Origin of the sequence: Pseudomonas sp. M20, assembly GCF_045037865.1 — a bacterium.
GTDB lineage: Bacteria > Pseudomonadota > Gammaproteobacteria > Pseudomonadales > Pseudomonadaceae > Aquipseudomonas.
In genome coordinates this window covers 1,499,463-1,553,533 of record NZ_CP173611.1, presented here as the reverse complement: position 1 = coordinate 1,553,533, position 54,071 = coordinate 1,499,463, and the positions used below count along the sequence as shown (strand labels likewise).

The 54,071-nt window shown below is 60.0% G+C and carries 59 protein-coding genes and 1 pseudogene (2 of these 60 cut by a window edge); 28 read left to right on the top strand and 32 right to left on the bottom strand.

Translation table 11 applies throughout. The features are described from left to right. From ACI514_RS07075 to ACI514_RS07060, 4 genes are all read right to left on the bottom strand, one after another. Nucleotides 1-379, bottom strand: partial view of an alpha/beta hydrolase gene (locus ACI514_RS07075; protein ID WP_095048003.1) — the 5' portion only. Its footprint begins 338 nt before the window's first position; only the first 379 of its 717 coding nucleotides appear in the window; its start codon is at nt 377-379; its stop codon lies beyond the left edge, outside the window. Between the two features lie 181 nt (nt 380-560). After that, the gene (locus ACI514_RS07070; RefSeq protein ID WP_405123369.1) at nt 561-1,673 is read right to left on the bottom strand and encodes a succinylglutamate desuccinylase/aspartoacylase family protein; all 1,113 of its coding nucleotides are present in this window, start codon (nt 1,671-1,673) and stop codon (nt 561-563) included. Nucleotides 1,674-1,871: 198 nt separating this feature from the next. Then, on the bottom strand, nt 1,872-2,651 hold the full coding sequence (locus tag ACI514_RS07065) for an ABC transporter substrate-binding protein (protein WP_016775210.1): 780 nt from the start codon (nt 2,649-2,651) through the stop codon (nt 1,872-1,874). Nucleotides 2,652-2,898: 247 nt separating this feature from the next. Beyond that, nucleotides 2,899-3,327 (bottom strand): rhodanese-like domain-containing protein, encoded by a 429-nt coding sequence (locus ACI514_RS07060; RefSeq protein WP_405123368.1) that lies wholly within the window; start codon nt 3,325-3,327, stop codon nt 2,899-2,901. A 101-nt stretch (nt 3,328-3,428) separates the two neighbouring features. On the opposite strand from ACI514_RS07060, the gene ftrA reads away from it, so the two are divergent. The 5 genes and pseudogenes from ftrA (at nt 3,429) to ACI514_RS07035 (ending at nt 6,410) form a co-directional block, all read left to right on the top strand. Beyond that, nucleotides 3,429-4,403: a transcriptional regulator FtrA gene (ftrA, locus tag ACI514_RS07055; protein WP_405123367.1), complete on the top strand. Its 975-nt coding sequence runs from the start codon at nt 3,429-3,431 to the stop codon at nt 4,401-4,403. 438 nt (nt 4,404-4,841) lie between these two features. Beyond that, nucleotides 4,842-5,221 (top strand): annotated as a pseudogene (locus tag ACI514_RS07050) (DUF6124 family protein). 2 nt (nt 5,222-5,223) lie between these two features. After that, a complete protein-coding gene (locus tag ACI514_RS07045) occupies nt 5,224-5,493 on the top strand; it encodes a hypothetical protein (RefSeq protein ID WP_160058551.1) in 270 nt (89 codons plus the stop codon). A 278-nt stretch (nt 5,494-5,771) separates the two neighbouring features. Beyond that, nucleotides 5,772-6,095, top strand: a complete 324-nt coding sequence (locus ACI514_RS07040) for a type II toxin-antitoxin system RelE/ParE family toxin (RefSeq protein ID WP_405123366.1) — start codon at nt 5,772-5,774, stop codon at nt 6,093-6,095. Nucleotides 6,096-6,098: 3 nt separating this feature from the next. Continuing rightward, a complete protein-coding gene (locus ACI514_RS07035) occupies nt 6,099-6,410 on the top strand; it encodes a helix-turn-helix domain-containing protein (RefSeq protein WP_405123365.1) in 312 nt (103 codons plus the stop codon). An 88-nt stretch (nt 6,411-6,498) separates the two neighbouring features. On the opposite strand, the gene ACI514_RS07030 is transcribed toward ACI514_RS07035, so the two are convergent. Further along, nucleotides 6,499-6,837: an FKBP-type peptidyl-prolyl cis-trans isomerase gene (locus tag ACI514_RS07030; protein WP_160058554.1), complete on the bottom strand. Its 339-nt coding sequence runs from the start codon at nt 6,835-6,837 to the stop codon at nt 6,499-6,501. 142 nt (nt 6,838-6,979) lie between these two features. Here ACI514_RS07030 and ACI514_RS07025 point away from each other — a divergent pair, with 142 nt between their 5' ends. After that, on the top strand, nt 6,980-8,041 hold the full coding sequence (locus ACI514_RS07025) for a M4 family metallopeptidase (protein WP_160058555.1): 1,062 nt from the start codon (nt 6,980-6,982) through the stop codon (nt 8,039-8,041). Next, complete coding sequence (locus ACI514_RS07020) at nt 8,038-8,349, top strand: protealysin inhibitor emfourin (RefSeq protein ID WP_405123364.1); 312 nt, start codon at nt 8,038-8,040, stop codon at nt 8,347-8,349. The genes ACI514_RS07025 and ACI514_RS07020 overlap by 4 nt, the downstream gene beginning before the upstream one ends. Before the next feature lie 49 nt (nt 8,350-8,398). Here ACI514_RS07020 and ACI514_RS07015 read toward each other — a convergent pair whose 3' ends face one another. Next, a complete protein-coding gene (locus ACI514_RS07015; protein WP_160058557.1) occupies nt 8,399-8,707 on the bottom strand; it encodes an RcnB family protein in 309 nt (102 codons plus the stop codon). A 429-nt stretch (nt 8,708-9,136) separates the two neighbouring features. On the opposite strand from ACI514_RS07015, the gene ACI514_RS07010 reads away from it, so the two are divergent. After that, on the top strand, nt 9,137-10,429 hold the full coding sequence (locus ACI514_RS07010) for an MFS transporter (RefSeq protein WP_405123363.1): 1,293 nt from the start codon (nt 9,137-9,139) through the stop codon (nt 10,427-10,429). A 12-nt stretch (nt 10,430-10,441) separates the two neighbouring features. Next, nucleotides 10,442-11,212, top strand: a complete 771-nt coding sequence (locus ACI514_RS07005) for a substrate-binding domain-containing protein (RefSeq protein WP_160058559.1) — start codon at nt 10,442-10,444, stop codon at nt 11,210-11,212. Here the strand turns inward: ACI514_RS07005 and ACI514_RS07000 are convergent. Beyond that, nucleotides 11,202-12,116, bottom strand: coding sequence for a LysR family transcriptional regulator (locus tag ACI514_RS07000; RefSeq protein WP_405123362.1), 915 nt, complete (start codon nt 12,114-12,116; stop codon nt 11,202-11,204). The genes ACI514_RS07005 and ACI514_RS07000 overlap by 11 nt on opposite strands. A gap of 250 nt (nt 12,117-12,366) precedes the next feature. Between ACI514_RS07000 and ACI514_RS06995 the strand changes: the two genes are divergently transcribed. Next, the gene (locus ACI514_RS06995) at nt 12,367-14,175 is read left to right on the top strand and encodes a monovalent cation:proton antiporter-2 (CPA2) family protein (protein WP_160058561.1); all 1,809 of its coding nucleotides are present in this window, start codon (nt 12,367-12,369) and stop codon (nt 14,173-14,175) included. 115 nt (nt 14,176-14,290) lie between these two features. On the opposite strand, the gene hcnC is transcribed toward ACI514_RS06995, so the two are convergent. The 5 genes from hcnC to ACI514_RS06970 all read right to left on the bottom strand — a co-directional run bounded on the left by hcnC (nt 14,291) and on the right by ACI514_RS06970 (nt 19,203). Next, nucleotides 14,291-15,550, bottom strand: a complete 1,260-nt coding sequence (gene hcnC, locus ACI514_RS06990; protein ID WP_405123361.1) for a cyanide-forming glycine dehydrogenase subunit HcnC — start codon at nt 15,548-15,550, stop codon at nt 14,291-14,293. Next, the gene (hcnB, locus tag ACI514_RS06985; protein ID WP_405123360.1) at nt 15,543-16,952 is read right to left on the bottom strand and encodes a cyanide-forming glycine dehydrogenase subunit HcnB; all 1,410 of its coding nucleotides are present in this window, start codon (nt 16,950-16,952) and stop codon (nt 15,543-15,545) included. Before hcnB ends, hcnC begins: the two co-directional genes overlap by 8 nt. Continuing rightward, nucleotides 16,949-17,266 carry a cyanide-forming glycine dehydrogenase subunit HcnA gene (gene hcnA, locus ACI514_RS06980; protein ID WP_405123359.1) on the bottom strand — a complete coding sequence of 106 codons (318 nt, stop codon included), beginning with the start codon at nt 17,264-17,266 and terminating at the stop codon, nt 16,949-16,951. Before hcnA ends, hcnB begins: the two co-directional genes overlap by 4 nt. A 241-nt stretch (nt 17,267-17,507) precedes the next feature. Continuing rightward, nucleotides 17,508-18,047, bottom strand: coding sequence for a hypothetical protein (locus ACI514_RS06975; protein ID WP_405123358.1), 540 nt, complete (start codon nt 18,045-18,047; stop codon nt 17,508-17,510). Nucleotides 18,048-18,273: 226 nt separating this feature from the next. Then, entirely contained in the window at nt 18,274-19,203 is a 930-nt protein-coding gene (locus ACI514_RS06970; RefSeq protein ID WP_007914999.1) for a membrane protein, read from the bottom strand. Nucleotides 19,204-19,510: 307 nt separating this feature from the next. Here ACI514_RS06970 and ACI514_RS06965 point away from each other — a divergent pair, with 307 nt between their 5' ends. Together ACI514_RS06965 and ACI514_RS06960 are read left to right on the top strand one after the other, a co-directional pair. Further along, nucleotides 19,511-20,194: a response regulator transcription factor gene (locus ACI514_RS06965; RefSeq protein WP_123594222.1), complete on the top strand. Its 684-nt coding sequence runs from the start codon at nt 19,511-19,513 to the stop codon at nt 20,192-20,194. Further along, the gene (locus ACI514_RS06960) at nt 20,172-21,566 is read left to right on the top strand and encodes a HAMP domain-containing sensor histidine kinase (protein WP_160058565.1); all 1,395 of its coding nucleotides are present in this window, start codon (nt 20,172-20,174) and stop codon (nt 21,564-21,566) included. Before ACI514_RS06965 ends, ACI514_RS06960 begins: the two co-directional genes overlap by 23 nt. 132 nt (nt 21,567-21,698) lie before the next feature. Here the strand turns inward: ACI514_RS06960 and ACI514_RS06955 are convergent, their stop codons facing one another. The 3 genes from ACI514_RS06955 to ACI514_RS06945 are packed head-to-tail and all read right to left on the bottom strand — an operon-like array spanning nt 21,699 to nt 23,949. After that, on the bottom strand, nt 21,699-22,109 hold the full coding sequence (locus ACI514_RS06955; RefSeq protein WP_160058566.1) for an SRPBCC family protein: 411 nt from the start codon (nt 22,107-22,109) through the stop codon (nt 21,699-21,701). A gap of 23 nt (nt 22,110-22,132) precedes the next feature. Next, the gene (locus ACI514_RS06950; protein WP_160058567.1) at nt 22,133-22,930 is read right to left on the bottom strand and encodes an SDR family NAD(P)-dependent oxidoreductase; all 798 of its coding nucleotides are present in this window, start codon (nt 22,928-22,930) and stop codon (nt 22,133-22,135) included. Then, a complete protein-coding gene (locus ACI514_RS06945; protein ID WP_405123357.1) occupies nt 22,927-23,949 on the bottom strand; it encodes an aldo/keto reductase in 1,023 nt (340 codons plus the stop codon). The genes ACI514_RS06950 and ACI514_RS06945 overlap by 4 nt, the downstream gene beginning before the upstream one ends. Nucleotides 23,950-24,062: 113 nt before the next feature. On the opposite strand from ACI514_RS06945, the gene ACI514_RS06940 reads away from it, so the two are divergent. Then, nucleotides 24,063-24,959 carry a LysR substrate-binding domain-containing protein gene (locus ACI514_RS06940; protein WP_405123356.1) on the top strand — a complete coding sequence of 299 codons (897 nt, stop codon included), beginning with the start codon at nt 24,063-24,065 and terminating at the stop codon, nt 24,957-24,959. Between the two features lie 85 nt (nt 24,960-25,044). Continuing rightward, nucleotides 25,045-25,704, top strand: coding sequence for an isoprenylcysteine carboxylmethyltransferase family protein (locus ACI514_RS06935; RefSeq protein ID WP_160058570.1), 660 nt, complete (start codon nt 25,045-25,047; stop codon nt 25,702-25,704). A 123-nt stretch (nt 25,705-25,827) separates the two neighbouring features. Here ACI514_RS06935 and ACI514_RS06930 read toward each other — a convergent pair whose 3' ends face one another. Continuing rightward, nucleotides 25,828-26,493 carry an HAD family hydrolase gene (locus ACI514_RS06930; RefSeq protein WP_405123355.1) on the bottom strand — a complete coding sequence of 222 codons (666 nt, stop codon included), beginning with the start codon at nt 26,491-26,493 and terminating at the stop codon, nt 25,828-25,830. 67 nt (nt 26,494-26,560) lie between these two features. Continuing rightward, complete coding sequence (locus ACI514_RS06925; RefSeq protein WP_160058572.1) at nt 26,561-26,974, bottom strand: response regulator; 414 nt, start codon at nt 26,972-26,974, stop codon at nt 26,561-26,563. A 199-nt stretch (nt 26,975-27,173) separates the two neighbouring features. Here ACI514_RS06925 and ACI514_RS06920 point away from each other — a divergent pair, with 199 nt between their 5' ends. After that, nucleotides 27,174-28,115 (top strand): class I SAM-dependent methyltransferase, encoded by a 942-nt coding sequence (locus ACI514_RS06920; RefSeq protein ID WP_405123354.1) that lies wholly within the window; start codon nt 27,174-27,176, stop codon nt 28,113-28,115. Nucleotides 28,116-28,238: 123 nt separating this feature from the next. Here the strand turns inward: ACI514_RS06920 and ACI514_RS06915 are convergent, their stop codons facing one another. Continuing rightward, nucleotides 28,239-29,018, bottom strand: a complete 780-nt coding sequence (locus ACI514_RS06915) for a helix-turn-helix transcriptional regulator (protein WP_160058574.1) — start codon at nt 29,016-29,018, stop codon at nt 28,239-28,241. 110 nt (nt 29,019-29,128) lie between these two features. Here ACI514_RS06915 and ACI514_RS06910 point away from each other — a divergent pair, with 110 nt between their 5' ends. Together ACI514_RS06910 and ACI514_RS06905 are read left to right on the top strand one after the other, a co-directional pair. Further along, a complete protein-coding gene (locus ACI514_RS06910; RefSeq protein WP_405123353.1) occupies nt 29,129-30,244 on the top strand; it encodes an extracellular solute-binding protein in 1,116 nt (371 codons plus the stop codon). A 159-nt stretch (nt 30,245-30,403) separates the two neighbouring features. Further along, nucleotides 30,404-31,522, top strand: coding sequence for a P1 family peptidase (locus tag ACI514_RS06905; protein WP_405123352.1), 1,119 nt, complete (start codon nt 30,404-30,406; stop codon nt 31,520-31,522). Nucleotides 31,523-31,872: 350 nt separating this feature from the next. On the opposite strand, the gene ACI514_RS06900 is transcribed toward ACI514_RS06905, so the two are convergent. Next, nucleotides 31,873-32,505 (bottom strand): TetR/AcrR family transcriptional regulator, encoded by a 633-nt coding sequence (locus ACI514_RS06900; RefSeq protein ID WP_150750786.1) that lies wholly within the window; start codon nt 32,503-32,505, stop codon nt 31,873-31,875. 164 nt (nt 32,506-32,669) lie between these two features. Here ACI514_RS06900 and ACI514_RS06895 point away from each other — a divergent pair, with 164 nt between their 5' ends. Continuing rightward, nucleotides 32,670-33,110, top strand: coding sequence for a hotdog fold domain-containing protein (locus ACI514_RS06895; RefSeq protein WP_160058577.1), 441 nt, complete (start codon nt 32,670-32,672; stop codon nt 33,108-33,110). A 64-nt stretch (nt 33,111-33,174) separates the two neighbouring features. Here ACI514_RS06895 and ACI514_RS06890 read toward each other — a convergent pair whose 3' ends face one another. Continuing rightward, entirely contained in the window at nt 33,175-33,861 is a 687-nt protein-coding gene (locus ACI514_RS06890) for a GNAT family N-acetyltransferase (protein ID WP_405123351.1), read from the bottom strand. Nucleotides 33,862-34,012: 151 nt separating this feature from the next. Between ACI514_RS06890 and ACI514_RS06885 the strand changes: the two genes are divergently transcribed. Next, nucleotides 34,013-34,498: a DUF3592 domain-containing protein gene (locus tag ACI514_RS06885; protein WP_160058579.1), complete on the top strand. Its 486-nt coding sequence runs from the start codon at nt 34,013-34,015 to the stop codon at nt 34,496-34,498. A 9-nt stretch (nt 34,499-34,507) separates the two neighbouring features. Here the strand turns inward: ACI514_RS06885 and ACI514_RS06880 are convergent, their stop codons facing one another. Beyond that, the gene (locus ACI514_RS06880; protein ID WP_405123350.1) at nt 34,508-35,065 is read right to left on the bottom strand and encodes a YceI family protein; all 558 of its coding nucleotides are present in this window, start codon (nt 35,063-35,065) and stop codon (nt 34,508-34,510) included. Nucleotides 35,066-35,139: 74 nt separating this feature from the next. Continuing rightward, nucleotides 35,140-36,495 (bottom strand): MATE family efflux transporter, encoded by a 1,356-nt coding sequence (locus tag ACI514_RS06875; protein WP_160058581.1) that lies wholly within the window; start codon nt 36,493-36,495, stop codon nt 35,140-35,142. Nucleotides 36,496-36,695: 200 nt separating this feature from the next. Between ACI514_RS06875 and ACI514_RS06870 the strand changes: the two genes are divergently transcribed. From ACI514_RS06870 to ACI514_RS06860, 3 genes are all read left to right on the top strand, one after another. Next, nucleotides 36,696-37,265: a chorismate mutase gene (locus tag ACI514_RS06870; protein ID WP_160058582.1), complete on the top strand. Its 570-nt coding sequence runs from the start codon at nt 36,696-36,698 to the stop codon at nt 37,263-37,265. A 157-nt stretch (nt 37,266-37,422) separates the two neighbouring features. After that, on the top strand, nt 37,423-37,863 hold the full coding sequence (locus ACI514_RS06865; RefSeq protein ID WP_405123349.1) for a phage infection protein: 441 nt from the start codon (nt 37,423-37,425) through the stop codon (nt 37,861-37,863). Between the two features lie 144 nt (nt 37,864-38,007). Continuing rightward, a complete protein-coding gene (locus ACI514_RS06860) occupies nt 38,008-39,651 on the top strand; it encodes a diguanylate cyclase (RefSeq protein WP_405123348.1) in 1,644 nt (547 codons plus the stop codon). Here the strand turns inward: ACI514_RS06860 and ACI514_RS06855 are convergent, their stop codons facing one another. From ACI514_RS06855 to ACI514_RS06845, 3 genes are all read right to left on the bottom strand, one after another. Beyond that, on the bottom strand, nt 39,652-39,945 hold the full coding sequence (locus ACI514_RS06855; protein WP_405123347.1) for a hypothetical protein: 294 nt from the start codon (nt 39,943-39,945) through the stop codon (nt 39,652-39,654). Nucleotides 39,946-40,025: 80 nt separating this feature from the next. Next, on the bottom strand, nt 40,026-40,412 hold the full coding sequence (locus tag ACI514_RS06850; RefSeq protein WP_160058586.1) for a cytochrome c family protein: 387 nt from the start codon (nt 40,410-40,412) through the stop codon (nt 40,026-40,028). Between the two features lie 52 nt (nt 40,413-40,464). Then, complete coding sequence (locus ACI514_RS06845) at nt 40,465-41,796, bottom strand: PLP-dependent aminotransferase family protein (protein ID WP_405123346.1); 1,332 nt, start codon at nt 41,794-41,796, stop codon at nt 40,465-40,467. Nucleotides 41,797-41,885: 89 nt separating this feature from the next. Between ACI514_RS06845 and ACI514_RS06840 the strand changes: the two genes are divergently transcribed. Then, nucleotides 41,886-42,779 (top strand): DMT family transporter, encoded by an 894-nt coding sequence (locus ACI514_RS06840; protein ID WP_405123345.1) that lies wholly within the window; start codon nt 41,886-41,888, stop codon nt 42,777-42,779. A 3-nt stretch (nt 42,780-42,782) separates the two neighbouring features. On the opposite strand, the gene ACI514_RS06835 is transcribed toward ACI514_RS06840, so the two are convergent. Beyond that, on the bottom strand, nt 42,783-43,598 hold the full coding sequence (locus ACI514_RS06835; protein ID WP_405123344.1) for a cupin domain-containing protein: 816 nt from the start codon (nt 43,596-43,598) through the stop codon (nt 42,783-42,785). A 131-nt stretch (nt 43,599-43,729) separates the two neighbouring features. On the opposite strand from ACI514_RS06835, the gene ACI514_RS06830 reads away from it, so the two are divergent. Next, the gene (locus ACI514_RS06830; protein WP_405123343.1) at nt 43,730-44,242 is read left to right on the top strand and encodes a carboxymuconolactone decarboxylase family protein; all 513 of its coding nucleotides are present in this window, start codon (nt 43,730-43,732) and stop codon (nt 44,240-44,242) included. An 838-nt stretch (nt 44,243-45,080) separates the two neighbouring features. Here the strand turns inward: ACI514_RS06830 and ACI514_RS06825 are convergent. Next, nucleotides 45,081-46,526, bottom strand: a complete 1,446-nt coding sequence (locus tag ACI514_RS06825; protein WP_405123342.1) for a SulP family inorganic anion transporter — start codon at nt 46,524-46,526, stop codon at nt 45,081-45,083. Nucleotides 46,527-46,682: 156 nt separating this feature from the next. Between ACI514_RS06825 and ACI514_RS06820 the strand changes: the two genes are divergently transcribed. After that, nucleotides 46,683-46,991 (top strand): hypothetical protein, encoded by a 309-nt coding sequence (locus ACI514_RS06820; protein WP_160058592.1) that lies wholly within the window; start codon nt 46,683-46,685, stop codon nt 46,989-46,991. Here ACI514_RS06820 and ACI514_RS06815 read toward each other — a convergent pair. Next, nucleotides 46,982-47,440: an N-acetyltransferase gene (locus ACI514_RS06815; protein ID WP_160058593.1), complete on the bottom strand. Its 459-nt coding sequence runs from the start codon at nt 47,438-47,440 to the stop codon at nt 46,982-46,984. The genes ACI514_RS06820 and ACI514_RS06815 overlap by 10 nt on opposite strands. A 143-nt stretch (nt 47,441-47,583) precedes the next feature. On the opposite strand from ACI514_RS06815, the gene ACI514_RS06810 reads away from it, so the two are divergent. Continuing rightward, nucleotides 47,584-48,228, top strand: a complete 645-nt coding sequence (locus ACI514_RS06810; RefSeq protein ID WP_405123341.1) for a TetR/AcrR family transcriptional regulator — start codon at nt 47,584-47,586, stop codon at nt 48,226-48,228. Between the two features lie 48 nt (nt 48,229-48,276). Here ACI514_RS06810 and ACI514_RS06805 read toward each other — a convergent pair whose 3' ends face one another. From ACI514_RS06805 to ggt, 3 genes are all read right to left on the bottom strand, one after another. Then, a complete protein-coding gene (locus tag ACI514_RS06805; RefSeq protein WP_160058595.1) occupies nt 48,277-49,296 on the bottom strand; it encodes a lysozyme inhibitor LprI family protein in 1,020 nt (339 codons plus the stop codon). Between the two features lie 198 nt (nt 49,297-49,494). Beyond that, entirely contained in the window at nt 49,495-50,028 is a 534-nt protein-coding gene (locus ACI514_RS06800; protein WP_160058596.1) for a cysteine hydrolase family protein, read from the bottom strand. A 66-nt stretch (nt 50,029-50,094) separates the two neighbouring features. Further along, nucleotides 50,095-51,822 (bottom strand): gamma-glutamyltransferase, encoded by a 1,728-nt coding sequence (ggt, locus tag ACI514_RS06795; RefSeq protein ID WP_405123340.1) that lies wholly within the window; start codon nt 51,820-51,822, stop codon nt 50,095-50,097. Between the two features lie 155 nt (nt 51,823-51,977). On the opposite strand from ggt, the gene ACI514_RS06790 reads away from it, so the two are divergent. Further along, nucleotides 51,978-52,493 (top strand): methylated-DNA--[protein]-cysteine S-methyltransferase, encoded by a 516-nt coding sequence (locus ACI514_RS06790; RefSeq protein WP_405123339.1) that lies wholly within the window; start codon nt 51,978-51,980, stop codon nt 52,491-52,493. Nucleotides 52,494-52,587: 94 nt separating this feature from the next. On the opposite strand, the gene ACI514_RS06785 is transcribed toward ACI514_RS06790, so the two are convergent. Beyond that, nucleotides 52,588-53,178 (bottom strand): NUDIX domain-containing protein, encoded by a 591-nt coding sequence (locus tag ACI514_RS06785; protein ID WP_397481357.1) that lies wholly within the window; start codon nt 53,176-53,178, stop codon nt 52,588-52,590. Between the two features lie 195 nt (nt 53,179-53,373). On the opposite strand from ACI514_RS06785, the gene ACI514_RS06780 reads away from it, so the two are divergent. Beyond that, a protein-coding gene (locus tag ACI514_RS06780) for an RHS repeat-associated core domain-containing protein (protein ID WP_405123338.1) crosses the window boundary here: on the top strand, nt 53,374-54,071 show its 5' portion. The gene runs 4,156 nt beyond the window's last position; only the first 698 of its 4,854 coding nucleotides appear in the window; its start codon is at nt 53,374-53,376; the stop codon falls past the right edge of the window.

The window sequence follows — 54,071 nt, the reverse complement described above, 5'->3', positions numbered from 1 at the left end:
CCTTGCTCGGGGTGGTGTGATATTTCTGCGCCGCTTGCGCGACAAAATCGCGCAGTTTCTGGCCACTGACTTTCAGATCATCGGTCTCGCCGTTGTAGGCACCTTCGCCTTTCTTGCGAAACCACTGGAAACGTCCTTCGCCCAACGACAACGGCGCCTGCACCGACAGGTAGTTGTATTGCGCCGGGAGCTGGAATTTCATGCCGATCAGATCGGCTTCGTTACTACCGTAGCCGTGAAGAAAAATCACCAACGGACGCGCCTCGGCGTCGGCGTGCACCTGTTCGATGTACTTGAGTGGCAGATCGGATTGCAGCGTGGTTTGCGCCTGCACGGCGCTGGACGCCAGTAGGGTCAAGAGAGCAAAGACCTTCAACATAGAGCCTTCCTTCACGGAGTGTCGGGTTCGGGGGGAGCCTAACATCCTCGGCCGAGGATCCAAATTCGGTGGTGTTGCTGATGCCGCCATCGCGAGCAGGCTCACTCCTACATTTGGAATGCGTTCCCCTGTAGGAGTGAGCCTGCTCGCGATTAGGCCATTAGCCCCAACGGAGATCCGGTCAGTCGTTGGTCAATTTGCCCGTCCGAAACGCCACCCGCCCCGCCACTTTCGCCTGCCAGATCCCCGGCTCGGTATAGCGCCCGCGATCCAGCGCAAACAACACGCCACTGGTGCCGGCACGCACGGTGGTCACTCGATCCTGCAACGGATCCACCACCTCAAACAACGCATCGCCCTTCTCCACCCACTCGCCGGCATTGCGCAGGAAACTGACCACACCATGGTGCGGCGCGAACAGGTATTCGGTGCCCTCGAACGGCAGGCCTTCGCAGCACTCGCTCGGCGCCGCCGGCCACTCGCCGCTGATGAACCCCTGCTCCGCGAGAAAACCGAGAATCGCTTCACAATTGGCCTGCGCCTGATCGACCCGGGTGTCGCCCATGCTGCCCAGTTCCAGCGTGGTCGCCAGGTTCGCTGCTGGAATCGCGGCATTCGGGAACGCCCGCGCCAGACGCAGCCACGGCGTCGAGCAGGATTCATCGAACGAACTGCCGCCGGAATCCTCACACAGCAATGCCACGCCGGCTTTCAGACGCGCCGCCAACGATTGCCACTGTGGCCAGTGCTGCGGCAGCGCGTACAAGTGAATCGCCGCGTCGAAATCGCAATGCAGATCGAGGGTGATGTCGGCATCGCAGGCATGGCGCAGCAACAGACGATGCAAGGCTTGCAGTTGCGAGACCGGTGCCGGCAATTCATCGAACACCTGGCCCATCGCTTGGCGGATCAGCGCGACGTTGGCTTGGGCATCCGCGCCCAGACGCTCACCGATCAACGCCGCGACCGGGGCGCTGAGTTCGACGAAGGCACGGTTGAAGTTCTTGCCGCTGCCCAATTCGAAGCGGCCCATGTGCGCGCCTTGCACGTGTTGATCGAGGCCGATCGGGTTGGCCACCGGCACCAGCTCGATCACGCCCTGCAAACGGCCTTGCTGTTCCAGCGAATTGAGGCGTTGCTTGAGTTCCCACGCGGTGCGCATGCCCGGCAGTTCATCGGCGTGCAGGCTGGCCTGGATGTACACCTTGCGGGTGCCCGCGCCATAGCGAAACACGCTGAGCGAGCGCTCGCTGCCCAAGTGGCTCCAGGGCAGAACATGGTCGATGCGTTGCATGGGTAACTCCTCAATATCTGGATCACAAAGATCCCCTGTAGGAGTGAGCCTGCTCGCGATAGCGGTGGGTCAGCCAACACATTCATTGAATGACACACCGCTATCGCGAGCAGGCGAAGGCCTACAAGGGTCTCACCACAATTAGAGCGCAAAAAAAGTGGCCACCGCGCAAACGGGGCCACTTTTTTCTACGGCGTATTAATGGCCGTACACATCAAAGTCGAAGTATTTGTCCTGGACTTTCTTGTACTCGCCATTGGCGCGGATTTCGGTGATGGCTTTGTTGAATTGCTCGGCCAGCGCGGTATCGCCCTTGCGCACCGCAATGCCGGCGCCACCGCCGAAGTACTTGGCGTCTTCGTAGGTCGGGCCAACGAATTCGAAGCCTTTGCCGGCGTCGGTTTTCAGGAAACCGTCGCTGAGGTTGACCGAGTCGGCCAGCATCGCGTCGATACGCCCGGAAACCATGTCGAGGTTGGCTTCCTGCTGTGAGCCGTAACGCACCAGGTCGATCCCGGCTGGCACCAACACTTCAGTGGCGTAACGGTCGTGGGTACTGGCACGCAGCACACCGACTTTCTTGCCTTTGAGTTCGGTCAGCGGGTCTTTCACGCCCGAGCCTTCCTTCATCACGAAGCGCGCCGGGGTGTGGTAGTACTTGATGGTGAAATCGACGTTTTTCTTACGGTCATCGGTGATGGTCATCGACGACAGAATCGCGTCGATCTTCTTCACTTTCAGCGCCGGGATCAGGCCATCGAATTCCTGCTCGACCCAAGTGCATTTGACTTTCATCTGCGCGCACAGCGCATCGCCGATATCGACGTCGAAACCGGTGAGTTTGCCGTCAGGGGTTTTCATCGAGAATGGCGGGTAACCGGCTTCGATACCGATGCGGATCGGCTTGGCGTCTTCGGCCACAGCGGTCAGGGACAACATCGACAGTGCCAGGGCACCGAACATCACTAGCTTCTTCATTTATAACTCCTGTGTGCGGAGGCTTTTATTGGCAGCTTTCGATTCAGCGTTCGGTCATGGCCAATTGGCTACAAAAACCGAAGTGGCCGGCAGTCTATGGCGGCGCGCACAGGGTAAATTGTGTTTAAGCGACAAATACTTACGAAAGATCGGCGCACCGATTGACCGGGGTCAACGGGTGCGCCGTCGTGGTGCAAAGGCTGTAGGACAAGCGCTTTTTTTGCTCAGGAATTCTCTTAAACGGACGTCAGCATTCGCAGCCGATGGCGGTTTTGCCGACTTGCTCAACGCTCAGTTGAAAGCCTTCATCCAGCCATCCGGTAACGCCGCCGATCATCTCCTTAACCGGGTAACCCAGCGCCGCCAGTTTCATCGCTGCCTTGTTCGCGCCGTTGCAGTGCGGGCCAGCGCAATAGACCACGAACAGTGTGGTTTTCGGGTAACTCGCCAGTTCCGCCGCCGTCAGCAAACGGTTGGGGATGTTGATCGCGCCCGGCACATGCCCGCGCTCATAGGCCAGTGGTCCACGGACGTCGACCAGGACAAAATCAATCTCGCCAGCCTCTTGGCTGCTGAAGACGTCAGAACAATCGGTCTCGAAGGTCAGACGATTGCTGAAGTGCATCAGGGCAATCGCCGACGTAGCGGCAGGGATGTCGCGAACCAGACTGACCATGGGTGTTGCTCCTTTATCTGAACGGGTGTGAACAGACTTTATCGAGCGGTCGCTTGCGGCTACAGTGGCGCACAAGACACTCACCGGGAATTTTCCGCCAAATGCCGACATCACCAGGTCTGGTCGCAATTCTGGCCTACGACGGCCTCTGCACATTCGAGTTCGGCATCGCCGTGGAGGTCTTCGGCCTGACCCGGCCGGAGTTCGATTTCCCGTGGTACACCCACGCCATTGCGGCGGTCGATCAAGGCCCGATGCGCGCCTTGGGCGGGATTCAGGTGCTGGCCGATGGCGGTCTGGAATTGTTGGCCGAAGCGCGCACCATCATCATTCCCGGCTGGCGCGATCGCAGTGCGCCGGTGCCTCCAGCATTGATCGACGCGCTGTGCCAGGCCCATGCCCGAGGTGCGCGATTACTGTCGATCTGTTCCGGTGTATTTGTGCTGGCGGCCACCGGCCTGCTCGACGGCCACGGCGCCACCACCCATTGGCGGTACACGGCGGAACTGGCGCAGCGCTTCCCGGCGATTGCTGTCGATGCCGATGTGCTTTACGTCGATTCCGGTCAGTTGATCACTTCGGCCGGCAGCGCGGCCGGGATCGATGCCTGCCTGCATCTGGTGGCACGGGACTTCGGCACGCAAGTCGCCAACTCGGTGGCGCGGCGTCTGGTGATGTCGCCGCAACGTACTGGCGGTCAGGCGCAGTTCATTCCGACACCAGTCAGCCCTACCCCGCGCAATGATCTGTCGCGGGTGATGCAATGGGCGCGCGAGCGTTTGCATGAACCGCTGGAGGTGCGCGATCTGGCCAGTGAAGCGGCGATGAGTGAGCGTACGTTTCTGCGGCGGTTTACCGAGGCTAGCGGGCAGTCGCCCAAGGCGTGGTTGCAACATGAACGGTTGGCGCGGGCGCGGGAGTTGCTGGAGAGTACGCCGCATAACACTGAGCAGATTGCCGAGCGTTGCGGTTATCGGTCGGTGGAGAGTTTTCGTGTAGCGTTTCGCGGGGTGGTGGGGGTGCCGCCGTCGGTGTATCGGGAGCGGTTTGGGCGGGGTGTGAGGGTTGAATCCTGAGGTGATTTTGAAGGCGCCTTCGCGAGCAAGCTCGCTCCCACAGGGGGTACGCATTTCAAAGGTGGGAGCGAGCCTGCTCGCGAAGTCGCCCAGTCAAACGCAGCATCATTTAGACATCAGCCACAAGGCTACAGCGCCTTGCGCCTTTGCCTACAACTACGCCAGAATCCGCCGGCTTGTGCGGCTTGGGGGCTGCCGGTAACTTGGTTCGCGTCACTGAATGTTCAGTGATCGGGTTTAGTCGCTCGGTGGTTTATTGGCAGCATACAGTCCGTTCAGTCAGGCATTTTCGCGCCTGAGCTTAATGGTAGCTGTGCGCAGGGCGCCTTCGGGTGCGCCGGGACTGCTTAGAACCACCGGTCGACTAACCTGCGCATAGCTGCCACCCATTTGTTTAGTCGCAATGAACGTGTCGGCCTCATTAGAAGGTTCTAAGAAATGTTCAAAATAACGCCGAATCCGCCCGAAACAGACGCGGAAATCGATCCAAATCCAACGTCCCCCTATTCCACACCAGGCTCAAGAAAACTCCACGAAGCCGCCGAACGCGCCCTCGACCACTATCTGAAACCCACACCGCCTTCACCACCGCGCAAACCCAGCACCATGTTCCTCGTCGACCCGAACACCCCGCCGAAGACCTCATGGCCCACGCCTGCGAATCCATGGCCTCGGCCAGCATCATGCTCAGCGACTTCGCCGCCCTGCTCGACTCGCCCTACCGCAACACCGTGCTTGGCATCCAGCAAGTGGTCATGCTCGGCGAACTCGCGGTCAACCGCGCCCTCGACAAAATCGAACCCGCCCTGAGGCAATAAACATGTCCAACAAAACCGATGCACAAGTCGTCGCGGCACTGGTGGCCATGGGCTTCAATGAGCGGGACGGACGCTGGGCACAGAACGCCTGCCTGGTGCTGTTCGAAAGCGAACGCGAATCCATCGTCGCCTCCGCCGTCACCGCCCTTCCCCAACTCGATGAACTGGAAATCGACGCCGTGCTACCCGCATTGCGCCGCGTAACCCGCCGGTTCCCCTCACTGCAAAGAACCGTGGCCGACACACTGGCCGAGATGTCGCACGCGGCCTGATTGACCGCGTGATCGTTCTTCGCGAGCAGGCTCGCTCCCACACTAGATCTGCGGTGGCTCATGGTATTTGAGTACACCGCCGATCCAATGTGGGAGCGAGCCTGCTCTCGATGGCGTTCTTTCTGCCGACGGATATCTATAACTGCAATCCTCGCTTGATTTATATCCGTTCTGATATAACCTGTTATTAAAGTTCTTTCCGCCATTCCTTGCAACACAACGCTGCATCACGATTCCAACCGGGCGATTACGCTTTTCCTATCAACAAGGAGAAGTCGATGCCAAGACACAAGGATGTGAGGTTTGTCGGGAGTGCGCTTAAAGATCTGAAAGAATTCCCACCCGATACCCGCAGAGCAGCGGGGTTTCAGTTGGATCTCTTGCAGCAGGGCGACGAACCGTTTGATTGGCGGCCAATGAAAACGGTCGGACGGGGCGTCAACGAAATCAGAATCACCGAGGACTCAGGGGCGTTTCGAGTGTTCTACGTGGTCAGCCGACCTGAAGCGATCTATGTGCTGCACGCCATGCACAAGACCACGCGCAAAACTGAAACGCGAGATATCGAACTGGCACGCGCCAGATACCAGGAAATAAGGTAGACCATGATGGATCATCAAAATCTTTCCCAGCGCTATTCAAGTGTCTGGGATGCACTGGAAGACACGCCGCAGGATGCCGCCAATATGCGTCTGCGGGCTAAACTGATGCGCACGCTTTGCGAGACCATTCGAGCTTGGGAGCTTCCTCAAAAAGAAGCAGCCAAACGCTTGGGAATTACCCAGCCACGGCTTAACGATGTGCTCAATGGAAAAATCGACAAGTTCTCTTTGGATGCGCTGGTCAATTTGTCAGCCGCAGCAAAGCTGGAGGTAGACATCTGTTTCCCTTTGGGTCAACCGCTGCAATGGGCCTGATACAAAGCTGACTCGTCGCCAACATTTTGTACAAAAAAATGATGAGGGGGCATCGCCCCTCTCACGGCCAAAGCAGACCCTGCTCAACTCAATCCTCCCGCGTAAGCACTTCCAACAACTCAATCTCAAACACCAGATTCGAATTCGGCGGGATCTTGCCCATCGTCCGCTCGCCATACCCCAGATGCGCCGGCACCAGCAATTTACGTTTGCCCCCCACCTGCATCCCCATCAAGCCCTGATCCCAACCCTTGATCACCCGTCCGGTGCCAATCACGCACTGAAAAGGTTTGCCACGGCTGTAGGAAGAATCGAACTCGCTGCCGTCTTCCAGCCAGCCCGTGTATTGGGTGGTGATCAGCGCGCCTTTGACGGCGGCTTTGCCTTCGCCGATCTGAAGATCGATTACCTGTAGTTCATTGGTCATGTTCGTGGACTCTTTACGGTTGGCCCGATCGGGCGCGGATGGCGTTTTTCGCAGAATCCGCTGCCGATGGCAATCCATGGAACCGAAACACGCGCCATCGCTCACATGTTTATCGACATCGTATTAAGCCAGGGAAGCTCTGATGACCGACTCACTACTGCGCAGTTTTATTCCACCCTACATCCTCAACCGCATCATCGCTCATGGTTCAACGCCGCAGCGTACGGCAGCGATGCTCACGCTCAACCATGTACGCAGCCTGTTGCCCAATCCAGGTGCTCCCGCGCAACCGCCGGCACGGGCGATCCTGCCCGAGAAGAGCAAGCCCGGTCTGGCCGAACGCAGCGTGCATGATGCGCAGAACAAAATGCTCCTGCCGGGCAAGATCGTGCGGCTTGAGGGTCAACCGCCGAGTGGCGATGCGGCGGTCGACGAGGCTTACGACGCGCTGGGCGCCAGCTATGATTTCTTCTGGAAAGTGTTCGGTCGCGACTCGATCGACAATCAGGGCTTTGCCCTGATCGGCAGCGTGCATTACGGCCAGGGTTACGAAAACGCTTTCTGGAATGGCGCCCAAATGGTGTTCGGCGACGGTGATGGCGAAATCTTCCAACGCTTTACGCGCTCGCTCGACGTCATCGGCCATGAACTGGCCCACGGTGTGACCGAAAGCGAGGCCGGGCTGATTTATGCTAACCAGTCCGGCGCGTTGAACGAGTCGCTCTCGGATGTGTTCGGCGTCTTGACCAAGCAATACACGCTCGGCCAGACAGCCGAACAGGCAGACTGGTTGATCGGTGCCGACCTGCTGATGCCGAAGATCCAGGGCAAGGGCCTGCGCTCGATGTCGCACCCCGGAACGGCGTATGACGACCCGTTGCTGGGCAAGGATCCGCAACCGGATCATATGCGCAAATTCGTCATCACCAGCGAAGACAATGGCGGCGTGCATATCAATTCCGGCATTCCCAACCGCGCATTTTATCTGGCAGCCCGAGCGTTTGGCGGCTTCGCTTGGGAAAAGGCCGGACGAATCTGGTACGACACGCTTTGCGATAACCGCTTGAGCCAGGACGCAACGTTTGCCGGGTTCGCCCAGTTGACGGTCGAACATGCAGGCCAGCGCTTTGGCGCCAACGAAGTCGGTGCAGTGCAACAAGCATGGGCGCAGGTTGGCGTGGAAATAACTGAGGAGGTTGTATGAAAACGCTGCCTGAACTGGACGACAAATCCGTAGTACGCGTATCCCGCCAGGGTGGCGTGGCGGCGATTCATAGCCTGACCCGACCGCGAGAAATCGAATTCGCGCAATGCGACAGCAGCCAACGCTCAAGGATCTGCTCGGTGTTGGAGGGTTGCCTGCCCCTGGACAGCAGCGAATCCGGCCGTGGGGATGAGCGCTTTTATCAAATCGAAGTGAGTTATCGCTCGAAGAAAATGCTGCTCAAAGTGCCCGAAGACCAGGCACCTGAGAATCTGGTAATGCTCTGGGACAAGGGAGAGTTGTTATAAAGGCGAACGGTGAACAGCCAGCCATCCATGGCTGGTGGAAAGACCGGATTTAACGCTCCACCGGTTGCATCTCGACAATTGTCCCGTTGGTAATCATCACCATCACGTACTTGTCGTTGATCTGCACCCACTGGGCCTGCTCGATCGGTGCTTTCAGGCCTTTGGCTTTCCAGTTTTGCAGGGCCTTTTCATTGCGCTGATACATTTCAGGCGCCCGGTCGTTGACCTTCAACTCGCGGTCGCTGGTCGGCGACTGCACGGCCTGTTCATTTGAGGTTTGCGCCGCTTGAACAAGTGGGCTGATCCCGGCGATGCCGGCGACGAGGGCCAGGCTGGCGATTAGGGTTTTGCTGTTCATCGGTGAACCTCCTGAGATGTGTGCTACCTGAACTCGGACTGCCGGGTTCGGGAATCATTCCTTGTTTTTTTGTTTGGACTGGTTGGGGATTGTAGATGTCTGTAAGGCCGCCATCGCTGGCAAGCTAGCTCACACAAGATTTCAGGGCGTTGCCAAAATCAGAGAGCACGCCGCAGAACCTGTGGGAGCGAGCTTGCTCGCGAAGGGGCCGGCACATTCGACATCTTCATTGCCTGGACCACCGCTTTCGTGAGCAGGCTCGCTCCCACAGGTTTAGTCAGGGCGACTCTGGATTGATCCACTTTGCACATCAATCCATGCCAATAATGCAATTAACATCTCGTTACACCTGCGCCACCATCCGCCTCAATAAAAACCGTGCGCCGCCCTCCCGTCGCGCACGTCATAAAAGCGGTGGAGTACTTTTCTATGACAGCCTCAATCCCTCACAACGGCTCGCGGGCCGGTGCCATTTTCCGGGTGACCTCGGGCAACTTCCTCGAACAGTTCGATTTCTTTCTGTTCGGCTTCTACGCCACGCAGATCGCGGCAGTGTTTTTCCCGGCGAGCAGTGAATTCGCTTCTCTGATGATGACCTTTGCCGTATTCGGCGCAGGCTTTTTGATGCGTCCGCTGGGCGCCATCGTGCTCGGTGCGTACATCGATGATGTCGGCCGGCGCAAAGGTTTGATCGTCACGCTGTCGATCATGGCCAGCGGCACGATCCTGATTGTGCTGGTGCCCGGATACGAAAGCATCGGCCTGTTTGCACCGGCGTTGGTGTTGATCGGGCGCTTGCTGCAAGGCTTCTCGGCCGGGGCGGAATTGGGCGGTGTGTCGGTGTATCTCGCTGAGATCGCCACGCCGGGTCGCAAAGGTTTCTTCACCGCTTGGCAGTCGGCCAGTCAGCAGGTGGCGATCATTGTCGCCGCTGCTTTGGGCTATGCGCTGAACGCGTGGATGGCGCCGGATGTGGTGGCCGATTGGGGCTGGCGGATTCCGTTTTTCGTCGGCTGCATGATCGTGCCGTTCATCTTTTTCCTGCGCCGTAACCTGGCGGAAACCGAAGAATTCGCCGCACGCAAACACCGCCCGAGCATGGGCGAAGTGTTCCGCACCCTCGGCCAGAACTGGGGCGTGGTACTCGGCGGCATGTTGATGGTCGCGCTGACCACCACCGCGTTTTACCTGATCACCGTGTACGCGCCGACCTTCGGCAAAACCGTGCTGCACCTGAGCACCTCCGATGCGCTGTTGGTGACGCTGCTGGTCGGTGTGTCGAACTTCTTCTGGCTGCCGATTGGCGGCCTGTTGTCCGACCGTATCGGCCGTCGTCCGGTGCTGATCGCCATGTCGCTGCTGGCTCTGGCTACCACCTACCCGGCGCTGTCGTATCTGGTGCAGTCGCCGAGTTTCAGCCACATGTTGCTGTCGCTGTTGTGGCTGTCGTTTATCTACGGCTTGTACAACGGCGCGATGATTCCGGCGCTCACCGAGATCATGCCGGTCGAGGTTCGCGTTGCCGGTTTCTCCCTCGCCTACAGCCTGGCCACCGCCATTTTCGGTGGTTTCACTCCGGCGATGTCGACCTTCCTGATTCAGTACACCGGCGACAAAGCCGCACCGGGTTACTGGATGAGCATCGGCGCGCTCTGCGCTTTGTGCGCCACTCTTTATCTGTACCGCCGTGCCGGTGGTCGTCTGCAACCTGTCGCGGCCTGAGGAAAACTCGCCATGAAAAAACTGTTTACTGTCACCGCCCTGCTCGCCGGTCTCGCGTTCAACCTCGCGGCCCAGGCCGAAGAATTGAGCGTGATGACTTCCGGCGGCTTCACCGCCGCCTACAAAATCCTCGGCCCGAAATTCGCCTCCGCCTCCGGCAACACACTGACCACCAGCCTCGGTCCGTCGATGGGCAAAGCACCCGAGGCGATCCCCAATCGCCTCGCGCGCGGTGAACACGCCGACGTGGTGATCATGGTCGGCTATGCCCTCGATGACCTGATCAAGCAAGGCAAAGTCGACCCGGCCTCGCGCGTTGAGCTGGCCGATTCGCGGATCGGCCTGGTGGTGCGCGAAGGCGCGCCGAAACCGGACATCAGCAGCGTCGACGGCCTGAAGAAAACCCTGCTCGACGCACAGTCGGTGGCCTACTCCGACAGCGCCAGCGGCGTGTACATCGAGCAGCAGTTGTTCAAGAAACTGGGCATCGAAGATCAGCTGAAGCCGAAGGCAAAAATGATCCCGAAAATTCCGGTCGGCTCGGTGGTTGCCAATGGCGACTATCAATTGGGCTTCCAGCAGGTCAGCGAATTGCTGCCGGTGCCAGGGGTGAGTTTCGTCGCGAAGATTCCGGAATCGGTACAGTCGGTGACGCGTTTTGCCGCCGGGATTCCGGTCGGCGCGCAGCATCCAGAAGAGGCGAAAGCCTTGCTCGCCTACCTCGCCGCGCCGGCCGCGCAAGCTGACGTGCAGGCCACCGGCCTGGATTCGGTCAAGCGCTGATCGTTGGCGGCTGGACTTTCATTTCCACCACCAGCCGCTCCAGTTCCAGTGCCGCCGGGGTCAGCGTACGACCCCGGCGCTTGATGATGCCGACACTGCGCATCACTTGCGGGTCGGTTAGCGGCACCCGCGTCAGGATCGGATGATCCGGCCCAGGCATCGCCATCAGCGGCACCGCCGCCACGCCCAACCCCGCCTCCACCAGACCGATCATCGTCGTCACATGCCGGGTTTCGCAGATGCTCGAACGCTGCGGCACCACCGTGCTCAACGCTTGATCGAGCAAAAAGCGGTTGCCGGAGGTCTTGTCGAGCGAGATGTAATCCTGCTGATAGAACTCATCCCAGCTCACACTGCTGCGTTCGGCCAACGGATGATCGCGGCGACAGGCGACGACGTAGCACTCCTGCACAAGCGGTTCGAACTCGACTTTGGCATCCTGCGTGCCGAGAAAACTCAAGCCGAAATCCGCCTCGCCATTGACCACCGCACTCAACACATCGTGCGCGCTGGAGTCGAGCACTTTGACTTTGATCCGTGGGAATTGCTGGTGATAGCGCGCGACCACGCGGGGCATGAAGTAGTAAGCCGCCGAGGGCACACAGGCGACGGTGACATGGCCCAGGCGCGTCGAAGCGACTTCGCTGATGCCCAGCAACGCGACATCCAGATCATCGAGCAAACGCTCGACACTGGGCATGAAGCCGCGTCCGGCCTGAGTCAGACTGACCTTGCGTGTGGTGCGTTCGAAGAGTTTGACGCCGAGGGCGTCTTCGAGCTTTTCGATGCGCCGGCTCAACGCCGGTTGCGAAAGACGCACGCTGTCGGCGGCCTTGCGGAAACTGCCCTGCTCGACCACCGCGCGGAAGGCTTGCAGATCGTTGAGGTCGAAGTTGATGGCCATGGCGGGACTCGGGAGATTAATTCGCTTAGGTTATAAATGTAACCAATTGATGCCAGATATTACAGAAATGATGAAGATCCCCTGTAGGAGTGAGCCTGCTCGCGATAGCGGTGGATCAGTCGACTCATGTGTGGCTGACACACCGCTATCGCGAGCAGGCTCACTCCTACAGGGATCTTCTGTGGATCTTGAATCGATTCAGCCCTTATCCTTGTCACCCCCGCCGTACCGTTGTCAGGAGTAACCCCCCATGCCCCATGAAGGCAATCTGTTGCAAGCCGCTGTCGTGTTTCTGTTCGCGGCCGTGCTCACCGTGCCTTTGGCCAAACGTCTGCAACTGGGCGCCGTGCTCGGTTATCTGTTTGCCGGGGTGATTATCGGCCCTTCGGTTTTGGGACTGATCGGCAACCCGCAGAGCGTGGCGCACATTTCCGAGTTGGGTGTGGTGTTGCTGCTGTTCATCATTGGGCTTGAGCTGTCGCCGCGACGCTTGTGGGTGATGCGTAAATCGGTGTTCGGCGTCGGTCTGGCGCAGGTGCTGCTGACCGCTTCAGTGATCGGCGTGCTGGCGCTGTCGGTGTTTGGTCAACCACTGAACAGCGCGATTGTGCTGGGTCTTGGTCTGGCACTGTCCTCGACGGCATTCGGTCTGCAAAGTCTGGCCGAGCGCAAAGAACTAACCAGCCCCCATGGGCGACTGGCGTTCGCGATTCTGCTGTTTCAGGACATCGCCGCGATCCCGTTGATCGCACTGGTGCCGATGCTGGCGGGTGGTGCTCACGACACCAGTAACGCGGAAAGCCTGAACCATGCGTTGCAAGTGCTCGGCGGTATCGCCGTGGTCGTGGTCGGTGGGCGATATCTGTTGCGGCCAGTGTTCCGCGTGGTGGCGAAAACCGGTTTGCCGGAAGTGTCGACGGCTACGGCGTTGCTGGTGGTAATTGGCACGGCGTGGTTGATGGATCTGGTCGGTGTGTCGATGGCACTGGGGGCGTTTCTCGCCGGTCTGCTGTTGGCGGATTCGGAATATCGCCATGAACTGGAAGCGCAGATCGAACCGTTCAAAGGTCTGCTGCTCGGGCTGTTTTTCATCAGCGTCGGCATGGGCGCCAACCTCAGTTTGCTGCTGAGTGCGCCGATCACCGTGCTGGGGCTGACGCTGCTGTTGATCGGGTTGAAATTGCCGCTGCTGTTCGTCGTCGGGCGTCTGGCCGGTGGCTTGAACAAGGTCAGTGCGATCCGCCTCGGTATCGTACTGGCGGCCGGTGGTGAGTTCGCTTTTGTGGTGTTCAAGATCGGTCGTGATCAGGGCCTGTTTGAGCCGCGTCTGTATGACCTGCTGGTGCTGACCATCACCCTGTCGATGGCGGTGACGCCGTTGTTGCTGTTGATCTGTGCGCGGCTGGTCAGTCCAAAAGTGCAGCCGGTGGAAGTGCCGGAAAAATACCGTGAGATCGACACTGACACCCCGCGTGTAGTGATCGCTGGCATGGGCCGGATGGGCCAGATCGTCGCGCGGATTCTGCGGGCGCAGAACATCAAATTCGTTGCGCTGGACACGTCGGTGGAAACCATCGAACTGTCGCGCAGCTTTGGCGGTGTGCCTGTGTTTTACGGCGACCCGATGCGCCCGGAAATTCTTAACGCGGCCAAGGTCGGCGAGGCGGAATATTTCGTGATTGCCACGGATGATCCGGAGACCAACATCAAGACCGCCGAGGTGGTGCGCAAGCTGTATCCGCACATGAAGATCATCGCCCGGGCCCGTAACCGTCAGCACGTGCATCGCTTGGTGGATGTTGGCGCGGAGGCGATTCGTGAGACGTATTACTCAAGTCTGGAGATGAGCCGGCGTACGTTGGTGGGACTTGGTCTGACCCAGGCCCAGGCTGATGCGCGGATCAAGCGCTTCAAGCATCACGACGAACAGGTGCTGGAGGCACAACACGCGATCTACGACGACGCGGCCAAAGTCCTGCAAACCGCCCAGGAAGCCCGTGCGGAACTGGCGCGGTTGTTCGAATCCGACCAACTCGAAGAAGAATCGCGCAAATCCTGAGCCCCGCACAAAACCTGTAGGAGTGAGCCTGCTCGCGATGGCGGTGTGTCAGTCGACTTATTCATTACTGACAGATTGCTATCGCGAGCAGGCTCACTCCTACAGGGGATCTGTGTCAAGCAGGTTCTAGCGTGCGCTCCTGCTTGACTGGGGCTGCTGCAAACCGATCCGCCAGAAACGGCGTGATGTCCAGCGGCAGCGGTTCATCGTTGACCAGTTTATCCAGCAACACACCAGTAATCGCCGAGGTCAAAATCCCGGTGCGGAAGTGCCCGCAGGCATTCAGATAACCCTCCACCCCACGCATCGGCCCGAGTATCGGCAACTCATCCGGCGAGCCCGGACGCAAACCTGCCCACGTGCGTTTCAGATTGACGTCTTTAAGTTCCGGCAGACAGCGCACTGCGCCCTGTACCAGCCCGGCGATTTCCGGGTAGGTGGTGGTGACGTCGAAGCCTTTGTCTTCGGTGGTACTGCCGATCAGTATCTCGCCGTTGTCTTTCTGTGCCACGTAGCAGTCGCTGGTGGTCAGGCAGCCGTTGAGGATTTTCGGCATGCGCTCGGTGAGCAGAATCTGGCCCTTCACTGGTTTCACCGGGATGCGAATCCCCGTCGCCCACTCGCTCAGATCCGCCGCCCAGGCACCGCCGGCGTTGATCAGCGTCTTGCAGTGGAACACGCCCTCCTCGGCCGTCTGCACACCGGTCACGCGGCTGCCATGGTGCAACACACCGGTGACGTTGGTGTTGACGAAGATGTCGATGCCGTTCTGCCGCGCGCCTTCCATGTAGGCGTCGGCGAGGCGGAACGGGCTGACCTGATGGTCGCAGAGAAACTCCAGCGCTCCGCGTGCTTCATGGCTGACGCCCGGTTCAGCCTCGCGCAGCGCCGCCTGATCGAGCCAGCGCACCTGATCGGCCAGGTGCGGAATGCAGCCGACGATGTGCTCAGCGTAGAGCCGGTCTTCGTCGTCATAGATGACAAATTTCAACCCGGTCTTTTCGAACTTGAAATCCATGCCGTGATTGTCTTTCAGCTCTCGGTGCAACGCCGGGTACAGGGCGTTGGACTGCAGGGCAAAATCGAAAAACGACTCCGGCAGAATATGCGGCGTGCTCGCGTCCACCGCCACCGCCGCGCCTTGGGTTTCGCGCTTGCGGTTGGCCGACATCATGCGGAAGAAAATCACCCCGCAGCCGAGGCCGACCGACTCACCGATCGCCCACAAACCACCGGCCGAGGCTCGGGTCGCGTTGCCCGGGCGTTTGGCATCGATCAGCGCCACTTTGAGGTTTTTGCGTTTGGACAATTGATAGGCGCAGGACGCCCCGATCACGCCACCACCGGCAATGACCACGTCATAGAACTTACTCATGGGCAGCGGCCTCCGTGCCGACAGACTGGAACGCAGAAAAAGGAATCGGATCGATCGGGAAACGCGGGCGCAGCCAGCCGACATCCTTGCGGCCGGTCGCTTGACGCAGGCGATCGCTGCAGTAGCCGACGCACATCCGTCCCTGACAATCGCCCATGCTCACGCGGGTGCGCATTTTCAGGCTGGCGATGTCTTGCACGCCCTGCTCCAGCGCCAGGTCGATGTCGGCGCGGGTGGCGTGCTCGCAACGGCAGATCACCGTGTCGGCGGCGGGCAATGCGGTCTGGCCGACGCCGCGTTCGGTGTAGCGATCGACGGCGGCGCGAAAGCGCACGATGGCTTTGAGTTTGCTCAAGTAGCGGTCGCGGCGAACCCGCGCCAATTCCTCTTCGAGCACGCCGCGTTGCAGGAGAATCGAGGTCGCGGCGATCTTGCCGGCGAGCATCGCCGCTTCACCGCCGCGAATCCCGCCCATGTCACCGGCCAAATGCACGTGCGGTTCGTTGCTTTGCTGCCAGACATTCGCATTGGCGCGCAGATAACCGTCGTTGCTGAAGCCGTGGTCCAGGCCCATCTGCTGACTCAGTTGCGTGCGTGGAATAAAGCCGTAACCGACCGCCAGGGTCTTGGCTTCGAAGCGCTCGACGCGGCTCATGTCCGGTTCCCAAGTGGCCGAGTACGGCGCGACGCTGACGCTTTTCAGCTCGCCCTCGCCGTGGGCCTCGACCACGCCCCAGCCGTAGTTCATCGAGATGCCGTGCAGTTTCAGGTAGGCGAGCATGCTCAAACCGTCGAGAAACAACTGCGGCTTGTTCAGCAGCGCCAGACTTTCGCGGGCGATTTTGCCGAACGCGCAAGCTTCATACACGCCCGCGACGCTGACGCCTGCGGCATGCAGTTGTGTCGCCACCAGCGGCAGCAACGGCCCGGTGCCGGCGATGATCACCGGCCCTTGCGGCTTGACCACACCACTTTTGATCTGCAGTTGCAGACCGCCGAGCATGATCACCCCCGGCAAGGTCCAGCCCGGAAACGGCACGCTGCGTTCATGGCAACCGGCAGCCAACAGCAACTGCGAATACTCGATCTCGTGCAGTTGCTCGTCGCCATCGAGCACCACCAAGGCGCGGGTGCCTTCGGCGCCGACCACACGATGATTGAGGCGCACGTCGATCAGCCCGGACTGTTCCTGAAAATCACCGTGCAGTTTGCCCAGCGCTTCGGAGTAGCGCGGGCCGAGATAATCCAGTTGCACGCCGTCCCGCAGCGGCCCGCGATAGACCACACCGCCGAGCCGCGAAGCTTCTTCGAGCAAGGTGCAGCGCACACCGTGGCGCGCCAGTTCGATGGCCGCCGCCATCCCCGCCGGGCCGCCGCCGACGATCACCGGTTGCAGGCTCATACGATCACCTCCTGCTCGGTGATGCGGTTGACCTGGGTTTCGATGTGCATGCCGTCACGCACCACGGTCTGGCAGGCACGACGTTTGTGCCGGCCATTGATTTTCACCAAACAGCACTGGCAAACGCCCATGCCGCAATAGGCGCCGGTAATCTGATCGTGATCGTTGCGGGCAATCTGGCGTACGCCGAGTGATTGAATAACGCTGAGTACGGTTTCGCCGATGGCGGCGGTGACCGCTTGACCGTTGATGTGGACGGTCATGTCCGCCTGCGCCAACGGCTGGATATCGAAAGTTCTTTCTTGGCAGTGCATTGCGATGTTCATCCGTGAAAGTTCGGTTGAGGTGGTGTCAGCTCCTTGCTGCACTACAGCGTGTCGACGCGTTTGTTGTTGCTGTGATTGGGGCGTCGACGCGTACTTCGTCAGCGCAACAGAGGTGCGCGAGAAGCACTGTAGTTCATACCTCAGCAAAGGCCGGGATCATTTACGTTAGGCGATCTCGCCGCAGTAAATATTGATCCAGGCCAGTGAAAACGATTGGATTGTCCAACGATCAGTTGGAGAAGACGAACTGCCCTTTGATCTTCTTCGCGCCAATGAAACCCAAGTCCGGGAACAGCAGGGATTTGATCCACGCGGCGTAGAACACAATGGCCAGGGTGATGCCGACGGCAATCACGGTCGACAGCGGATCTTCCTCATAGCCCTTGAACATGCGTGAAACCTGACTGATGGTGAGGAGGACATAAACGGTGTAAGCCGCCGCCACGTTCTTGTAGAAACCCCATGCAAACAACAGCGGAATGCCGCCTGCGATCAGCAGCATGGTCAGTGCCAGGCCGGCGCTGGCGTCATAGAACAGGAAGAAACCGAAGACTGCGCCGATCAATGCCTGAATGCAGGTCAACACAACCAGCAGGGTGACTTTGAGTGAATGCTTTTCTCTAAGGGCCGGATCCGGACGCCCGCCGATCCAGGCTGCCAACACGCGATCTTTGACCGCACCGCCCGACAACGCTTTGAACGTTTCGGTTTTCGAGCGCCCGGATTCGAGCATTTCCACCAACTGGCGTTTGATTTCCTTCTTGTCCAACGTGTTCATCCTTAAAGAGAGGTAAAAGCGGCCAATCCACTTCCGGCGGCGATTCTCGCCGTTGGCCCCGCAGAAAGCAAAAAGCCGCTTCCACCCGAAGGTGGAAGCGGCCGAGGCATGGGCCTCAATGGAGCAATCAGTGCACGAACAGGGCGATCAGGATGATGATCGGGATCGGTACGCCGAGGAAAAACAGCAGAAGTGAGCGCATGGTCATGCTCCTTGTTTAACGGACTGGAGTGGTCGTGGTGTAGGTGTCGACTTCTACGTACTCGACGGCATCCCGGCGACGACCGCCGTAAGTAGCCGCGAGGCTGGCGAAGAACGCACCGGCCAACAGCGAGATGAACATCCACAGCGAGGTCCAGGCAGCGACTTTCGCAGCGGTGTCGGCGGCTTGTTGAGCTTTCAGCTTGGCGTCGGCCAGGGCTTTCTGAGTGCGCGCGTAGATCTCATCGACGCGGCGCTCGGCATCGGCCTGAGTCAGGTTGGTCCGCTGTGCGACCAGCTGCGCCAGGTAGGTACGGTCTTCGGCACTCAACTGACCATTGGCCAGGCTTTGCGCGAAAATACGGGCCACCGCACCATGCGCTGCGTCATCGCTGACGGAGGCCGGACGGTCATCACGGAACAGGCTGTCGATGTAGTAACCGTACTGATTGCTGTCGGTGTTCGCTGCAGCAGAGCCGGCCGCTTGGGTCATCGCGCTGGCTGCACCGCCGGCCACACTGGCACCTGCCTGCACACCACCACTGATGACGCTGCTGACCGAGCCGACCACCAGCACTGCGGTAACCAATGTAGCCACACACCAGGCAAGGAAGCCGTGGGCGGTGTCGCGGAAATACACCTCGTCACCGTGCATGTTCGCCCACTTCACCCGCAGGCGACCGGCGATGTAGCCACCCATGCCGGAAGCGATGATTTGCGTCGCCGCCAGCCAGACTATCGTAGAAATGCCCAGGCCCTTGGCGCTTACGCCCTCTCCGGCCCACGGTGAAACGGCAGAGAAACCCAAACCGAACCCGAGCAAAACCAAAATCATCGACAGTGCAGCGGCAGCCGCAGCACCGGCGAAAATCGCGCCCCAGGACACGCCCGAAACGCTGCTCGACTCTTCAACGGCGGGATAAAACCCATCAGGGGATCTATTCATTGTTGTTCTGCTCCAGGCATGAAAAATGGTGTTACAACTCGTCATCAGAGGAATTGCAGTGACCGTGCCAGTCGCAGAAATTAAATAAATCGTCGGTTTTCAATCACTTAGAAAGAATGAACTTCCCAGGACCATGCAAATTGCAACAAGGCCCGAATAACAGCGGGTTTTATGCATTGGCCTCGAATACCAATAGCGCTCGAAATTTGCGTTTGTGACAGGTCAACATGAAAGTTAATTTAAAGCGTCAGCGCAATTTCTTGGCAAAATGCTGCCATTCCGTTTGAACCGATCAGCAGGCCTGCCTATGACTCGTATCTTGACCATCGAAGACGACGCCGTGACTGCGCGGGAAATCGTCGCCGAACTGAGCAGCCACGGGCTGGAAGTCGACTGGGTCGACAATGGCCGCGAAGGCCTCGACCGCGCCGTGAGCGGCAACTACGACCTGATCACCCTCGACCGCATGCTGCCCGAACTCGATGGTCTGGCCATCGTCACCACCCTGCGCACCATGGGCGTGGCCACACCGATTCTGATGATCAGCGCCCTCTCCGATGTTGACGAACGCGTACGCGGCTTGCGCGCTGGCGGTGATGACTACCTGACCAAACCGTTCGCCACCGATGAAATGGCCGCACGGGTTGAAGTGTTGCTGCGTCGGCAGAACAGCGGCGCGACTCAGGCGACAACCTTGCAGGTGGCCGACCTCGAACTGGACTTGATCAGCCACGAAGCGCGCCGTGCCGAACAGGTGCTGACGCTATTGCCGACCGAATACAAGCTGCTCGAATTCCTTATGCGCAACAGCGGCCAGATCCTTTCGCGGATGATGATTTTCGAGGAAGTCTGGGGTTATCACTTCGACCCGGGCACCAACCTCATCGACGTGCATATCGGCCGTCTGCGCAAGAAGATCGACGCGGTGGGCAACGTTCCGTTGATCCGCACGGTACGGGGCTCGGGTTATGTCATTGCCGAACCCGTCTGACGGCTGGCGCTCCTCCAGCAGCCGCTTGCTGGCGCTTTACAGTTCGCTGTTCGTGGCCTGGAGCGCGATCCTCATGGGGGTCATGTATTACGAGGTTTCCGGCTACCTCGACAACCTCGCCAAACATTCGCTGATGCAACGTCAGCATCTGTTTTCGCACTTTCGCGGCGAGCAACTGGAAGACGCCCTCGCCGCCAGCATGACTTTCGATATTCGCGGCATCGACGCCTATGGCTTGTTCGATGCCGACGGCGTTTACCTCGGCGGTGCCTTGCAGCAGATTCCCGAAGGCCTGCCGCTGGACGGCAAGATCCACATGCTCGCCGACTGCGCCGACTCCGATGACCCGACCCTGCCCAATGACAGCTGCGACGCGGTCGCCACGCAAACCCGCGACGGCCGTTGGCTGGTGTTGCTGCGCGACAACGGCTCGCTGTTCGCCGTCACGCGGATCATTTTGCATGCGTTGTTCTGGGGCGTGTCGCTGACGATTCTGCCCGGGATTGCCGGTTGGCATTTGCTACGGCGTCGACCGCTGCGGCGGATTCGCGCGATTCAGGACAGCGCCCAGGCGATTGTCGCCGGCGACCTGACCCATCGTTTGCCGCTGTCCAACCGCCGCGATGAACTGGACATGCTCGCCGCCATCGTCAACGCCATGCTCGAACGCATCGAGCGCTTGATGAATGAAGTCAAAGGCGTCTGCGACAACATCGCCCATGATTTACGCACCCCGCTGACGCGCCTGCGCGCGCAGTTGTATCGCATGCAGCAACAGGCCGGCGAAGGTTCGCAGGAGGCGGCGCAACTGGATCTGGTGCTGGCGGAAGCGGATACGCTGATGGCGCGGTTTCGCGGTTTGCTACGGATTTCCGAACTGGAAGATCGCCAGCGCCGCTCAGGCTTTGTCGAACTCGACCCGGTGCAATTGCTGGAAGAACTGCATGAGTTTTACCTGCCGCTGGCCGAGGAAGGCGAGCTGCGTTTCGATTTGAACATGCCGGAAACATTACCGGCGCTGAACGGTGATCGGGCATTGCTGTTCGAGGCGTTGGCGAATCTGCTGAGTAACTCGATCAAGTTCACGCCGCCGGGCGGCACGGTGATGTTGCGTGGGGTCAACGCGGGTGGACAGACGCGGATCGAGGTGCACGACTCAGGACCGGGGATTCCCGAGGCTGAGCGTGAGGCGGTGTTCCAGCGTTTCTATCGCGCCGAGGGTGGGCAGCCGCAGGGTGGCTTTGGTTTGGGGCTGTCGATTGTCGCGGCGATTGTCAGTTTGCATGGCTTCAGTCTTGAAGTCGGCAGCAGTGATCTGGGCGGGGCGAAACTGGTGCTCGATTGCCGGCAGAGCCTGATCGAGAATTCCTGACCTTTTATATTTGAAATGCACAACCTGTAGGAGTGAGCCTGCTCGCGATGGCGTCGTGTCAGTCAAAAAAGATATCGACTGACACGACGCCATCGCGAGCAGGCTCACTCCTACATTGGATCGTGGTGTTCTTCAGGTTGGGTAATTGGCTCGGAGTGCTTCGAGTCCACCCTGGTAGATGCCGCTGAACAGCGCCACCACCTCCTCATCGCTCACGCCTTTGGCGTTGAAGCGCCCCGACCACGTCACCCGTGCGCCCTGCCCTTGGGCTTCGACCTTGATCGTCGCCAGATAATCAGTGGCCGGGAACGGCGCCTGTTCAATCGAATAGCTGTAGGTTTTCGCGGCATTGTCGAACGCTTGCAGACGCTCTACCACCACAGCGCCGTCAGCGGTTTGCAAGGTGCGCACGCGCCCACCGTCGCTCAGTTCACTGTTGGGAATAAAGGGCAGCCAATCGGGCAGCGTGTTGAAGCCGCCGATCAATTGCCAGACCTGATCGGCCGAGGCCGGGATATCGATGGTTGCTGATGCTGTAGGCATAAATAAACGTCTCTCTCGGAAATTCAGATCGTCAGGCTGTCGACCACGCCGCCATCGACGCGCAACGCGGCGCCAGTGGTGGCCGAGGACAGCGGCGAAGCAATGTAGGTGACCAGGTGCGCGACCTCTTCAACATCCGCGACACGCTGGATAATCGAAGTCGGACGGGCCTTGAGCACGAAGGCGTCGGCTTCATCGCGCAGGTTGCGCCCGGATTCGGCGGCGGCATCCTTGAGCATGTCTTGCAGGCCATCGGTGAAGGTCGGCCCCGGCAGGATCGCATTGACCGTCACGCCGGTGCCAGCCAGACGTTTGGCCAGACCGTGGGACACCGCCAGATTGGCGCTTTTGGTCACGCCATAATTGATCATGTCGGCCGGCGTGGCGACGCCGGATTCCGAGGACAGGAAGATCACCCGGCCCCAGCCCTGCTCAACCATCGCCGGCACGTAATGCCGCGCCAGGCGCACGCCGGAAATCACGTTGACCTCATAGAAACGCGTCCACTCGCTGTCCGGCGCTTCGAAGAAATCAACGGCGTCGAAGATACCGAGGTTGTTCACCAGAATGTCCGCGCGCGGTTCAGCGGCGAACAGCTTCTGCGCGCCCTCCGCGGTGCCCAGATCGGCAGCCAAACCACGCAACTGCGCCCCCGGGACTTTCTCGCGAATACTCGCCAACGCCTGTTCAACTTTGGCCGTGTCGCGACCGATGACCACCACCGTGGCGCCGGATTCGGCCAGCGACTGGCTGATGCCCAGACCAATGCCGGCGGTGCTGCCGCTGACGATGGCCAGTTTCCCACTCAGATCAATCTTCATGCTTTCACCTCATCGATTGGCAATGGTGCACGTTCGGAAACCAGTTTGGCGTCGCGCATCGCCTGCCAGAAACCGGCAGGAATGATTGCCGACAACGCCGCGACATCTTCAGCAATTCGGCCGGGTTTGCTGGCGCCAGGAATGACCGCCGCAACAGCGGGATTGGCCAGCGAGAACTGTAGCGCAGCGGCTTTGATATCGACGTGGTAAGCGGCGGCGATGCGTTTGATCTGCTCCACTTTGGCGATGACCTCAGGGCTGGCCTGCTGGTATTCGAAGTGCGAGCCACCGGCCAGGATTCCCGAGCTATAAGGGCCACCGACAACGATTTCGACGTTCTGCGCTCGGGCCGAATCCATCAGGCGTTGCAACGGACGTTCGTGGTCGAGCAGCGTGTAGCGACCGGCCAACAAAAAACCATCCGGTTGCGCTTCGCTGAGGTCGAGGGTCAGTTCGCACGGTTCGACTTTGTTTACGCCCAGGCCCCAGCCCTTGATCACGCCTTCTTCGCGCAACCGGGTGAGGACGTTGAATGCGCCGGTGCGGGCCTGGTTGAAGTATTCCAGCCATTGATCGCCATAGAAGTCCTGCGCGATGTCGTGCACCCAGACGATGTCGAGGCGATCGGTTTGCAGGCGTTTGAGGCTATCTTCGATCGAACGCAAGGTTGGGTCGGCGCTGTAGTCGTTGACGATCTTGTTCGGCCGACCGTGTTCGAATACCCCGCTCTTCTCGCCGAGATCACGGGCGGCGGCGTCTTCAACTTCATCGAGAATCACCCTGCCGACCTTGCTGCTGAGCACATAGTCATCGCGTTTGTATTGCTTGAGCGCTTCACCGAGGCGGATCTCCGACAGACCGGAACCGTAGAACGGCGCGGTATCGAAGTAACGCACGCCGGCATCCCACGCAGCATGCACGGTGGCTTGCGCTTCGGCTTCCGGGATGGCGCGGAACATGTTGCCCAGTGGCGCGGTGCCGAAGCCCAGTTGGCCGGGGAGTTTGTCTTTCAAGCTCATGGGTTTTTCCTCAATAGGTTCTGGGTCTGGGTGACCGTTGAGCAGATCCTAGATTGCGACACCGAGACCGTCCAAGACATAATGCGCAGCACTTGAGTCCCTACAGGTCTGACATGATCGACATCCGCCAATTGCGCTACTTCGTTGTGGTCGCCGAGGAAGAACACGTCGGCCGCGCCGCCGAACGGCTGCATATTTCCCAGTCGCCGCTGAGCCGACAGATCGCCCAGCTTGAAGAACGATTGGGCCTGACCCTGTTCGAACGCAGCCAGCAACGCATTCGCCTGACCCGCGACGGCCTGACTTTCCTTGCCGAAACCCGCGCCCTGCTCACCCACGCCAATCGCCTGGAATCCCTCGGCAAACGTCTGGGCCGTGGCGAAGAAGGCGGCTTGTGCATCGGCTATATCGAAAACGCCATGCACGCCGGCGTCCTGCCCAATGCCTTGCGCGTGTTGCGCGTGGATCGGCCCAGCGTCCACGTCGCGTTGTACAACCTCAGCTCCGCCGAGCAACTGGAGGGCCTGCGACAGCGTAGTCTCGATATCGCCTTGGTGAGTGAGCCGCCGACCGATGACGATCCGGATCTGCTGAGCTTTCAGGTGCTCGATGACCCGATGCTCTTGGCGTTGCCGGAGCATCATCCGCTGGCGCAGCAAGCGGCGTTGAGTCCCGAGGATCTGGCCGATCAGGAATGGATCGGCGTGCAGCCGCGACAGGATGCCAACGATCAGTTTGTCAGCGCCTGCATCCGTGCAGGATTTACTCCGGATGTGCGCATGCAGGCGACTGAACCGTTTACTGCGCTGGGGCTGGTGGCGTCGGGGTTGGGGATTGCGATGATTCAGAAAGGTTTGAGCCATAACGCACCGCCGGGTGTGGTGTTGCGTGAACTGCCATGGCTGACGTTGACCACGCCATTGTGGGCGGCGTGGCACCGGATCAATTTGCGGCCATTGGTTGAGACCTTCCGAAAAGTTCTGACTGACGGTGAGATAGCCGCTGACTGAAAGGCCCCTTCGCGAGCAGGCTCGTTCCCACAGGTTTTGCGGTGGATCTACACTCAACGGATCAGCATCCAGCCGTGAGTTGACCATGAGAATGTCCGCACAAATGACCGTCGTTGCGGTACTCGCCACACTTGCCTACCTCGGTCTGGCCGTGTGGGGCATTGGTGGTGTGGCGATGTTCTTTTCCCACGGTTCGCTGGTGATCGTGGCATTGGCGACGGTGGCGATGGTGATTGCTTCGCTGTTCAGTGAGGTCAACCTGAGCGCTGGCGAGCGTGAAGATCGCGCCAATCGCTGGGTGATTCCGGCGTTCGGTGTGATCGGGCTGGTCAGTGGTTTTCTGCCGGCTTACTGCGACCGGGTGAATTTCTGGACGGTGGGCGGTGAAGGTGTGCGCTGGCTCGGCGCTTTGCTGTTTATCATCGGCGGCGCGCTGCGGCTGTGGCCGGTGTTTGTGCTGGGGCGGCGGTTCAGTGGGTTGGTGGCGATTCAGCCGGGGCACCGATTGGTGACCGATGGCATCTATCAACACCTGCGCAATCCGAGTTATCTGGGGCTGGTGGTCAATGCCGTGGGCTGGGCGCTGGCTTTTCGTTCGGTGGTCGGACTGATGCTGGCAGCGCTGACACTGATCCCGTTGATTGCCCGGATTCATTCGGAAGAAGCTCTGCTGCGGGCGCAGTTTGGGGCGGAGTACGAGGCTTATTGCGCGCGGAGTTGGCGTTTGGTGCCGGGGGTTTACTGATTTGCGAACACCGTCCCCCTGTAGGAGTGAGCCTGCTCGCGATAGCGGTGTGTCAGGCAACACTTATTTGACTGAAAGACCGCTATCGCGAGCAGGCTCACTCCTACAAGGGATTGGGGGGTGTCAGTTGCGTTGCAGGTGCAGGCCGTTGTTGTCGACTGCGACGCGGATGTCAGCATAACTGGCCAACGTCGCATGAACCGTTTCCAGCGGATGCTGATGCGTGGTGGTGATGATCATCAGCGGCGCACCGGCGGCTTCAGCCGCCTGAATACCGACGGTGGCGTCTTCGAAAATCAGGCAATCACGCGCGTCCAGGCCAAGACGTTGGGCCGCCAGTAAATAGCCGGCCGGGTCAGGCTTACCCGCCTTGACGTCTTCAGCCGTGATCATCACCGCCGGCTCTGGAATCCCCGCCGCCGCCATTCGCCGCAAGGCGAGATCCCGTGGCGCCGAGGTCACCATCGCCCAGCGATCTTTGGGCAGGCTGTTGAGAAATTTCGCCGCGCCGGGAATCTCGACAATGCCTTCGACGTCTGCGATTTCCGCCTCGGTGATGAACGCCGCTTGCGCCTCGGCATCCACGCCCGGCAGGTTCAGGCGATTGATCGTGTCGATGGCACGCGCGCCATGAATGGTCGGCAAAAAGGTTTCCACGTCGACGCCATGGCGCACGGCCCAGACTGACCAGATCCGCTCGGCAGCGGCGATGGAATTGAGGACTGTGCCGTCCATGTCGAACAGAAACGCGGCGAACGCGCGATCAAATACAGCATCGTGAGCAGACAAAGGGTCGCATCCTCTGGCAAAAGACCGGGCGGGCAATGTAGCACTTGCCCGCCCGTTCCACCCAGCGTCAGTGCAGACGCGGCACCTTGGATTTGAAGGCGCTGTCGACGCAGTCGAGCAATTGACCAATGGCCCACGGCTTTTTGATGAACGCCACCGAATGCTTGACCCCGGAGGTCTCGGGCGTTTCATAACCGGACATGACCATCACCGGTTTTTCCGGCCAGCGGTCGCCAACCAGATTGGCCAGATCAGCACCATTGAGGGTGCCGGGCATGGTGATGTCGGTCAGTAGCAACGCCACGTTCGCGGCGTGTTTCTCAAGGTACAGTGATGCGGCGTCGGCACTGGTCTGCGGCTCGACCTTGAAACCTTCCTCCTGAAGAATTTCGCAGAGAAACTCCAGAATCAACGGATCATCCTCAACCACCAGAATCAATCCGTCAGGAAGGTGCGCGTCCGCCGTCGGTGTTGGGCACATGGAACTGCACTCCCTGAATTGCATTAACGATTTAGCGGCTTGAATCCGCTGCTTAACTGGTATGAGCAGCGGGCTCTGCAGAAATTCATTTTTGATACAGGTCTTTTGCGAAACGGCGTTTTTGCCTGTCAGCGGCAATCGTTCGCGATGGCGTATTTGTGGTTAAAATGCCGGCCCTTTTGCTTGCCGATCCTGACCGATGAACCCTGAAGCCCTCGCCACCCTCCACGCCCATCTGCTGCCGGCCCTCGCGGCAGCACCGAGCGAAACCCGCCGCCTGTTCCACGGGCGCGGACGCTGCTGGCCGGGGCTGGAGCAGTTGACCGTGGACTGGCTGCAAGGCGTGGTGCTGGTGTCGCTGTACAAGGAACCGGCACCTGAGCAACTGGACAATCTCAAGGCGTTGCTGCTGCAACTTACGGGTTCCGCCGAATGGAAACAGTCTGGCGCGCACACGCTGTTGATCCAGCATCGCTATTTGCCACAGAGCACTGCCGAATGGCTGCTGGGTGATGAGATCGATGAAATGAGCATCGTCGAAGGCGGTTTGCAGTATCGCGTCGATCTGGGTCGCAAACAGAACGCCGGGCTGTTTCTCGACATGCGTTACGGGCGCAACTGGGTGCGCGAACAGGCCAGCGGTAAACGCGTATTGAATCTGTTTGCCTACACCTGCGGTTTTTCCGTAGCGGCCATCGAGGGTGGCGCCAGTCATGTGGTCAATCTGGACATGTCCCGCGCCGCGCTGAGCCGGGGCCGCGACAACCATCGCTTGAACGGCCATGACTTGAGCAAAGTCAGTTTCCTCGGCCACGACCTGTTCAAGTCCTGGGGCAAGGTGATCAACAGCGGCCCGTATGACCTGGTGATCATCGATCCGCCGTCGTTCCAGAAAGGCAGTTTCCTGCTGACCAAGGATTACCAGCGCGTGCTGCGTCGTTTGCCAGAATTGCTTACGGCGCAAGGCACGGTGCTGGCGTGCATGAATGATCCGGCGTTCGGTTCGGACTTTCTGATTGAGGGCGTGACGCAGGAAGCGCCGAGTCTGCGTTTTGTAGAGCGGCTGGAAAATCCGCCGGAGTTTCCCGACATAGATCCTCAAAGCGGCCTCAAGGCCCTGGTCTTCCACCGCACTCCCTGACACCCCGAAGATCCCCTTGTAGGAGTGAGCCTGCTCGCGATAGCGGTCTGTCAGATAACACTTATTTGACTGACACACCGCTATCGCGAGCAGGCTCACTCCTACAGGGGGGATTGTGGTGAATCAGGGAGTTGGTGGGCGCAGCACCAGCGCAAACAACTCGCCATGCCCGGTGACATTGAGCTTGTGATACAGATTGCGCCGATGCACCTTGACCGTCTCCGGCGAGATGCCCATCTGCTGGGCCATCGCCTTGCTGGAGAAACCCTGCAAAATCAGCCGCGCCGTATCGACCTCGCGCACCGTAAGCCGCGCATCGAAGCGGTCGAGCAACGCCGCCAGATCACCAACCACCGCCTCCGCCACCGCGCCCTGCGGCGGCAGCAACTGCACATGCCGACGCATCGCCGCCAACACCCAGTCACGCACGCACAGAAGCCTGCCCTGCTCGGCCATATCGAACGGCGTCGAGCGGCCCAATGACAAACCGAGTACGCCGCCACCGACGTTGACCATGAACTGCAACTCGTCTTCACCGACCACCGAGCGAAAGTAGCTCTGGTAGTACTCGCTGTGCAGAAACTGGTCCGGCGCCACCGAGGCCAGGCTGTGCAAGCCGTCGGCGATGCCGGTCGACGCGGTTTGATAAAACGGATCGAGCAGGTACATCCCGGCGCTGTAGCCGGCCAATTCTTCCTGCTCGTCGGCGCGTCCGCTGCTGTCGAAGTCGATCAGCAACTGCGGCGCCTGCCCGGCTTTCATCAGCGCCACCAGCGCATTGTCCAGCGGCACCAGCAATCGCAAGGTGTCCACCAGCGCACGCCAGAAACCAGCCTGACCGACACCGGCAAATACCCGCGCCAGGCTTTGATGCACTGGCAACTCCTGCAGCAACGCGTCCACGCACTACCCCTTTTGAGTAACCCATGATGGGAATGGGTCAGGCGTGACCGGCCGGATAGGCTGAGCACTCCTGTTCATCACCGGCCTGCACAGGCCAGGAGTGCCGCATCATGCGTGGTCACCGTGGCTGTATCAACCTCAGCATTAAACTGGGCCTGCTGGCCGGTATTGGCGCCGGCTCGATCACCATGGCCGCCGACGCGCCGAGCGTGCACGTCTACAACTGGTACGACTACATCGGCCCGAACACCCTCCACGATTTCCAGCGCGACAGCGGTATCCAACCGGTCTACGACACCTTCGACAGTGCCGAAGTCCTCGAAGGCAAACTGATGACCAGCCGCAGCGGCTACGACGTGGTGGTGGCTAGCAACTTCAGCCTGCCGACGCTTATCAAGGCCGGCGCCCTCGCCCCGCTGCCACGCGATCAACTGCCGGGCTGGAAGAATCTCGACAGCGACTTGCTGGCGAAACTGGCCAACAACGATCCTGGCAATCAATACGCCGTGCCGTATCTGTGGGGCACCAACGGCATCGGCTACAACGTCGACAAGGTGCGCGCGGCGCTGGGCGACAAGGCGCCGGTCGACTCGTGGGATCTGGTGTTCAACGAAGCCAACCTCGCCAAACTCGGCCAGTGCGGTGTGGCGATGCTCGATTCGCCGTCGGAGATGCTGCCGGTCGCCCTGCACTATCTCGGCTTGCCACCGAACAGCACCGATCCTGAAGACTATAAAAAAGCCGAAGCGCTGCTGCTGAAATTGCGTCCGCATATCGCCTACTTCAACTCGTCGAAATTCATCAGCGACCTGTCCAACGGCAACATTTGCGTGGCGGTCGGTTGGTCGGGGGCCATGCTGGAAGCCAAGACCAATGCCGAGCAGGCCAACAACGGCGTGAAGATCGCCTACAGCCTGCCCAAGGAAGGCGCGCCGGTGTGGTTCGACACGCTGGTGCTGCTCAAGGACGCGCCGAATCGGCCCCAAGGGCTGGCCTTTATCGACTATCTGCTGCGGCCCGAAGTGATCGCGCCGGTCAGTGATCATCTGTCGTACCCCAATGGCAACCGCGCGGCGACTGCGCTAGTTACAGAGGCCACGCGGGACAACCCGGCGGTTTATCCACCGGCCACGGCGATGGCCACGCTGTACACCCTTGAACCGTTGCCGAAAGCCACCGAGCGCGTGCGTACGCGGGTGTGGAGCAAGGTCAAGAACGGCCAGTAATCCCTTTTTGAACATTCCACAAAACCCTGTGGGAGCGAGCCTGCTCGCGAAAGCGGTGGGTCAGGCACTGATGTGTTGAAAGTGCCGACGCATTCGCGAGCAGGCTCGCTCCCACAGGGGCGGTGAACAACCCTGCATTTTTTAGAGAGACAGAAATCAATGAAACCTCGTGCCCGTGACCTCAACATCCGCATCGGCCAGCTGCCGCCCGGCCCGTTCAACGCCATCACCGACGTGCCCGGCGTGCGCGTCGGCCACAGCAATGTGCGCGGGCGCAGCCGCACCGGGCGGGACATCTGCACCGGCGTCACGCTGATCGAACCGCGCCCGGGCTCGACCAATCAGCAACCGTGTTTTGCCGGCGTGCATGTGCTCAACGGCAATGGTGACGCCACCGGGCTTGAATGGATTCGCGAGGCGGGGCTGCTGACCAGCCCGATTGCCTTCACCAACACCCACAGCCTTGGCGTGGTGCGCGATGCATTGATTGCACTGGATCGCCAACAGCAACCCGACGACGGTCGCCTCTACTGGAACATGCCGGTGGTACTGGAAACCTTTGACGGCTTGCTCAACGACATCAACGGTTTTCATGTCCAGCCTGAACACGTCGCCGAAGCGTTGAGCGCGGCCGTCGCCGGTCCCGTGGCAGAGGGCGCGGTCGGCGGTGGCAGCGGCATGATCTGTCATGAATTCAAGGGTGGCATCGGCACCGCGTCGCGGCGTTTGAGCGATGCTCAGGGTGGCTGGACCGTCGGCGCGATCGTGCAGGCTAATCACGGTATTCGCAGTGAGTTGCGGGTCGATGGCTATCCGGTCGGGCGCTATATGGAACAGAAGGATTCGCCGTTCCTGCGCGCCTCATTGCCGCATCCGGGCATGGGTTCGATTGTCGTCTGCCTGGCCACCGACGCGCCGCTGTTGCCGCACCAGTGCACGCGGCTGGCGCAGCGTGCGAGCCTCGGTCTGGCGCGCACCGGCGGTGGCAACGAGGATCACAGCGGCGACATTTTCATCGCCTTCGCAACCGGCAACGCTCACGTGCCGCCCGCTGCCTACGAAGGCAAAGGCGCGCCGACCTGTGACGGCTTGCGCATGGTCAATAACGACCACATCAGCGAGCTGTTTCTGGCCGCGACCGAGGCGGTTGAAGAGGCGATCATCAATGCCTTGCTGGCCAGTGACAGCACCGAAGGTAATGGGCATTCGGTGCCGGGACTCGATGCCAACACCCTGCTCGCCGCGCTAGCCAAGGCAGGCTGGCCAGGATCGCGCTGACACCGCTGTTCCCCTGTAGGAGTGAGCCTGCTCGCGATGGCGGTTTGTCAGTTGAAGCTGATTTGACTGACCCACCGCCATCGCGAGCAGGCTCACTCCTACGCAGGATCACGTCAGTATTTGGGTGCCAGGTTCGCGCCGCCGCCCGGGCGACTGGCGGTACTTGAGCCGTCACTTGCACACTCCTACGATGGAATCACGCAGTGGCTCCGCTCTATCGAGCGCTGCGTAGGCGCGGGTGCTCTGAACCCCAATCAAGCCCGTGCCTTGCTTCATGCGCATCTTGAGCCTCGAGGGCTCTACTTCCTCCCCATCAAAGAGCTTTGAGGCTCTTTTTTTGTCTGCGTAAATCAGCAGTCCGGCAGCGCATCGACGCGAATCGAGCGCCAGGCCGCTTGCGCCAGCAACTCGCGATAGTCCGCCGGACTGCCCTTCACCCGCCCCGCCAACCAGGCACGGCAGTAACTGTCGGCCTGACCGATGATCAACGACGGCAACAGTTCGGCGGGCAAGGCCTTGAGTTCGGCAGCGCGCCCCGATTCGGCCAGCCAGTCGCGCAGACGCAGATTGCGCGTTTTGTTGCGCTCGGCCAGTTCGTCCTTGAATGGCCCTTTGGTCACGGCAAACCGCGCGTGGTACTGGAAACGCGCCCATTCGGGTTGACGCTCGACCCAATCGACGTAGCTGAACACCAGCGCCTGCACACCTTCCTCGGTGGTTTGCGCTGCATCCAGATACGCATCGCGCAGGCGCGCCTGATCCTCCAGCGCGGTGAAAAACAACGCGGCGACCAAGCCCTCCTTGTTGCCAAAATGGTGATAGATCGCCCCGACACTCGTGTCGCACTCGGCGCGAATCATCTCGATGGTGGTGGCTTCGATCCCCTGCTCGTTGAACAGGCTTAGCGCCTTGCGAAAGATATCGCGCTTGAGTTCGGCACGGCGGCCGGGGTAGCTGCGTTCAAGTAGATCTGCGGTATCCATGCGGCTCACTGCCTGAAAATCGGGATTGAAAGACACACGTCGTGCCCATGGAAAAAACACGCACAGGTTGACAGATTTCCCGCAGACAGAATACCGTTCCGTTACAGAATATTATTCTGTAACGGAACATAATTCTGCAAAATCACTTTCCGCGAGGCGTTTCCATGAGTCAGTTTCTCAGCATGTTCAATAGCGCAGGCCCGCAAGCGTTCAGCCAGATGGCCTGCCAGGTCGCGCCGTACTTCAGCACCATCAACCCGCTGGTGACCGAGCTGCGCGCGAACTCGGCGACGGTACAAGTGCCGTTTCGCCGTGAGATCACCAACCACCTCGGCACCGTACATGCGATTGCCATGTGCAACGCGGCAGAACTCGCCGCCGGGATGATGACCGATGTGTCGATCCCGGCCGGCGCACGCTGGATTCCCAAAGGCATGACCGTGGAATATCTGGCCAAGGCAAAAACCGATGTGACGGCGGTGGCCAGTGGTGAAGGCGTGGATTGGCAGAGCGAAGGCGACAAGATCGTCACCGTGGACATTCACGATACCGAGGGCAAAAAAGTGTTCACGGCGCGGATCACCATGAACGTCAAACTCGGCTGAATCGGGGACACAAAAAAGCCCTTGCTGCGGCATTCACAGCAAGGGCTTTTTCAGAGATGTGAGGTCAGTGCACGGTCAGGCGCTGGCGGACAAACTCCTCGACATGACGAGTAGTCTGATCGAGGTGTCGGTCACGCTGTTTCTCGGCGTCGAGCATCGCGCGCTTGCCGTTTTTCTGCAGCAGATAGGTGTGGATCTGCTGCACTTCCAGCGACCGGTAAATCGGTGTGGTGTCGATAAATCCGCGCAGACCGTTGCTGCGATAATGCCGGGTGCTCATCAATACCTGCGTTTCACGCTGGCCAATGACCTCAAAACCCAGCGCTTCGAAGTACGGGACTTTGCCGACCGTGCAGGCCAGTTCCGCGTGGGGATAACGCCCGACCATTTCGCCGATCAGCGCCCGCGCCACACCCTGACGCCGATGCCCTTCGCGCACCGCCATATAGGCGACGCTGCACGCCTCCCAATCGCCCTGCACTGGCAGGTACAACAGAAAACCAATGACTTGCTCCGGATCATCCTCGTCGGTGGCAACCAGCAACTCGACGTCGGTGCCCTTCTCGCCATTCAACGCTTCCAGATACAGATGCACCTCATAGCCGACTGCGTACTGATAGACGTTGTACAGCAGGTTGCTCGGGCCGAGGCCAACCGCGCTGATATCGGTCAGGTAGTCGACGACCAGTTGCAGAATCTGGCTGTTGACGTCTTCGGGGCATGGGGTTTTGTAGTGGGTGATGCGTGGCATGACGAACTCCGACGGTAAAAAGCGTTGCCGACAACCGCAGCGGTCGACGAACCGCGACATCATACCGTGACCGGCCCGGCGGACGTCTAAAGTTCCTTTTCCGAGCGCCGATGTAACGGTCTCCTACCAATGTCACCACCAGGGATCGGCCATGTATTACCCACGCGAAGCTGCCAAGGATCACCTCTACAACCGTATCGTCATGCTCACCGTTGCTTGCTGCGTGGTGCTGCTGCTCGCTGCAATGGCTCACAAGTCCGGCATGCTATATGGGGCGCTGAGTTTCAATGGTGTGGAAACCCGTGGCAGCGTCACGGCACTGGAACGGATTCCAATGAACGCCAATGGCAAGGTCATTCACTATCAATACACCGATGCCCAAGGCCAGACCCATGAAGGGCAACATGCCGACGAACGCTACGTCGAGCATACCCAGTATGAAGTCGATGGCCCGATCACCCTGCTGGTGTCGCCGTGGATGCCGGATAAAAGCTGCATCGCCAGCCAGTTGCAGGGTTACCGTACGAGCTTCTACATCATGACCGGCGGCGTGCTGCTCGCGCTGCTGTTTCTGCTGATCTCGGGCAGGACGTTCTGGCAGATTCAGGCAATGAAAGAACAGGATCGGTTTTATTGACTGGCGAGGTCACTGCTGCGGCGCCACCACTTTGAATTTGATGGCGATGTCCTTGGACACCACGGTGTCCGCCCACTCCCCCGCGCCGAGGCCGAACTCGTCGCGCTTGAGTATCAGCTCACCGTCGAAAATGCCGATGTCGCTGCCCGGTTTCAATTCCACCGGTACTTGCACTTCGCGGGTAATGCCCTTGAGGGTAAGCTGTCCGTCGATCAGGTAGCGGCGCTCGGCCACTTGGGTGAAACGCCGGGATTCGAACACCGCCACGGGGAATTTTTCGGTGTCGAACCACGCCGGTTTCACCAGTTCGGTGTTGGCGTCTTCGCTGCCGGCATCGATGCTGCTGAGGTCGATATGCAACGTGGCATGGGCGTTGGCGAGGTTGTCGGTGTCGAAGTCCAGCGTCGATTCGAACTTGCCGAAGGTGCCGTACATCGGCGAGCCCATCTGGTTGTAGGTAAAGCTGATCTGACTGGCGTTGGTATTGACCCGCGAGTATTCAACGGCCTGTGTGGCAGAGACGACGCACAGCGAACACGCGGCAGCCAGCAGCAATCGGATCGACATGGAATTCTCCGGGCGGGACCAGCCGTCGAGGGCCTCGATTGACTTAAGCAAACATCTGACTGTTACGCCAGCGCCTAGACCAGACGCTCGATCTTCTGATGCTGCCAGACCAGTTTGTAATACAAGGTCTGCAGCACCAGCATGCCCAGATACGCCACCGGAAACGCCATCCATACACCTTGTAAACCGTACTTTCCATCCAGCCAGTAAGCCGCTGGCAGTTGCACGCCGACCACGCAAATGATCGCAATCACCACCGGCACCAACACCGTGCCGCTGGCGCGCATGATCCCGCCGATGATTGCCTGGAAGCCGAACACCAACAGACTCCACAACATGATGTGCAGCAGATGCTCAGCCATCGCCCGGGTCGAGTCCTCGGTCAGGAACAGCCCCAGCAACCAGTGCGACAACAGGTAGCCGAGCACAATCAAACCGCCGGTCAGGCACACGTTGATCAGCAGCCCGGTGCGCAGAATCGGCCCCATGCGCTCCAGTCGCCCGGCGCCGATGGCCTGCGCACCGAGGATCGACGCGGTGATTGCAATCGACAGAGCCGGGAACTGCACATAGTTGACGATCTGCGTCACCGCGCCATAGGCCGCCGTCGCTTGCGATCCGTGCTGGTTGACCAGCGCCAGAATCACCAGCTCCGACAGCGACAGCACAATCATCTGCACGCCGGTCGGCAGACCGATCCGCAACACCTTGCCGAGAATCGCTCCGTCGAGGCGCAGCGCAGCGAAGAACTCGCGGTCCGGCGCCAGCGGATGACCCTTGCGAATCAAGCGCCACGCCAGCCATGCCATTGCCGCCAGGTTGCCGGCCAACCCCGCGTACGCCGCACTCTGAATGCCCAGTTGCGGCAGGCCGAACCAGCCGCGAATCAGCGCCGGGGTCAGGGCCAGCCCGACACAGGTCGAGACCATCAGCGCCAGCAACGGCGACAGCGTATCGCTGACCCCGCGCAACAGTTGCGTGAACAACACAAACACCAGCAGCGACGGCAAGATCCACATCATCACATGGGCATACGCCACTGCATCGTCGAGCACATCCGCCGGCGTCCCCAACCCCGCCAATGCCTGTCGCGCAAACACGCTGCCCAATACTGCGGCTACCAGGCCGATCAACACGCCCAGCAACAGCGTCGCCCCGGCAATCGCCTTGACCATGTGCGGTTCACGCGCGCCCCACGCCTGACCGATCAACACACCGGCGCCCGCGCCGAGGCCGATCACCAGTGCGATAAAGAAGAACACGATGGGAAACATCCCCGACACCGCCGCCAACGCCTGGGTGCCGAGCATCTGGCCGATGTAGATGCTGTTGACCGTGCCCGACATCGATTGCAGAAAGTTCGACAGTACCATCGGCGCGAGGAACAGCAGGTAGGTGTGCCAGAGGGGGCGTTGGGCGACGGCTTGCATTGAATAGAGGTCCATCTCGAACGGCGGGAGGGCTGATGAAGGATAGCTTCGGCGAGTTGCACGCGGGGCGCAATTAACATTTCAAATCGATGTTTATTGCCGGTGCCCACGCCTGTGTAATTGACACGGATCTGTAGGTGTCGGTTCAGAGCTGTGGTAAACAACTGGCCACTTTTATTGCTCTCATTGAGGCTCTGTCCATGCCGCACTTTGCCAATCTGTTGACCGCCAGCCTACTCGCCCTGCTCGCCACCAGCGCTCACGCTGCCGCTGCCGCGCCCGCGGAAACTTTGAAGCCGTTGCTGGAAACACTCAACGAGCGCCTGAACATCGGCGACCTCGTCGCGCTGACCAAATGGGACAGCGGCAAGCCGATTCAGGACAGCCCGCGTGAGGCGCAGGTCATCGCCAATGCCCGCGCGCTGGCCGCCGAGCACAAGCTCGACCCGGAAGAGGTGGCGCAACTGATTGCCGCGCAAATGGAGGCGAACAAACTGGTGCAGTACGGTTTGCTTTCGCAATGGCAGGCGGCGGGTGCCGCGCCGGACACTCCGCGCCCCGACCTGGGCAAGCAGATTCGCCCGCGTCTGGATGAGCTGCAAACCCGGCTGTTGCAGCAATACGCCGATTTCGCACCGTATCGCCATGATGCGAATTGCTCGGTGTGGCTGGCCAAGGCGCGCAGCGGGCTGAGCCACGACGCGCTGCATGAACTGGCTCTGACGCGGGCTACCGGTGAACTGTGTGTTCGGGCGGCGAAGTCGCTCTGAGAAAGATCAAAGGATCGCAGCCTGCGGCAGCTCCTACAGGGGATTGGTGAACCATCATTGCGGTCGATGTTCACCATCACGGCAATGAAGTTCTCATAAAAAATCCACGGCGTAACATCGGCTCCAGACAAACAACTACCCCTTGGAGCACACGATCATGAAACGCCAGACCCTTCTCAGCATCGCTTTTTCGGTTTTCGCCATTAACGCTTTTGCCGCCACCCCGGCACACACCCAGGTCGCTGAAGGCGGCTCGGACAAGTTGATTGAAAGTCGTGTTGCTGAGGGTGGTTCCGATCGCCTGCTCGAACGCCGCGTTGCCGAAGGCGGTTCCGATCGCCTGATCGAACGCCGCGTTGCCGAAGGTGGTTCCGATCGCCTGCTCGAACGCCGCGTTGCCGAAGGTGGTTCCGATCGCCTGCTCGAACGCCGCGTTGCCGAAGGTGGCGCTGATCGCCTGATCGAACGCCGCGTCGCCGAAGGTGGTTCCGATCGTCTGATCGAACGCCGTGTTGCCGAAGGTGGTTCTGATCGCCTGATCGAACGCCGTGTTGCCGAAGGTGGTTCTGATCGCCTGATCGAACGCCGCGTCGCATAACTCAACGGCTTCATCGCAAACCCAAGAAAAAGCCCGGCCTGATCAGCCGGGCTTTTTCCTGCCCGCAACCCTCCATTCCCCGACTGGTCACCCACCGCCCATTGCGCATACCATGCGGCCACAACTCCAAAACAGACCTCGCCCATGCTCAAAGCCAGTCTGCGTAGCCACCTCACCCTTTGGTTTGCCGGTTTGTCCCTGCTGACGCTGCTCAGCGTGGGCTTCTACGTTGGCCACATCGCCACCGAACAGATGAAGCAGGCCAGCGGCAATGCCTTGCTCAACACCGCGCGTTCGGCCGCGTCGTTGTTGGGTGAACAACTACGCGAACGCCAGTTGGAGGTGTATCTGCTCAGCCGTGCGCCGCATCTGGAGCGTGGCGATCTGGACAACCCGGCCATTCTCAAATCGATGCAACTGCGCACCCAAGCGCGCACCGAGTATGCGTGGATGGGCGTCACCGATGCCGAGGGCAAGGTGCATCAAGCGGTGAACGACTTGCTGGTCGGCCTGTCGGTGCAACAACGGCCGTGGTTCCAGGCCGGGTTACGCAGTGAGTACACCGGCGACCCTCATGAAGCGGTGCTGCTGGCGAAAATGCTCCCGGCGCTGCCGAACGGTGAGCCGCTGCGTTTCATCGATTTCGCCGCGCCGATCCACAACGCCCACGGTCAGGTGATTGGTGTACTGGGCGCCCACGCACATTGGAGTTGGGTGACGCGCATTGTTGAGTCAGTGGCGTTTGCGCATAAAAACTCAATGCCGGATATTGAAGCGTTGATCATCGATCACGATGGCAAGATTCTCTATCCCGAAGCACTGATGGGCCAGCAACTGGCGGCGACGGATTCGAAATTGCAGGACTGGACGGCGGGTAACGGCTTCCTCACCAGCATGGTCACCGTACCGACGCCATCGAGTACGGCGCTGTCGTGGTCGATTGCCGTGCGCCAGCCATTGGAAACCGCGCTGCAACCGGCGCGCCTGCTGATGTACAAATTGCTGATCCTCGGTGTGGTCGCAGCGGTGCTGTTCGGGCTGGTGGCCTATTACCTGGCGCTGTACCTCAGCCGCCCGATCGAACAGCTCGCCCGTTCGGCCCGCAAGGTCCAGAACAAAGAGCCCGGCGCGCAATTCCCGCTGCAACACCCGGTGCGGGAAATTGCCCAACTCGGCCAGTCCATCGATGCGATGACGCAATCACTGCTCGGCAAGGAGCGTGAACTGCAAGAGGCCAATGCCTCGCTGGAAGCCACGGTGGCGCAACGCACCGCAGCGCTGACGCAGGCCAACGCCGAACTGTTGAGTCTGGCGACTCACGATGGCCTTACCGGCGTGTACAACCGGCGCCGTTTCGACGAGAAACTCACCGAATACACACTGCTGTTCCGCCGCACCGGACGCCCGTTTTCCCTGCTGCTGATCGATGCCGATCACTTCAAGCGAATCAATGACACGCACGGTCACGCGGTGGGCGATGAGGTGCTGCAACAGTTGGCGCAGTTGATTCAGAGCAGCCTGCGCACCACCGATTTCGTCGCCCGTTACGGCGGCGAAGAGTTCGCTGTGCTGTTGCCGGAAATCGCCCAACCCGACACCCCGGAAGTGGTCGCCGAGAAGATTCGCGCGGCGATAGCCAAGGCCGATTTCCCTGCGGTCGGAAATGTGACGGTGAGCATCGGCGTCGGCCTGGCGGATCCGGCCGACAACAGCCACAACGCACTGATCAAGCGCGCCGATCAACAGCTGTATCAGGCCAAGGCAGCGGGTCGCAATCAGGTGGCGTGATCAGCCCTTCTTCACTTCGCAAACCCCGTTGGCCCTGTTCTTTCCGGTGTATGAAACCGCCGGCGAACCATCAGGATTGATGCTCAGAGAAATGGTCACACCCGAGCCTTTGGCTTCGAAGTAGTTGTCGTTGAATTTCTTCAACTGGCCTTCCTTGCCATTGATGTAGATCGGCCCGCCTTCATCGGCATGCACTTCGATCTTGCCCGGACAGGTGGCATTGAGCATGGGAATGCCGGCGTGGGCCAGTCCTGTGGCAAGCAACAGCGGTGTTACCAATAGCAAAAATTTCATGGTGGTTCCTTGAAAGCAGCAACAACGCCGAAGAGCTTTTTCATGTCATTTTCAATCAGGGACTTCGGCAGCTCCTGCCGTTATTGCGAGAAGGTCTGAAGATAAGCCAACAGGTTCTCGAGTTTTTCCTCATCACTCAGCCCCCAGAAAATCATCCGCGTACCGGGCACGACGCCTTTCGGATCCTTCAGATAAGCGATCAACGTTTCGCGATCCCAGGTCACGCCTGAGTTCTTCATCGCATCGGAATACACGTAATTCGCTGACGTCCCGGCGGGCCGGCCGATGATGCCATTGAGTTGCGGGCCAAACCCCGGGCGGGCCGATTCGCCGACCTGATGGCAGCCGCCACACAGGCGCGGGAAGATTTTCGCGCCGGCTTCGGGGTCGCCCGCGGCATGGCTGAACGTAGTGAACAGGCTGGTGGCGAGCATCAGGGCGAGTGACAGTGCAGCGGTGTTTTTCATCGAGGGCTCCGGATCGGTCTGCATCGGGCCGCGCAAGGGTAGCATTTTGTTTTTACAGGTAAGCGCCAATGATCTTTCTGATTTTGATCAACGCTTGGCGCAACACCTCCAGCTCTACTGAACCCAGCGCCAGGCGGATCGCGTGCGGTACATGGCCTGACACCGAGAACGGTTCGGCAGTGGTGACGGAAATCTGTTCGTGCATCAGCTCGACGACAATCTGATCGGCGCGCACGTCTTCCGGCAGCGGTAGCCACAAGAAATACGACGCTGGATGACCAATGCTCGGTAGTCCCTTGAGCAACTCGGCCGCCAACGCTTGCCGCACCTTGGCGTCGTTGCGTTTTTGTTCTTCCAGCAGCGTCACCGTGCCATCGTCGAGCCAGCCGCAGGCAATCGCGGTCATGATCCCGGGCGTGTTCCAGGTCGTGGCGCGGATGATGCGTTCAAGCGCCGCCACGGTCTCTGTCGGTGCAGCGATGAAACCGACGCGCAAGCCGGTGGCGATGTTTTTCGACAGGCCCGAGACATACACCGTGCGCTCCGGCGCCAGATCGACTAACGCCGGGGGTGGGTTTTCCACCAGAAACGCGTAGGCAGCGTCTTCGATGAGGGTCAGATCATGCCGACGGGCGATCGCGACCAACTGCTCGCGTTGCGCAAACGGCATCACCCAACCCAGCGGATTGTGCAAGGTCGGCATGCTGTACACGGCACGCACCGAGCGGCTGCGGCAGAGTTTGTCCAGCGCGGCGAGATCCGGCCCCTGATCACTGAACGGAATCGCCACGACTTCCAGATGCAGCGCTTCGGCCAGCACTTTAAAGCCGGAATAGGTCAGCGCGTCGGCGGCAATCACATCGCCGGGTTTGAGCAGCGCCATCAGCGTCACCGCCAGACCTTGCTGGGCGCCGTTGACGATCAGCACTTGCTCGGCCTCCACGTTCACCCCGCGCGTCAGCAGATGCCGAGCGACGGACGCACGCTCGTGGGCACGACCGGCGTGCGGCTGGTAGCGCAGCAACGCCTCCAGATCACCCGACAACGCCAGTTGGCGCAACGCGCTGCGCAACAAATCGGCCTGACCGGGCAGCGACGGGTAGTTGAAGTTAAGGTCGATCATGCCGACCGCCACCTGTTTCTGATCGATGCCCTGCCCCGGCGCCAGCGAGGTTTCGCGGACAAACGTGCCGCGCCCGGTCTCACCGCTGACCAGGCCCATCGCCTCCAGCTCCGCGTACACCCGCGAGGCCGTGACCAGTGCCAGCCCTTTCTCAGCAGCCAGTTGCCGGTGGGTCGGTAGCCGCGTACCTGGCGGCAACTGCCCCGAGCGAATGTCTGCCGCATAGGCGTCAACGATTGTCTTGTAGCGAGAACGTGGCATGCCGGATGTATCCATGACAATTCTTTGATTGTGCTGATTCTCGGCTCTAGCATCACGGCAACGCAACCCACTTCTGAGCGTGATCTGCTATGGAACAAACCTCGAATCTGACGACCCCGGCAGTGGAAAAAACCAGCGGCTGGATCAACGGTTTTATCGGCGTGGTCATCTTCAGCGGCTCGTTGCCCGCCACGCGCTTGGCGGTGCTGGAGTTCGACCCGGTGTTTCTCACCGTGGTCCGCGCCGCGATCGCCGGGGTACTGGCGGTGGCGCTGCTGTGGCTGTTTCGCGAGCGGCGCCCGGCGCGTAATCAGTGGCTGGGGCTGTTTATCGTCGCGATGGGCGTGGTGCTCGGATTCCCGCTGCTGACCGCCCTGGCGCTGCAACACGTGACGTCGGCGCACTCGATTGTGTTTGTCGGATTGCTGCCACTGGCCACGGCGATTTTTGCCGTGCTGCGCGGCGGTGAGCGGCCGCGACCGGTGTTCTGGATGTTCTCGATTCTTGGCAGCGCGCTGGTGGTCGGCTTCGCCCTCGCGCAAGGTCTGACTGCCTCGCCCACCGGCGATCTACTGATGCTGGCGGCGATTCTGGCCTGCGGCCTCGGCTATGCCGAAGGCGCGAAACTGTCGCGCAGCCTCGGCGGCTGGCAGGTGATTTGCTGGGCACTGGTGCTGTCGCTACCGGTGATGGCGGTTTTGAGTCTGTGGCTGGCACCCGCCTCGTTCAGCACGATCAGCCTGTCGGCGTGGGTGTGTCTGGGCTATGTGTCGTTGTTCAGCATGCTGATCGGCTTTGTGTTCTGGTATCGCGGCCTGGCTCAGGGCGGGATTGCCGCGGTCGGTCAGTTGCAATTACTGCAACCGTTTTTCGGCTTGGCGCTAGCGGCGACGCTGCTGCATGAACACGTCAGCCTCGGCATGCTCGCGGTGACGTTGGGCGTAATCCTCTGTGTGGCCGGGGCGAAGAAATTCGCCAAATGATCCTCAGGCGCCGGCCTTCCACTCGCGAGGGCTGAGCCCGGTCTTGCGCCGAAACGCCCGGGCCAGCGCCGAAGGACTTTCGTAACCGACCTCCTCGGCAATCAGCGCAATCGGCTTGCCTTCACGCAGGCGCTTCTGCACCAGGCTGACCCGCCAGCTCAGCAGATAATCGGCCGGAGTCTGCCCGACGACCCGGCGAAACTGCTCGGCAAATCCGGCGCGGGACATGTTGGCGACCGAGGCCAGATCCGCCACGCTCCATGGCTTTTGCGGTTCCTCGTGCATCGAGTTCAAGGCACGCGACAGACGCGGATCAGCCAGCCCGGCGATCATCCCCGGTTGTTGCTCGCGACTGCTGATCAAATGCCGCAACAGCAGGATCACCAGCAGTTCGAACAGTCGATCCATCACCGCCACGCGCCCGCAATGCCCTTCGAACGCTTCCTTGAACAGCCATTCCACGGTGTTGCCCAGCTCCGGAATGTCCGTCAGCTTCAGCACCAGATAATCCGGCAGTGCCGCCGCCAGTGCATTGCCGGAGCCGCCATCGAACGTCAGCGTTGCGCAAACCACCTGAGTGTCCATGGCTTCGTCAGCAAACATGCGATGGGCGAAGGGTCTGGGGAAGAAGATCAGTGACGGTTCACTGAGGCGGACCTCGCGCTCGCTACCCGGCTTGAGCAGTAACTCGCCGGCCTGCAACAAATGCACATGGCCGACCGGTTCATTTTCATGAACCGCGACGCCGCAGAACGTGCCGCTGTGAAAAGTGCCGGCAGTCACACCGAAATGGCTGAGCAATGTTGAAAGGCGATCCATGGACGACTCCAAGGGCATATCTGGACGATCTGCCGCATATCCTCGACGATTTGCCGCCAATCCACCAGCCTCACTCAATAACATGACCTCCATCCCCGGCGCACTACGCACCGGACTCTCGGAGCATCACCATGAGCCGCATCCACGCAATCAGCCTCGAAACCGCCGCCGACGCCAGCCGCCCAGTACTGGAAGGCGTGAAAAAGAAAATCGGTTTCCTGCCCAACGTCTTCACCACCCTGGCCAAAGCGCCGGTGGCCCTCGAAACCTACGTACAAGCCTCGGCGATCCTCGGCAAAACCTCGCTGAGCGCCCAGGAAAAAGAAGCGGTGTACCTCGCCACCTCACAGGTCAACGGTTGCGACTACTGCCTGGCGGCACACACCTTGTTTGCCGGCAAGGCCGGGCTCTCGGCGCAAGACATCGTCGCCGCCCGCCAAGGCGAACTCAACGCCTACGCCACCCTCGCCCGTCAGCTGACCGAAAGTCGCGGCCATTTGACTGATGAACAGATCACCGCCGCCCGCGCTGCCGGCATCGACGACGTGAAGATCATTGAAGTGATTGCACTGGTGGCCGTGCAGAGCCTGACCAACTACCTGAACAACGCGGCGCTGACCGACATTGACTTCCCCGCCATCTGAATCCGGCCACACAAAACCTGTTGGAGCTGACCTGCTCGCAATAGCGGTGTGTCATTCAAAGCATCTTTGAGTGACACACCGCTATCGCGAGCAGGCTCACTCCTACAGTTGGATCGGGTACATCAGCAAGAAACAGGTCGGCTGTCAGGCCGCCTTCGCGAGCAGGCTCGCTCCCACAGTTGGATCGGGTACATCAGCAAGAAATTGGTCGGCTGGCAGGCCGCCTTCGCGAGCAGGCTCACTCCTACTGTTGGATCGGGTATATCAGCAAGAAATTGGTCGGCTGGCAGGCCGCCTTCGCGAGCAGGCTCACTCCTACTGTTGGATCGGGTATATCAGCAAGAAATTGGTCGGCTGGCAGGCCGCCTTCGCGAGCAGGCTCACTCCTACAGTTGGATCGGGTACATCAGCAAGAAATTGGTCGGCTGGCAGGCCGCCTTCGCGAGCAGGCTCACTCCCACAGTTTTAACGTGCGTACAACCCAAGCGGCAAAGCCGTCCCACTCAACAGGATGAGCGTTAGCTCGGCTGCAGCTCTTGATCTTGATCCACGGGCGACGTCGGAAGGCTGAGTGGAGGGATTCATCCGGGCGTGGGAGCGCAGCGACCGTTTGGCGAAGCCAAACACAGCGAGAGGAGGTGCAGCGAAGCAAACCGTAGGCGCTGCGCCCGGAGGGATCCCGGAGCGAAGGAACCCCGAGCCCCAGCGAGCGGGCCGCACGTAGGAGCAAGCCTTTTTGGTTACTTTTTCGGCGTCTGGAAAAAGTGACCCGCCGTAAGGGCGGAACCCTAATCAGCAACACCCGCAGCAACGGATATGCACCCAGTAAACCAGATAATCAGTGATGCACCTCACCCGCCCGCTTCAGCAATTTCTTGCACCGCTCGGACAAATGAAACACCTGCAAATGCTTCCCCGCCTTGGCATAACGCTCGCGCAAAGTCCTCAACGCCGCAATCGCCGAATAATCGACAAAACTCAAATGCCGACAATCCAAAGTCACCCGAGCCGGATCATTAGCCGGATCGAACTGATTGAGAAACGGCGCAGTCGAGGCAAAAAACAACGTGCCATGCAGACGATAAAGCTTACTGCCATCAGCCTCCAGATGCTCATCAGCGTACAACTCGCGGGCCTGCTGCCAGGCAAAGTTAAGCGCGGCAATGATAATTCCGCAGAGCACAGCGGTGGCCAGATCAGTGAACACCGTGATAGTGGTCACAGCAATGATCACCAGCACATCGTTAAGCGGCACTTTGTTCACCACCCGCAACGACGCCCAGGCAAAAGTCTGCTGCGACACCACAAACATCACACCCACCAGCGCCGCCAAAGGAATACGCTCAATCAGCGGCGACAGAAACAGGATAAACAACAGAATCAGCACGCCAGCGACCACGCCAGACAAACGCCCGCGCCCGCCGGAACTGAGGTTGATCACGGTCTGGCCGATCATCGCGCACCCGCCCATACCGCCGAACGCACCCGAGACCATATTGGCCGCACCGAGCGCCACACACTCGCGATCCGGATAGCCACGGGTTTCAGTGATTTCATCGGTGAGATTCAACGTCAACAGAGTTTCCAGCAGACCGACCAGCGCCATCAGAATCGCGTAAGGCGCGATGATGCGCAGGGTTTCAAGATTCCACGGGATGTCCGGCAATGCGAAAGTCGGCAAGCCACCGGCAATGTGCGCCATGTCGCCAAGGGTGCGGGTCGGCAGGCCGAACAGGTAGACCAACAGACCGACGCCGAGGATCGCCACCAGCGCCGGCGGCACCGCGCGGGTCAGGCGCGGCAGGATGTAGACGATGGCCATGGTCAGCGCCACCAGCCCGGTCATCAGGTACAGCGGCGTACCGCTGAGCCAGTCTTCACCGCTCTTGAAATGCTCCAGTTGCGCCAAAGCAATGATGATCGCCAGCCCGTTGACGAAGCCGAGCATCACCGGATGCGGCACCATGCGCACCAGTTTGCCCAGGCGCAACAGCCCGAACGCCATCATGATCAAACCGCCAAGCAACACCGTCGCCAGCAAATACTGCACGCCGTGCTGCACCACCAGCGCGACGATGACCACGGCCATCGAACCCGCCGCGCCGGAGACCATGCCCGGCCGCCCGCCGAACAACGCCGTCAGCGTGCAGATAATGAAGGCGCCGTACAGGCCCATCAGCGGATTGAGGTGGGCCACCAGCGCGAACGCAATGCATTCGGGCAACAGGGCAAACGAGGTGGTGAGTCCGGCCAGGACATCAGCGCGCAGACGAATCGGTTTCATGGCTTACCTATCGAGCAGCCACCGAGCGCGGCTGCAGGTGTTCGGGAAAAAGAGGGTTGCGGATGTTACGGAATTGTCGCGGATCGGGCCAGTGAACGCTGACACTTGTGGGTTCGGGCTTTATGCTGACGCGCTCCTGTAACCGTTGAGTTGAACATGTCTGCATTTCTGAGCGCCCGCGAGGTCTGCCAGCGTCTGCGTGAGGCTGCGCTGGGTGTGCTCGCTTTCAAAGTCTGCGAGCGGCCAGCCGAGGCCGGGCTGGTCGCGGTCGATATTGAAGGCTGGCTGTTGCTGCTGGATTTTGAAGGTGGGCGGTTACACCACTGTGAATGCGCCCGCAACGGCGATGGACAAGAAGGCTCGCTAGAGCGCTGGCAGCGTTACGGCACCGATCCGGTGAGTTTGCTCAGTACCTGGGAATTGGCGCAGATCGAGCAAATGCTGATGGCGGCTGTTCAGCCCTGACGCAAATCGAGCAAATAGGTGTAGTAACCCGTATCGCGGACATAACCCAATGATTCATACAGCCCCTGCGCGGTAAAGTTGTCGGTTGCGGTTTCGAGCATCAGTCCTTTGGCGCCCGTCTCTGATGCAAAATCCCGCGCAGTGTTCATCAGCAGTCGACCAACCCCGCGTCCACGGGCGGCAGGTGCGGTGAACAGATCGCTGAGCAGCCACGTGCGGTGAGCATCGATGGACGAAAACATCGGGTATAACTGCACGAATCCCAGCGCTTCGCCGTTTTCATCCTGAGCGAGAAAAATCGCTGATTCGTCGCCGGCCATGCGCTCGGCGATGAAGGCGCGCGATTGCTCAAGGTTCGACGGCTGCTTATAAAAGCCTCGGTAGGCGTCGAACAACTGCGCCACCGCATCCAGGTGGGTGACGTCGGCCCGCAGTACCTGAAGGGTCATGTCCCCGCTCCGTTTCCAATCAATGATCGAAACAGCATAGCGCTGTCCGTCAAGTGTGCTGGCTTCACCGCTATATAGTTTTGTATATTGCGAAACCAAAATCGCCAGAACCTTTTCATGCCGTCTATTCAGTCTCCGTTTCCATGAGCGCCATCCGCGTACGCAACGAGCAGTTGATCCTCGCCGCCGCCAGCGAAGAGTTTGCCGTCAACGGCTTCGACGCCACCCAGACCCGCGATATCGCCGCGCGTGCCGGCGTGCCCAAGGCCAATCTGTATTACTACTTTCAGACCAAGGAAAACCTCTACGGCAAAGTGCTGCTGGGGTTTGTCGAGCCACTGCTGGAGGCCTCGGCAGTGCTGCGGGAAAGCGATGATCCGCTGACGGGGCTGCGCGCTTACGTCGCGGCGCGGATCCGGATTGCCCGCGAGCATCCAGCGATTGCCAAGGTGTTCAGCGGCGAGCTGCTGCTCGGCGGTCGACAGTTGCCGGACGAGTGCCGCGATCTGCTGCATGCCGAAGCGCGGCGCAATGTTGAATGCCTGCGCAGCTGGATCGAGCGCGGTTTGCTGGCGCCAGTGGATCCTGAACATTTGATGTTGTTTATCTGGTCGGCGACGCGCACGTACACCAACATTGGCTGGCAGATGGGCCAGATCATGGGGCGCGAAGTGCCGCAGGATGAGGATTATCAAACAGCGGCGCAGACGATCACGCGGATGGTGCTGGAGGGCGTGGTCGTAGCGCCGCGCACAGGCGAGATTCGTGGGGTTTTGTTTGCGACTTGAGGGGCCGTGGTTTCACAGCCCCTCGGACGCCAGCAGAATTGATGCGGGTCAGAGCATGAAATCCAGAGGCATATAGCCTTCCCCGCCTTTACTTGCATACCAGGCTTGCAGGACGTCCGGCATGCGCCCTTTCCATTGCGCAACATTCGTGTAGTAACGCGCGAGGGTTTTACCCCCAGCCTGGGGCACCAGGACTATGATCCAGAACTGCTCATTCGGTGCACGCATGACAATCGCCGCGTTGCTCGACGGCAATCCCCGGACCCAATAGTTGCTGACCTCACTGTTCGGCACGTCTTCAGAGGACTCACCGTCCATCTTCAAGCCGCAGTTTTGCAGTAGCGTCTGATAGTCGCCCTTAAGCAGCGTGTGCAACACTTCGTTTTCCCGCTGCGTTTGTGCCACACCCAGCGTGAGCAAATCATAGTCGACCAGGACTGTTTGCTTCGATGAAACATACCGTCCACCGTAGTAAACGCCCATTCCGGCGCCGCAATCGAAATCAGCGCCATCCTGTGCCACATCCATCACCCCGTTCAGGGCCTTGAAGGTTAAAACACACTCTCCCTGCTCGTAACGGGCCTGCGTCCCCTCTATCGTTGCGACGCCTTCCAGTTCACCCGAGTGGGAACCGTTCGCTGCTGAAATGTCGAAGGCGATGTGAGAAGCATCCTGGCGCCTGGTGGTGATTTCTGCCCCTTCCGAAACTCCCCAGGGAATCAGCTGCCAAGTGGCGTCCCAGGAAAACGGTTTGACCATGTATTCAAGAGCAGTGAGACGCATCAGGTACTGCCGGCGTAAACAGGGAGCAAGATCGTCACATTGATTACGTTGCTTAAGCCACCCTCGCTGATCCGCTTTAAGCGCTTTCGGGTCCGCAGCCTTGTTCAGGGTGGAACGCCAGCGCACCGCGAGTTGCTCGTCGAGGCGCGAGAGATCCGGATCGGCGCAAATGGCTTTTTCAGTCTTGCTGGCAGCGCTGGCGCAATCGAAACTGCTGGCCTGGGTGACAGCGGCAAACGCAAGGGCGGTCAGCAGCAAGGCATGACGCAGGGAGAGAGCGAACATCGAGAGATTCCATTCTTCGGACGGCGCGCAGTATGCCAGTGCAGCCAGCGAAAATCCCTGATGTGCATCGCAATCAGGGTTTAGCAATCACTGTGGGAGCGAGCCTGCTCGCGAAAGCGGTGGATCAGCCACGATCAATGTCGACTGACACACTGCCTTCGCGAGCTGGCTCGCTCCCACAGGGTTTTGTGTGGGTGGTCAGAACGTGATGTCGGCTGCGGGTTTGACGTCGATGCGGCCAGTAGCGCCGGTCAGGTGCGCCAGATCCTTATTGTGTTCGGCAATGATGTCTTCGGCGCTCATGTTGCCGTTGTCGACAGTAGAATGGGCGTCGGCCACAAGCACCACGTCATAACCCAGTTGGTGAGCCTGACGCACGGTGGCGTTGACGCAGTAATCGGTTTGCAGGCCGCAGATGACCAGTTTTTCGAAATCTTCGCTCGGCAGCAGTTTGCGCAAGTCGGTCTGGTAGAACGAATCCGGGGTGGTCTTGCGCACACGAAGGTCTTCAGCCGATGTCTCAAGGCCTTCGGCCAGTTGCCAGCCTTCGGCGCCATGGGCCAACGGGCTTTCCTTCTCTTCATGCTGAATCAGCACCACCGGCACGCCAGCCTTGCGCGCCCGGACGCTTAAACCGTTAATGGTGTCGATCACCCGGTGAATGTCGTAGCACTGGTATTCGCCCGAGCAGAGGGCGCGCTGGACGTCGATGATCAATAACGCGGTGGTCATGATGAGCCTTCCTTGATCAGTCCTTGAGACAGGGGCGGACGTAAGCCCGCCCCCTTTTTACGCCCCTCAGTAACCCAGTGACAAGCCTGTGTTACGGCGCGGATCATTGGCGCCGTAGAAACGGTTTTTGCCGACCGGTTTACCCCCCAGCGACGGTGCGCCGACCAGAATTGCGGCGATGTGGTTGGCGTCCTGCGGCCCGGCAAACTTGTGTCCCCAGCTCTCGAGGATCTTGCGCGTGTCCGGGCTGGCGGCGAAGTCTTCGAGGTTGGTTTCCTCCGGCATCCACTGCTGGTGGAAGCGCGGTGCATCGACCGCTTCCTGAAGGCCCATGCCGTAGTCGATGACGTTGAGCATGGTCAGCAAAGTCGCCGTGATAATGCGGCTGCCACCCGGCGTACCGACCACCATCACCACTTTGCCATCCTTGGTGACGATGGTCGGGCTCATCGATGACAGCGGTGCCTTGCCCGGGGCGATGGCGTTGGCTTCGCCCTGCACCAGACCGTACATGTTCGGCACGCCGACCTTGGAGGTGAAGTCGTCCATTTCATCGTTGAGGATCACCCCGGTCTTGCTCGCCATCACGCCCGCACCGAACCAGTCGTTGAGGGTGTAGGTGACCGACACTGCATTGCCCCACTTGTCGACGATCGAATAGTGGGTGGTGTTGCTGCCTTCATGGGGCGCTACGCCGGGTTTCAGCTCAGCCGACACGCCAGCTTTTTGCGGCTGGATGGCATCGCGCAGTTTGGTCGCGTAGTTCTTGTCCAGCAGGTGCTCGATCGGGTTTTTGACGAAATCCGGATCGCCGAGGTAGCTGTTGCGATCGACATACGCGTGGCGCATGGCTTCGATCTGATAGTGCATGCCCTGAGCCGAATGAAAGCCCAGATCCTTCATCGGATAGCCTTCGAGGATGTTCATGATCTGGCAGATCACCACGCCGCCGGAGCTTGGCGGTGGCGCCGAGACCACGTGATAGCCACGGTAGTCGCATTCCACCGGCGCCAGTTCGCGGGTCTTGTATTTGTCGAGGTCGGCCTGGGTGATGATGCCTTTGTTGGCCTGACTCGAGGTGACGATCGCATCCGCGACCCAGCCTTTATAGAAGCCGTCGGCGCCTTTTTCGGAAATGCTCCGCAGGGTCTTGCCGAGGTCCTTCTGCACCAGTTTCTGCCCGACCTGCATCGGCTCGCCTTTGCTGAGGAAGATCGAGCCGGAATCGCGCATGTCCTTCTTGAACACGTCGGTGGCGTACTCCAGCAACTCGACGTCACCCTGCTCCAGTTCGAAACCGTCTTCCGCCAGTTTGATCGCCGGGGCAATCATCTCCTTGCGCGGTTTGGTCCCGTATTTACTCAGCGCCAGTTCCATGCCAGAGACAGTGCCCGGCACGCCCACCGCCAAATGCCCACGGGTGCTCAGGTCGGGAATGACGTTGCCTTCATTGTCGAGGTACATGTTGGCCGTCGCTGCCAACGGTGCTTTTTCACGAAAATCGAGGAAGGTCTTGCGCCCGTCCGCCAGTTGAATGGTCATAAAGCCGCCACCACCGAGGTTGCCGGCTGCGGGATAAACCACCGCCAGTGCGTAACCCACGGCGACCGCCGCATCGACGGCATTGCCGCCACTTTTCAATACGTCGACGCCCACATGGGTGGCCAGATGTTGCGCGGTGACCACCATGCCGTTTTCGGCGGCAACCGGTGCGACTGACGCCGCGTGAGCCATGAGACAGCTGAGTGCCAGTGAGGTCGCTATCAGCGATTTGGCCAAAGGTTCGTACTTCATGAGTCGATCTCTTTTTTTGTTTTCAGGGTCTGTGCAAAACAGAGGGGAGGAACGCGTCAAGAGCACCAAGCAGTATGGTCGGCTTTGCGTATTGCGCCTCCCCGATCAGGCAGTATGCTGGGCGCTGTTGCCGCCCTGATCCGGAGCCTGCCGTCATGCCTTACACGTTCATCACCCTGCCCTCGCCCGTCGGCGAGCTGAAGCTGGTCGCGAACGGCTCACGACTGGCGGCCATCCTCTGGGAAAACGACAAACCGAACCGCGTGCGCCTCGGGCCGATGAGTGAGGCACCCGACAATCCGATCCTGATTCGAACGGCTCGACAACTTGAAGAGTATTTTTCCGGGACGCGTGACTGTTTTGATCTGGAACTGGATTTCGCCGGCACGGATTTTCAGAAAAAGGTCTGGGCGGCGCTGCTGACCATTCCATTTGGCGAGACACGCACCTACAGCCAGATTGCCGAACTGATCGGCAATCCCAGCGCCGTGCGGGCAGTAGGCGCCGCCAACGGACGCAACCCGATTTCCATTGTGGCGCCGTGTCATCGGGTGATCGGCGCCTCGGGGAAACTCACCGGGTTTGCCGGTGGGCTCGAGGCGAAAGAGCGCTTACTGACACTTGAAGGTGGCGACTGGTCGCAAATTGGCAAAACCGGGGATCTGTTTTAGCCAGTCAATACAGATCAAGAAATCGCAGCCTTCGGCAGCTCCTACCTGGAATGCGTTTTCCTGTAGGAGCTGCCGAAGGCTGCGATCTTTTGATTTATTGGGCAAAAAGGTTATTCATCGCCGCATACTGCAACAGCATGATGGTCTTGGCGTCACAGATCTCACCGCGCTGAAACGCCGCCAACGCGTCATCGAATCGCCACTCCAGCACTTCCAGCTCTTCGGTCTCCTCTTCCAGACCACCACCGTCGCTGACCTTTGATGCGGCGTCGTATTCGGCAATGAAAAAGTGCAGCTTCTCGGTCACCGAACCGGGACTCATGTAAGCCTCAAACACTTTCTTCACGTCGTGCACGCGATAACCGGTTTCCTCTTCGGCTTCATCGCGAATCCGTTGCTCCGGCGCCGCGCCTTCGAGCAAGCCGGCAGCCACTTCGATCAACAACCCATCATGCCCATTGACGAACACCGGCAAACGAAACTGCCGGGTCAGCACCACCGTGCGCTGCTCGCGGTTGAACAGCAAAATCGCTGCACCGTTACCACGGTCGTAAACCTCACGGGTCTGACGCTGCCACTCGCCGTTGTTGCGGTGATAGTCGAAGGTGATTTTCTTCAGCAGATACCAATCATGGGACAACACCTGAGTGTCGACGATATTGACCCGCTCGGCTGTGTTGGACATGACGCTTGATCCTTTTGTCATTGAAGGCACCTGGGTAGGTAAAAGCCCTTTTTTGTGAACGAAAAAACGAAACCCTATACCGCCCTACAAACTATGTCGAAACATCCTACAGACATCACCTACTCGCCCGACTTCTTTCCTGATTGATCCCCCGCAAAGTCCCCGCACCTTTTTGATGTGCGCGAGAGACTGCGAATGCTTCCAACCGATCGGCTGCTGGCCCTGAACAACAGCATCGGCCAGCTCGTTGTTGCTGCTTTGAACCCGGACGAGCCGGACTTCGAACACCTGATCCGCGAGTTCCGCCTGTGCCTGAACCACTACGACGCCTGGGCCGAGCAGTTCTGGACCGGGACCGCGCTGGATGTCGAGCAGGTGTTTACTGTCGGCAACGACGTGCGCCTCAGCGCGCCGATCAAGTCGCGCCAGCCGCTCAGTTCATCGGTGGTCATGTGCCCGGCCAGCGGGTCGCTGACGCTGGTGCATATGTTCGAGGCCGCGCGGTTCGTACCGATTGGCAACACCCCGGTAACCCTCGAACCGGTGCTTGCCGATGTCGGCGGCGTGCTGACTTTCGGTGAGCCGCTGCATTACACCATCGGCCCCAGCGGCATTCTGCAAGTGACCAACTGCGATCGGGGCCAGCGTTATCGCATCACCTTCTTTCCCGATGTGTCCACCGACCATGTGCGTGCGCTGTATGCCTCTTATGAAGGTGTCATTGCAGGCCTGGAAGGCTGGCTGCGCGCTGAGTGGGCAGGATTTCAGCCCCAGTGGACGGAGTTCTCCAGCGCCGGATTTCTTGACCGTTACGGCCAGTTGCAACAGGCCGACTGGCGCGGGTTCGAGCAAGCCCTGAACGGCGTTTGGGATGACATCAAACAGGTATTCGC

Excerpts from the sequence above, each read along its gene's own strand:
- ACI514_RS06845 (WP_405123346.1), bottom strand. The coding sequence starts at position 41,796 with ATGCCACGTTCTCGCTACAAGACAATCGTTGACGCCTATGCGGCAGAC.
- ACI514_RS06950 (WP_160058567.1), bottom strand. The coding sequence starts at position 22,930 with ATGAAGATTGATCTGAGTGGGAAACTGGCCATCGTCAGCGGCAGCACC.
- ACI514_RS07065 (WP_016775210.1), bottom strand. The coding sequence starts at position 2,651 with ATGAAGAAGCTAGTGATGTTCGGTGCCCTGGCACTGTCGATGTTGTCC.
- ggt (WP_405123340.1), bottom strand. The coding sequence starts at position 51,822 with ATGAAGTACGAACCTTTGGCCAAATCGCTGATAGCGACCTCACTGGCA.
- ACI514_RS06830 (WP_405123343.1), top strand. The coding sequence starts at position 43,730 with ATGAGCCGCATCCACGCAATCAGCCTCGAAACCGCCGCCGACGCCAGC.
- ACI514_RS07000 (WP_405123362.1), bottom strand. The coding sequence starts at position 12,116 with ATGGCCATCAACTTCGACCTCAACGATCTGCAAGCCTTCCGCGCGGTG.
- ACI514_RS06865 (WP_405123349.1), top strand. The coding sequence starts at position 37,423 with ATGAAACGCCAGACCCTTCTCAGCATCGCTTTTTCGGTTTTCGCCATT.
- ACI514_RS06925 (WP_160058572.1), bottom strand. The coding sequence starts at position 26,974 with ATGTGCCCAACACCGACGGCGGACGCGCACCTTCCTGACGGATTGATT.
- ACI514_RS06820 (WP_160058592.1), top strand. The coding sequence starts at position 46,683 with ATGTCTGCATTTCTGAGCGCCCGCGAGGTCTGCCAGCGTCTGCGTGAG.
- ACI514_RS06945 (WP_405123357.1), bottom strand. The coding sequence starts at position 23,949 with ATGAGCTTGAAAGACAAACTCCCCGGCCAACTGGGCTTCGGCACCGCG.
- ftrA (WP_405123367.1), top strand. The coding sequence starts at position 3,429 with ATGCCGACATCACCAGGTCTGGTCGCAATTCTGGCCTACGACGGCCTC.
- ACI514_RS07030 (WP_160058554.1), bottom strand. The coding sequence starts at position 6,837 with ATGACCAATGAACTACAGGTAATCGATCTTCAGATCGGCGAAGGCAAA.
- ACI514_RS06910 (WP_405123353.1), top strand. The coding sequence starts at position 29,129 with ATGCGTGGTCACCGTGGCTGTATCAACCTCAGCATTAAACTGGGCCTG.
- ACI514_RS06870 (WP_160058582.1), top strand. The coding sequence starts at position 36,696 with ATGCCGCACTTTGCCAATCTGTTGACCGCCAGCCTACTCGCCCTGCTC.
- ACI514_RS06970 (WP_007914999.1), bottom strand. The coding sequence starts at position 19,203 with ATGAATAGATCCCCTGATGGGTTTTATCCCGCCGTTGAAGAGTCGAGC.
- ACI514_RS06790 (WP_405123339.1), top strand. The coding sequence starts at position 51,978 with ATGCCTTACACGTTCATCACCCTGCCCTCGCCCGTCGGCGAGCTGAAG.
- ACI514_RS06890 (WP_405123351.1), bottom strand. The coding sequence starts at position 33,861 with ATGCCACGCATCACCCACTACAAAACCCCATGCCCCGAAGACGTCAAC.
- ACI514_RS06955 (WP_160058566.1), bottom strand. The coding sequence starts at position 22,109 with ATGCCTACAGCATCAGCAACCATCGATATCCCGGCCTCGGCCGATCAG.
- ACI514_RS06785 (WP_397481357.1), bottom strand. The coding sequence starts at position 53,178 with ATGTCCAACACAGCCGAGCGGGTCAATATCGTCGACACTCAGGTGTTG.
- hcnB (WP_405123360.1), bottom strand. The coding sequence starts at position 16,952 with ATGAGCCTGCAACCGGTGATCGTCGGCGGCGGCCCGGCGGGGATGGCG.
- ACI514_RS06935 (WP_160058570.1), top strand. The coding sequence starts at position 25,045 with ATGAGAATGTCCGCACAAATGACCGTCGTTGCGGTACTCGCCACACTT.
- hcnA (WP_405123359.1), bottom strand. The coding sequence starts at position 17,266 with ATGCACTGCCAAGAAAGAACTTTCGATATCCAGCCGTTGGCGCAGGCG.
- ACI514_RS06960 (WP_160058565.1), top strand. The coding sequence starts at position 20,172 with ATGTCATTGCCGAACCCGTCTGACGGCTGGCGCTCCTCCAGCAGCCGC.
- ACI514_RS06825 (WP_405123342.1), bottom strand. The coding sequence starts at position 46,526 with ATGAAACCGATTCGTCTGCGCGCTGATGTCCTGGCCGGACTCACCACC.
- ACI514_RS07020 (WP_405123364.1), top strand. The coding sequence starts at position 8,038 with ATGAAAACGCTGCCTGAACTGGACGACAAATCCGTAGTACGCGTATCC.
- ACI514_RS06885 (WP_160058579.1), top strand. The coding sequence starts at position 34,013 with ATGTATTACCCACGCGAAGCTGCCAAGGATCACCTCTACAACCGTATC.
- ACI514_RS07035 (WP_405123365.1), top strand. The coding sequence starts at position 6,099 with ATGATGGATCATCAAAATCTTTCCCAGCGCTATTCAAGTGTCTGGGAT.
- ACI514_RS06920 (WP_405123354.1), top strand. The coding sequence starts at position 27,174 with ATGAACCCTGAAGCCCTCGCCACCCTCCACGCCCATCTGCTGCCGGCC.
- ACI514_RS07070 (WP_405123369.1), bottom strand. The coding sequence starts at position 1,673 with ATGCAACGCATCGACCATGTTCTGCCCTGGAGCCACTTGGGCAGCGAG.
- ACI514_RS06895 (WP_160058577.1), top strand. The coding sequence starts at position 32,670 with ATGAGTCAGTTTCTCAGCATGTTCAATAGCGCAGGCCCGCAAGCGTTC.
- ACI514_RS06860 (WP_405123348.1), top strand. The coding sequence starts at position 38,008 with ATGCTCAAAGCCAGTCTGCGTAGCCACCTCACCCTTTGGTTTGCCGGT.
- ACI514_RS06815 (WP_160058593.1), bottom strand. The coding sequence starts at position 47,440 with ATGACCCTTCAGGTACTGCGGGCCGACGTCACCCACCTGGATGCGGTG.
- ACI514_RS07015 (WP_160058557.1), bottom strand. The coding sequence starts at position 8,707 with ATGAACAGCAAAACCCTAATCGCCAGCCTGGCCCTCGTCGCCGGCATC.
- ACI514_RS06850 (WP_160058586.1), bottom strand. The coding sequence starts at position 40,412 with ATGAAAAACACCGCTGCACTGTCACTCGCCCTGATGCTCGCCACCAGC.
- ACI514_RS07005 (WP_160058559.1), top strand. The coding sequence starts at position 10,442 with ATGAAAAAACTGTTTACTGTCACCGCCCTGCTCGCCGGTCTCGCGTTC.
- ACI514_RS06995 (WP_160058561.1), top strand. The coding sequence starts at position 12,367 with ATGCCCCATGAAGGCAATCTGTTGCAAGCCGCTGTCGTGTTTCTGTTC.
- ACI514_RS06810 (WP_405123341.1), top strand. The coding sequence starts at position 47,584 with ATGAGCGCCATCCGCGTACGCAACGAGCAGTTGATCCTCGCCGCCGCC.
- ACI514_RS06800 (WP_160058596.1), bottom strand. The coding sequence starts at position 50,028 with ATGACCACCGCGTTATTGATCATCGACGTCCAGCGCGCCCTCTGCTCG.
- ACI514_RS06805 (WP_160058595.1), bottom strand. The coding sequence starts at position 49,296 with ATGTTCGCTCTCTCCCTGCGTCATGCCTTGCTGCTGACCGCCCTTGCG.
- ACI514_RS07060 (WP_405123368.1), bottom strand. The coding sequence starts at position 3,327 with ATGGTCAGTCTGGTTCGCGACATCCCTGCCGCTACGTCGGCGATTGCC.
- ACI514_RS06875 (WP_160058581.1), bottom strand. The coding sequence starts at position 36,495 with ATGCAAGCCGTCGCCCAACGCCCCCTCTGGCACACCTACCTGCTGTTC.
- ACI514_RS06880 (WP_405123350.1), bottom strand. The coding sequence starts at position 35,065 with ATGTCGATCCGATTGCTGCTGGCTGCCGCGTGTTCGCTGTGCGTCGTC.
- ACI514_RS06840 (WP_405123345.1), top strand. The coding sequence starts at position 41,886 with ATGGAACAAACCTCGAATCTGACGACCCCGGCAGTGGAAAAAACCAGC.
- ACI514_RS07040 (WP_405123366.1), top strand. The coding sequence starts at position 5,772 with ATGCCAAGACACAAGGATGTGAGGTTTGTCGGGAGTGCGCTTAAAGAT.
- ACI514_RS07045 (WP_160058551.1), top strand. The coding sequence starts at position 5,224 with ATGTCCAACAAAACCGATGCACAAGTCGTCGCGGCACTGGTGGCCATG.
- ACI514_RS07010 (WP_405123363.1), top strand. The coding sequence starts at position 9,137 with ATGACAGCCTCAATCCCTCACAACGGCTCGCGGGCCGGTGCCATTTTC.
- ACI514_RS06905 (WP_405123352.1), top strand. The coding sequence starts at position 30,404 with ATGAAACCTCGTGCCCGTGACCTCAACATCCGCATCGGCCAGCTGCCG.
- ACI514_RS07025 (WP_160058555.1), top strand. The coding sequence starts at position 6,980 with ATGACCGACTCACTACTGCGCAGTTTTATTCCACCCTACATCCTCAAC.
- ACI514_RS06835 (WP_405123344.1), bottom strand. The coding sequence starts at position 43,598 with ATGGATCGCCTTTCAACATTGCTCAGCCATTTCGGTGTGACTGCCGGC.
- ACI514_RS06855 (WP_405123347.1), bottom strand. The coding sequence starts at position 39,945 with ATGAAATTTTTGCTATTGGTAACACCGCTGTTGCTTGCCACAGGACTG.
- ACI514_RS06900 (WP_150750786.1), bottom strand. The coding sequence starts at position 32,505 with ATGGATACCGCAGATCTACTTGAACGCAGCTACCCCGGCCGCCGTGCC.
- ACI514_RS06940 (WP_405123356.1), top strand. The coding sequence starts at position 24,063 with ATGATCGACATCCGCCAATTGCGCTACTTCGTTGTGGTCGCCGAGGAA.
- ACI514_RS06965 (WP_123594222.1), top strand. The coding sequence starts at position 19,511 with ATGACTCGTATCTTGACCATCGAAGACGACGCCGTGACTGCGCGGGAA.
- hcnC (WP_405123361.1), bottom strand. The coding sequence starts at position 15,550 with ATGAGTAAGTTCTATGACGTGGTCATTGCCGGTGGTGGCGTGATCGGG.